The following is a 50,439-nucleotide window of genomic DNA, read 5'->3' as shown; positions in this document are numbered from 1 at the left end:
CCTGTTAAACGACGAAACTCATCTGCTGCTAACTTGTTTATCGTTTCCCATCTCATTGATCATATCCACCTTTAATTTTTAAATAGCTATTTTGCTAGATTAAATACGGTTTGGAAAGAACTCTATTGCTAAAGGGCAGGAATTTTATCAGCAGCTATTAAAAGGTTTTAGTGTTTTAGTCAAATTAACTCCTGAGCGTACGTTATGTCTTATTGGTATAACGGGTAATTTTGTAGTGACGCCACTTTTAATGATCCTACTACCTGTATATATACAGATATTCTTAAACCTATCAATTATATATCTCGCCATCATGGAGGTTTGCTTTGGCTTAGGTTTATTGATAACGAGCATGCTTGTAGGGAAGCTGCTTTCAAAAGATGTGAAGAGGCTAACTTTAATTTTAACTGGAAATATCCTTACAGCAATTAGCATCATGTTATTCCCTGTGGTCAGTTTTTTATACTTGAAACTGCTCTTGCTTTTTCTTATTGGAAGCGGTCTCGCACTGAATAACATTTCAACGAGTTCTCTACGTGCATTAGCTGTGCCGGATGATATTAGAGGAAGACTTGAGTCGGCTATCTATTTTTTTTGTATTTTATCCATCCCCGCTGGTAGTTATACCTTTGGGATATTCACTTAAACAAAGCAGAGTCAACAGATCACTGTCATTATGATTATTATGGGCAGCATGATTTTATTCTCATTACTATTTATTCTGCTATCGCCACTGACATATAAAACCTTATTATGTAAAGACAGAGACCTTAAAAATTATTACAAAAGAAGGTTTCCAAATATCCTTTAATAATTTAAGAGTAAGAGGGAGTGAAGAAATGATCAATGTAGCCGAAATAAATTGGGCAAAACCTTCGAATCATAATGCCAGTCAACTAATTCATCTTAATAATCAAGAAGCTATAGAAAGTCTGATTTACCTGTCAGAGTTTATTGAAGTAGATGTTAAATTACTCAATACTCTGAGCATAGGTCGCTTTAAAAATAAGTTATATAAACACATGCCTCAATTATATATTACTCATGAAGCCGCTCATAACTTACTCTATCATATTTGGTTTAGGGAAAGAATTCTGATTGATGACAATGGATTATTCTATACTCCTTTTCGCCTGGACTACAGACCAATTAGTGGCGTTTTTCACGCGATGTTTGTATTAGCCAGAACTATATACACATTTAATTATTTACTCCAAGCAGAAATAAGTAACTTATCTTACGAAGATATTAGTAGCCATTATAATGAAGCCAATAATACACTGAAATTTAAGGAAAAATTTCGACAGACAGTAAATGTATTAAATAGCTCAAAGAAATTGACTGTATTTGGAGAAAAAATAATTAATGATTGTATTGAATTAGTACATAAATGTCACATTGGAATATAGCTATAGCTATGCCTGGAATTTTTAGGCTAGAGCTAGCTTAGATAATCCCAAACCACAAGAAAAACGACCGTTTTCTTGGCGGTCCAAAAATTTGTATATCTAAGTGTAAAATCAGCAAGTAAACTCATTGTGAAATTCAACATTAATTTGTATTATCAGATTTATATTTATTAGAGTTCTTTATCATGCCTAGAAACATTTTTAAATTCAAATCCCGGACATAGTCATAGGCATCTGATTATTCATTTTGCTTTGACGTATAACACCCTTTGTTTTATCTGACAAATCAATATGAGTAAGTGCTAGATCATATAACGATGCGGTTAGAAGTCGTCCTTCATACATTGAAAACGCCTTACAAATCGCATTTTGCATGATTTCTTTTATGTCCTTAAAAACATATTCAACTGATATTCTATCCTTTGGTGTTGACATCATAGTATAAAATGTGCGTGCCATCCCCATATTTGCTAGAAAATCAGGAATAACAGCAAGTCTAGCATCTAAAGATTGTGAACATAAACCATAGCAATATTCTCTTTCCACAAATGGATGATTTGCTCCACATGAAATGAGCTCCAAACCATTTGTTATCATTTTATCAACTAAATTTTTCGCGATTATGTTTGATCCTGCCGCAGGAATAAGGACATCTATTTTTGTTATCGCTAGGATTTTATTAAATTCAGCATGAGACATATTATCTGGCAAAACCTTTAACACACGCCTTGCGCACACAAGATCATTAATTTGTTTGGCACTTAAACCGTCATTCATAATCACACCAGCATCACGATCTGTCAGCGCAATGATTTTCGCTCCCGCTTGATGCAAATAGTAGGCAGCAGCAGCGCCAACATTACCTGCTCCTTGTACGTAGATACGCTTATTGTTCACATGCTCATTTTTTGCTTGATAATAAGCAATAACCGTCTGTGCAACGCCATAACCCGTAACCATTTCTGCTAACTTTACTTCACTTTCTGCAACCTTAACCACTGAATTTAATAGCAACATATTTTGGTAAGCAGTTTGAGTTTTTATTTCATCCCCCTTACAAAACGCATGAATAATACCTTGTTGAGAGTTATCAAGACCTAAGCCACGTAAGATCTGATTAATTTTATGAATATCAGTGTTTAAGTCACTACCTGTTCCATAGTACTCAGCTAAAAGTGGACGAATAGCTTTATACCAACGCTCAAGCACACCATATTTATCTGGGCAATCAGGATCAAGTCGAATACCTGTTTTAGCGCCACCAATGGCAGGACCAGATAATGCAAATTTTATTTCCATAATTTTAGCAAGGGTTGTTACTTCTTCTAACGTGATACGCTCATGCACACGTGTACCACCACCTGCTGCATTGCCACGTAAAGAGTTAATTACTAAAAAACCATGCGCAGAAGACTTCTTATCTCTCCATTGAAATGTAATTTCTGGTTCTTGTTGTGAAAATTGTTCCAAACGATCCACCACACTGTTTTGAAAGTCCATTAAATTCATTTTTTCCTTTACCCCTTTAATCTACAAAGTTTCTACTAATATTCTGGTTTTTCACCTCTTTCTTACTTTGCAATATTTACGTACATAGCTCAATCCGTTACAAGAACGATATAAAAACTAGAACAGTTTAATCCTTATAACAAAGCATCAATTTTTGCTGCACAAATAAAGTCATTTTCTGTTAACCCATCCACTGAATGGGTTGTAAAATGGATAATACAACGATTAAAACTAACTTCCATATCAGGATGATGCCCTTCATTGTTAGCAATCCAAGCCACTGCATTAACAAATGACATGGTTCTATAAAAACCCTTAAACTCAAATGTACACGTAATTTTTTTACCACATGGACTTAATTGCCATTTTGGTAAGTTAATAAGATATTGCTTTGCCTCTTTCTGATTTAAAGGCACTAAATCGCCATACTCACAAACTTGGCATTTCTTATCTAATAAATTTTCCATTTTTTATCCTCAAACTATTTAATGGCTCATTGCTTTTGTGTTTTCAGCATTACTGATTCTTCATCTTTATTTATATAAAGGTTCAAATTCAGGTAAGCTCTGTGATTTTACAATAAGTTTAATAAAATCACCTTTAAGCACGTTATAAATACTCTCATAAGAATTAATCACATAATACAACGGTTGATAAATATCGATTCTATAAGGTGTTCTTAAAATGTTACGTGCATCAAATTTTTCATAACGCACCATAGGATCCTCCAATGCATAAACTGTCTCCCCAATCGAAGATAAAATCCCTCCACCATAACAGCGAAGTCCTTTTTTAGTATTGATGAGCCCAAACTCAATGGTAAACCAATAAAAACGCGCTAAAAGTCTTTGAATGTCATGAGGCTGCCCAATGCCTAATTGCCCATAACGCTGCATAAACTCAGCATACACAGGATGAGTTAACATCGGACAATGACCAAATAACTCATGAAAAATATCAGGTTCTTGTATGTAAGTTAGTTCTTCTGGTATACGGATAAAAGTTGCGCAAGGGAATTTACGCTCTGATAAAAGTTTGAAAAAACGATCAAAACCAATTAACGCAGGCACGGGTTCAACCTGCCAACCAGTTTCTTTCTTTAAACGTAAATTAAGATCAGGAATCTGTGGGATTCGATCACGTGAAAATGATAAAATTTCTAAGCCTTGTAAATATTCCTCACAGGCACGCGAAGCTACAATTTTAAATTGGCGCTCAATCAAAGCATGCCATGTGTTATTTTCAACCTCATCATAACAAACAAAACCATTATGATCTGGTTTTTTAGAAACATACTTACTTTGCATTTTCATCTACTGTCTTCCTTTGCACATTTCCCTCTTTAAATTTAGTTGACATACTGACAATTTCCCCTAAAACTTCGCCAAAGCCTATTTTATAACCTTGTCCTTGACAGAAACCACTGATTATTGCGATATCACCATCTTGTAGGAAAATACGTGTTTCACCTGTTTTAAGTTGAAGTGGATTTTTACCCCCTTCCGTTAGCTCAATTAAACTACCAAAACTATCTTTTTCTTTACCGCTAATCGTACCAGATGCTAACAAATCACCTGTTGCCATCGGACAACCATTAACCGTGTGATGAGCAAGTTGTTGCATCATATCCCAATACATATATTTAAAGTTTGTCCTTGAAACAATCTGTGCTGTTTGCGACTTTGGTGTTTTAATCGCAAATTGAAGGTTAATATTGATACCCCAGTCTTCACTTCGTTTAAGGTAACCTAATAACTTTAGTTCTTCTTTGGGTGAAGGCACTCGAAATGGCTCAAGTGCATCTAAAGTCACTATCCAAGGAGAAATTGAGGTTGCAAAATTTTTCGCTAAAAATGGACCTAGTGGCACATATTCCCATTTTTGAATATCGCGTGCACTCCAGTCATTGACAAGCACCATCCCAACGATATGTTCAGGTGCATTTTTAATGTCTATTACTTGTCCATGTTTAGATGACAAGCCAATGATTGCACCCATTTCAATTTCAACATCCAGAGCCTGGGATGCACTAAAAATAGGTGGTTCATTTGAACTAGGCTTAATTTGACCATTTGGGCGTTGAATCTTTGTACCACTTACAACAACGCTCCCCGCTCGCCCATCGTATCCAACAGGTAAGTGCAACCAGTTTGGTAGTAAAGGATTATCTTTATCACGAAACATGCGCCCAATGTTTTCAGCATGCTCACGTGAGGAATAAAAATCAGTATAACCCTTAATTTCTATTGGTAGATACAATTTTGCATTGCTTTGCTTGATAAGGACTTTTTTCTGAAGGACTACATCATCACGCAAGGTTGATGTGTTTTTATTTAAAAGGTGACTAACTACTTCACGCAAAGTGCGCACTTTACTACGCCCATGCTCAATAAGTGGATTCAAGTTATTAAGTTGACTAAAATTTAATCCAAAATCTGGGAGCAGTTTACATTCATAAGCTGCCTTAAGGTCAAGAATATAATCTCCAATTGCAACACCAATACGTCTTCTAGAGAAATCCTCCTCTATGTCACTAAAAACACCCAATGGCAAGTTCTGAATTGGGAAATGACTATCTTTATCCACTTTAATAAAGGATTGAAGCTTAGGATCATTTGCTTTAATTTCTAACATTACTCTAACACCTCACAATTAAACTGTGCTCTTAATTCTGACCAACATGATAAATAATTACTTTGCAATAAATCCGTGGCTAAAGCGAACTCAGTTAAGCGCCATGCTAAACGTGTTTCAAACATAAATGCCATCGTATTTTGATAACGAACGGGCTTTAGTTTAGCATTTGAAGCTTGAGTAAAAGTATTATAATCAGGACCATGTGCTGACATCGGATTATGAAGGCTAAGCCCACCCGGTTGAAATCCTTCCCCTTTTGCATCATATTGCCCCGTTAATAACCCCATACACTCAGCCATAATGTTACGGTGATAATAAGGTGGTCTAAAGGTATCTTCACCAACAACCCAGCGTGGCGGAAAAATAACAAAATCAACATTTGCTGTACCCATTTGATAGGAAGGTACACTAAGAACAGTAAAAATGCTTGGATCTGCATGATCTTTAAGTACGGTATTAACTGGACAAAACAAATCTAAGTCATACTTATAAGGATATAAATTGCCATGCCATGCAATAACATCTAAAGGTGAATGCTTTATTTTCCCTTGCCATAATCTACCTTGATATTGACTATAAAGTGTGAAATCACCTGTTTTATGTTCAAAATTTGCACACGGTGCTAGAAAATGACGCTCCTCTGCCAAACCATTGGCACCGATTGGTCCTCTTTCTGGCAAATAAAAACTCGCAGTATTGGATTCACAAATATAACCACGAGCATTACTGTCAATAAGCTCAATTTGATAGCGTATGCCTCTTGGAATAACGACCACCTCATGAGGTTTTGCATCAATAACCCCAAACTCTGTTTTAAAGCGTAAGTGTCCTTGCTGTAATACGTATAACCAGTCACCATCTGCACTATAAAAATAACAATTCTCCATCGACGCATTGATCGCATATAGGTGAACTGCTGCCACCTCGTTAAACATCATGGTCACCAAACCTTCAACAAGATGAGTTGGTTTATTAGGAATATCGATTGCACGCCAACGTATTTGCTCAGGTGGAGTCAATATTTTATCTTGAAAAAAATTATTCCTCAATAAACTGCTATTCACAAGGCTAAATTTAGGACTATGTAAAACCGATGGTCGAATACGATATTGCCATGCTTTAAAATTTTGTGCCCTTGGTGCTGTGAAAGCACTATTGTTAATTTGTTCAGCATATAGTCCAAGTGGTGCAATTTGAGGTGAATTACGATCTTGTGGTAAAGCACCTTTTACTGCCTCAGTTGCAAAATAGCTATGGAAACCAGATTGATAATGATGTGTATTCATTTTCATATCTCTTTAATTAATTTATAACAACATAATTTAATTATCTATTCATGTTCGATGGCAACAACACTTTCAGGTGATGCTGCTATAAAAGCAGGATGTGTCATTGCCATATAATAAATGCGATTAATAATCGGAAATGCACTTATCTCCTCCACATTAAAACGTTTAGCATTATAAACTTGTGGAATTAAACAAATATCGGCCAGCGTAATATCATCACCAAAACAGTATTTTCCAGCTGACTTTTTAAGCTTCTCTTCTAAGGCATGAAAGCCTGATATAATCCAATGCGCATACCATTTCTGAGCTTTTTCCTCACTGATGGCAAATGTTTCTTTTAGATACTTAATCACACTAGAATTATTAAGTGGATGAATATCGCAAGCAATGGTTAACGCAAATGCTTTTACTTGTGCTTTAACGATAGGATCTATTGGATAAATTCCATCTTGTGGGTATTTATCCTCCAAGTAGTCAATAATCGCCAAAGATTGGGTAATCACAACATTGCCATCTTTTAAACTTGGCACGCGAGATTGTGGATTAATCGTTTTATACTAAATAGAAAATTGCTCACCGCCGTTATTAAGTAAATGAATTTGTTTTGTTTGATAATTTAGTTTTTTAAGCTGTAATACAATACGTACACGAAAACTTGCCGAGGAACGAAAATAATCATATAAAATCATCTTTAACTCCTATTTATGCATTTGCTCACTTAGTACACCACGCTCAATTTGATCTAGCTCAATCGAGTCAAACAAAGCTTGAAAGTTTCCTTCACCAAAACCATCATCGCCTTTTCTTTGAATGATTTCAAAAAACACAGGACCAATCACAGTGTTTGTAAAAATTTGCAATAAATAACCACTATCTTTAGTTGATGCACCATCTATTAAGATCCGATTTTTTCTCATCCGATCTACTGATTCAGGATGATAGGGTAAGCGCGCATGAGTTTTGGTGTAATATGTATCAGGCGTGTGCATAAACTCTAAACCTAAACCGCGTAAACGCTCTACCGTATCAAAAATATCTTTACTCTCTAGTGCGATATGTTGAATGCCTTCACCATTATATTCATGTAAAAACTCTTCAATTTGCGAACGATCATCTGCTGATTCATTGATTGGAATTTTAATTTTTAAACAAGGACTTGTCATCGCTCTACTATATAATCCTGTTAATTTCCCTTCTATATCAAAGTAGCGAATCTGTCTAAAATTAAACAAATCGATATAATACTGTGCCCATTTATCCATGTTACCGCGATATACATTGTGAGTAAGATGATCAATATACAATAAACCACATTCATTTTGCTTCATCCGTGCATCAGCACCAGCAATGCACTTAAATAAACCACTATCTAAAATTGAATCATAATGAGTTAAGTAAAGCTTAGTATCGGCAATGCCACAAATAACTTCTATACTATCACCGTTCCAATCATCGACGTTTTTTTCCTTAACTTTGGCGCCTTTTTTGATACAATGCACTAGTGCCTTTTCAACGTTTTCTACCTTAAAACCCATCCCACAGGCACCAGCCTTATGTGTATTTTTAAATGTTTTAGCAAACCCTTTATCTTCGCTATTGAGCAAAAAGAATATATCGTTTTGCTGCCATAGCTCGATAGCTTTATTTTTATGATTGGCAACATGCGTAAAACCCATTAGTTTAAATAGGTCACGAATCTTTTGCGGTGCATTACTAACGTATTCTAAAAAACTAAAGCCTTTGGTACCGACTGGATTAGCTAAAACCTCCATTGATTCCATTGCAACCTCCTTAAAAAATTCTTTCCCAGTTTTTATACATGGACAAGCGGGTGTTTGCTTGCATGGTGGCTAACATACCATAGCATAACGACGTTTGCATCAAAACACAGTGAAAAACTAGCTTTATTTGTATTATGTAAATTTATTGCATAATAACAGCAACATGACTTGACAATTGAAATAACTAACTACCATTTTAAGTTATTGATTAAACATAGAACCTTTATACAAAAAAAGTAGCAAGCAGAATCAAAATAATTTAGAATGCCGAACAAAAAAATACATATAACCTACATGCTAAAAGACACATTTTTTCTCTATAGCCAAAAAATTCTGCCGCAAACTTTATTATCACGTTTAGTTGGTAAGCTAGCTAATTGCCAACAACATCATATCAAAGAAACTCTTATTAAACTTGCAATTAAACGCTTTCAAATTAATCTTGATGATGCTTTGCTACAAAATATTAGAGATTACAAGAGTTTTAATGATTTTTTTACACGCAAGCTTAAGCCTGAATCTCGTCCCATTAATCACGATTCAAAGGCGATTATCTCCCCTGCTGATGGAAAGATAACTCAAGCTGCGAAAATTGACTTAGGCAGAGTTATCCAAGCAAAAGGCAAATATTTTACTGTTGATGCACTCACTGCTAAAACCCACACAACCAATTACACTGATTTTGCCGTCATTTATCTTGCACCAAAAGATTATCATCGTGTGCATATGCCTATAGATGGCACACTCACACGTATGAGCTATATTCCTGGCAAACTGTTTTCAGTTAACGAGCTTACCGCTCAAAACATTGATAACTTATTTGCTAAAAATGAACGCTTGATATGCTATTTTGATACTGATATTGGTGAAATTGCTGTAATTTTTGTTGGAGCCATGCTAGTTGCAGGGATTGAAACCGTTTGGCATAAAATGGTCGCACCAAACTACTATAACAGTATTCAGCACTTTGATTATCAAGGGCAAAATATCCACTTTAGAAAAGGCGATGAAATTGGATTATTTAACTTTGGTTCAACGATTATTACACTGTTCCCTGAAAATAAAATTGCTTTTAATGACAACCTTTCCGAAATTAAAATGGGACAGAAAATTGCACAAATTAAATAACTCACGATTATTTATTACAATAAACATGCTCTAACTCATGGAAATATGGGGTGTTTATTGTAAATGGAGATTGAGCTTTATTTTTTTGTATTCGCTCACATAAGCCTTTCTTAAGATTATTATTAAAATTAAAACAATTTTGCTGAACTTGAATTGAATTGGCGTAAACAAAGTCTTGTGTGTAAAAATTCTCACCAATTAAAATTCGACATGTTTTTGCAAACTCAGGATAAATAACATAATTATAATGCGAGTCGGTTACTATTAAATCATATTTTTTTTGATCAACAAATAAGTTATACACCTCCTCCGTTACTCTTTTTTCAGCCTGAATTTCACTACTTGCTAAAGGTAATAATGGGAAGATAGATAAAACTGTATACAGCACAAATAAAAGAATGAGAAGAAAAAACTGTATCACTCCTTCTATATATTTATGCAACTTATTGGTCTGTGATTTATTCCTATATATATAAATAACAACACAACCAATACTGATATACACAATCATTGTTACTAAATTTACTACGATAAATACCAAAGTCTTTGATAAATTGTTTAATCCCACTCCCATATTTAATAAAGAAATGAGTCCTCTATACATAAATTGAATATCAGATATTGTTGTGCTTTGAAAAACGAACATATCAATACCAAGCAAGTTCAAGAAATGTTTTATATACCCATAGCCTGATAAAATTAAATACCCAATAAAACAACCTACAAATAATAGTAATAGCCACTTATAAAGAGACCATATAAACTTAATTACCCATAACTCCTTCAGTATTTTAATAAAATCATCAATTAGTTTTAGTTTATTAATTTTTTCCATACTCATCTTCCATTTTCTACAAATCGAACTATTATCTTTACTTTCTGTTTAAGTAAACGTTGACTAAATTTGAAATAACTTCATTGTATTGGCTTTTGTCGCTATACAAAACTCCTCAAAGTCTTCACCACGCAACTTTGCTAAAAATTCAGCTACATAGTAGACATACTCCGGGTAATTTGGCTTACCACGATATGGGATAGGTGTTAGATATGGTGCATCTGTTTCGACAAGCAATCGATCAAGCGGAATTTTCTTTGCCATTTCCTGGACATCTTGTGCATTCTTAAAGGTGACAATGCCTGATATTGAAATATACATTCCCATATTAAGTGCCTGGTTTGCCATATCCCAATCCTCAGTAAAACAATGAAGCACCCCACCACAACACTCAATATTGTAGTCTTTTAAAATGCTTAAAGTATCTTCTTTAGCTGCACGTGTATGAACGATAACAGGTTTTTTGAGTATTTTTGCAGCCTCTACATGAGCAATGAACTTTTGCTTTTGCAGCTGATAACTCTTTGGTTCATTGTAAAAATAATCAAGCCCAGTTTCACCTATAGCTACGCATTTATGGGCTTTATCTGCGTCTATATAATCAATAATCGTCTGTGCGTCTACAGGCTGAACACCTTCTGTTTCACTAGGATGCACACCGACAGAGTAATACACATTTTGAAATGCAGACGCCGTATCTGCTATGGTTTGAACCTCTTCTAGTGTTGTCGAAATTGAGATAATTTTATTAATGCCTTTAGATTTAGCATTTTGAACGACTTTCTCTATTGTTAAACCATCATCTAACCTTAAGTGGTTTAAATGGCAATGTGAATCAATAAGCATATGAAAATTAGATCATGTGCTTTTTATCAACGGCTCGAATTTCAGGTACATTACGCATATACCCATAATAGTCTAAACCAAAACCAAACACCCATTCGTTTTCAACTTCTGTACCACAATAATCTGTTTTTAAAAGACCTCCTTTCTCACGTGGAGCTTTCTTATCTAGCATAACAGCAGTCAGCACACGTGCAGCACCTCGATCCTCGTAATAACGCTTAACTTCAGACAAAGTCAAACCACCATCTAAAATATCATCAAACAAAATAACCGTACGCCCTAATGGATCAATATTAGGTGTTTTTACCCAATTAAGCATGCTAGTTCCTGTATATTCATTACCATAACGACTGGCATGAATATAGTCAACCTGCAAAGGAAACCTTAAACGCTTAACAATTTCAGAAGTGATAAACAATCCTCCATTCATTACACACACTGCAATTGGATTATCTTTAATATGTGCTTGCGTAATTCCATTTGCAAGCTTACCAAATGCAAGTTCAAGTTCTTCTTTAGAAACAACTACATGCGAAGCATCAAAAACTTCTTTAATGAAATGAGGTGTGATTTGTGGCATTTGACGTGAAATTTTATTTATGAAAATTTCGGCTTATTCTATATGATTTCTTACGAAATGCGAACTAAAAAATGCTTAAATTCACTAACAAATCAAATCAATCAATTGACGAAAGTAATTGGGCAAAATGCCTCTATCATACCAACATAATGATGCCTCATGATCGTAGTAGTCATTAGGATTCAAAACAATTATCCTTCCTGGATCACAATATTGCTGATAAAACTGCTTAGTTACAACTGTATAACCTAACGACAATCCAACTAATTGTGCTAGCTGGTCAGGAGAGTTGACAAAGTGACGATCTTTACGTGCTAAGGTCAATAGTTGATACTTTTCCAAATAGCAAAAAGTAATGGTATCACTGGGATCAAAATCGATGATATTTTCGCTTGCAATAATATCACTCACAGTCCTTGATTGCCATTCTTTAGGCACGATTAGCACATAGCGCTCAGGTTGCAATGTTTTTATACACATCTCCTTTGAAACAAAATTATTATTAACGATTGCTAAGTCAACTTTTCCTGTTTTTAATAAATCATGTCTATTTTCAATATCTTGAATTTGTAAGTGAAAGCGAAGTTGTGGATAAGCTTTGGCAATTTTTGCAACAGGCTCAACAATACGCGTTTTCATAAGTGTGGAGGACGATACGATTTTAATCGGAATAATATTTTCACTCTGGTGCATATTTAGACTACGTAAATAAGTATTCTCAAGCTTTTGGATATCATGACAATAACGTAATAATATTTGCCCCTCTGATGTCAATTGCATGCCTTTGCGTGAACGAACAAAAAGTGACACATTAAGCTTTTCTTCTAGTGACTTTATACGTTGAGTAACCGCTGTTTGTGTCAAGTGTAATACATCTGCTGCACTATGCACCGTACCAGCTTTTTCAACAGCAATAAATGCCTGTAATAACGGGCTTAAATTGATCATTAATCTCTCTTCTTAATTATTTATATTGAATTTAAGTTTCAGCAGTTTGCTATAAAAAACATCGTCTTTAACAAGCAATTTAAGAGTATTTAATATTACCTTTAGATGCAAAGTAAATACCAATAATAAGCATAATACTCCACACTACAAATGAGTGCTCAACATGAGTGATATTAAAGATTACACTGAAAATACCTGCCCAAAAGATAAAGCTTGCATTAAACGTTGTTCCCAAGCTTGCTCCAATGCGTTTGATCGCATGATAATATGCCAAATAAGAGCTAGAAGCCGACAACACACAACCAATCATAAGTAATGGTAAAAATAAATGACTCATCACTTGCCACGTCTGTACATAGTCCACAATCAATAATATGATCAAAATCAATAAATAACTTAAAGCAGAAGCACTTTGACGAATGGCTAACAACCAGGAAACATCTTGAGTTGAGGATTTTTGTGCAATTGAAAATAAGATTGATTCCATACCCCAACCAATCATCGCACAACTTGCAAAGATTAAACCAATTAGGATGTGCTCTGCACCTGAGCGTACACCTGTAATTGAGATAAACATGACAGCAATGACAGATAAAATAATACCAACGACTTTTACTTTGGTTGGTTTTTCACGTAATAAAATCATGGCAAATAATAAGGCAATAACAGGGTAACAAGATGTGACCACACCAGCGTAAACAGGTCCTGCATATGCTATACCCATAATACCCGCGACCATTCCTAAGGGTCCTGCACAAATTGCTGCAATCACAAGTGGCCAAAAGTTTTGCAATGTTGTTTTACGCCAATTTTTTATTAAGCTACCACGTATATGATGATAAACAAAAATACCCAAACAAGAAAAACTATCTTGCATAAGCGACAACGCCAATGCAAAAACTAAAACTGCAAAAGTAGCTGTACTAAACAAAGCTTGCTCTGAGTAAATATTGGTTAAAACATCATTTAACCCCCAAAGCATACCTGAAATAATTCCTATAATAATTCCCAAAACCTCCCCCCTAGATTAACCTTCATCGTTGCCAGGTAAACGTTGATAATCTTCTAATTTATCTGGCATTTCAATGTCAAAATGACGATAAGCGTGCAAAGTTGCTACACGCCCTCTTGCAGTACGCATAATATAACCCTGTTGAATCAAATAAGGCTCAATCACATCTTCTATGGTTCCTCGCTCTTCAGATATAGATGCTGCAATGGTGTCTAAGCCTACTGGTCCTCCTGAAAACTTGTCAATTAATGCTAATAAATAACGCCTATCCATTTGATCAAAGCCAACAGGGTCAACATTAATAAGTAATAAAGCTTTATCGGCAACTTTATGGTCAACAACTCCATGCGCTTTCACTTCTGCATAGTCTCGAACTCGACGTAAAAGCCTATTAGCAATTCTTGGTGTGCCACGCGCACGTTTCGCAATTTCTTTAGCTCCTGTTATTTTGATGCTTATTTGCATAAGTTTGGCTGATCGCATAATAATTTCAGTTAAATCATCAACTGAGTAAAACTCTAAGCGTTGTACAATCCCAAAGCGATCCCTTAAGGGTGATGTCAAAAGTCCTGCCCTTGTTGTTGCACCAACCAAAGTAAAAGGTGGAAGGTCAATTTTAATGGAACGTGCTGCTGGTCCTTCTCCGATCATGATATCCAGTTGATAATCTTCCATTGCAGGATAGAGCACTTCTTCAATCACAGGACTTAAACGATGAATTTCATCAATAAAAAGAACATCGTTTGCTTCTAAGTTCGTTAACAGTGCCGCCAAATCACCTGCTTTCTCCAACACAGGACCTGAGGTTTGTTTGAGTGAAACGTTCATTTCATTGGCAATAATATGTGAGAGTGTTGTCTTGCCCAAGCCAGGAGGACCAAAAATCAATACATGATCTAACGCTTCTTTGCGCTTTTTAGCAGCAGCAATAAATATCTCCATTTGTTCTTTAACAACAGGTTGACCGTGATAATCTGGTAATGTTTTTGGTCTTATTGCACGATCTATTTGATTATCTTCCATTTGCTTATTACCAGAGATAATACGATCTGTTTCTATCATATTTCTACATCATACTTAATATTGACTATATAAACAGAAGCCTAACACGTTTTAAAGACAAAAACGACGTGATTTTTAGCTTGTCTTATTTCACATTAGCTATCTGACATTAATAAACGCCTGTTCAAAACTATTTACTATAATCACGCTCTGAAAACTTGCTTTACTTGAAACGACTTATCCAGCACAACAAGATCCGCATCCATGCCAACTTGAATGTCGCCTTTCCGTTTATCAAAATTTAAACTTTTTGCTGCATTAAAACTCGACATCTTAACAAGCTCTTGCAAACTGCATGCACTAAACTTTAACATATTTTTTAAAGCGATATTCATAGTTAGTACACTCCCCGCAAGCACCCCATTCTCCAAACGAGCTTCACCATTTTTAACAATGACTTTTTGTCCCCCAAGTTCAAAAATACCTTCACCATATCCCTGGGCAGACATGGCATCGGTAACTAAAATAATTCCCTCTGCCTCTTTAATACAAAATGTCATCTTGACAATTTCAGGTGCTAAATGTACTCCGTCAACAATAAGCTCAGCAATCACTTTATTTGACATCAAAATCGCAGTTGCAGCACCTGGTTGCCGATGATCCACTCCACTCATTGCATTAAATAAATGAGTTGCTTGAGTAACGCCTTTGTCAATAGCATCAAGCGCACATGCAACACTACAATTAGTATGTCCAATTGAAGCAATCACACCATGTGTGTTACACCAGTCAATAATGTTGTTGGCACCTTCAACTTCAGGTGCGAGTGTAACCTTACGAATCGCATTTCGTGATAAGTTTTGCCAATGATTTAATTTTTCTAATGAGGCTTGTTGTAAATATACGGGATTTTGTGCTCCAATTTTTAAAGCTGAGATAAATGGTCCTTCTAAATGCACCCCCAGAACATTAGCAAAGTGGTGCTCATGTGAATATTGATAACCAAAATCAGCTACATTCGATAACGCATTTTCAATAGCTTCTTCAGTTTGTGTCATCGTAGTTGCCAAAAAACTTGTCACACCTTGACGATAAAGTGATGAACTTATGACTTTAAGTGCTTCTATTTCAGCATCCATTACATCACAACCATTTGAGCCATGAATATGGATATCGATAAAACCTGGCATGATTATATCACTTGCATGGTAATTAACTTTTGGTAAATATTTAAATCGTGTATTTATTTCCCCGAATGATACGATTTTACCATACTCAACAACGAGCTCACCTTCAATGATTTCAGATTTAGTGACAATTTTTGCACCACTTATTCGATAACTTTGCATATCTGCCCCATAAGCGTCATTTCTTGTAAAATTGCATCACCATATCCACATCTACTAACGTAAACGTCTTGCTTATATTGTAATGTCTTTATTGTAACTTTTTTATCAGACATGTACTAGTCTCTTAGTTAGATGTGAAAGTTCATTTTAACAATTTGATTTATAGCAGCAATCATTTGATATAAAAAACCTCTGTATACAATGAAAAATAAATTACCTTACTAGTTTACGATTTAGCACTTCTTTTAAAACTAAAGAGAATAAAGTTTAATTTAGCAGGCTATACTGTCGACTAATTCTATTTAAAATTCAATAATGACAATATATATAACTTATCTTTATTTAAGCACATGCAAACTTCTATCCGTAAAGTGTTACGTCAGATCAGAAAATCTATTCCAAGTATACAAAAAAATCACTTGGCATTAGCGCTTGCCAAGCAGTTTGAAATATACTTCCCAAAGCTTACAAACAAAAACATCGCAAGCTATTTTGCCACAGACGAAGAGATTTCGCCTTATTATATTAATCAGAGGCTTAAGGCTAAAAATAACCTACTTTACTACCCTATCCTTCACTCGTTTCATACTCGTCACTTATGGTTTAGTGTGGATACACAAAAATATGCAAGAAATAAATATCAACTATTAGAGCCTATTTTTTATGCTAACAACATACTTGCACCTTGGGAACTTGATATTATTATTATTCCTTTGGTTGGCTTTAATAAACACAAACAACGTATTGGAATGGGTGGCGGTTTTTATGACACAACACTACGCTACTGTAAAAAATTCAATAATGTTCAATTTATTGGTATTGCATTTGATGAACAACAGCATGATAGTGTTGCAATGAATTCTTGGGATATTACAATGGATGCTATTATTACTCCAACTAAAATTATCAATTGATGAACACTAATTCTAACTTACAAAAGCTCATCATCGACAGACTTACCAAAGCATTTGACCCTTCTATACTTGAACTGATTGATGAAACGCACAAACACCAAAAACACAAACACTTTCAAAGCGGAAAATTTCATTTTAAACTACGGATAGCTAGCCTAAAATTTGTTACACTTAGCACCATTAAAGCACACCAGGAAATCTACACTTGTTTAGGAGATCTGATGAAAGATCAAATCCATGCCTTATCCATTCATATTGAAAATAACTGAATAAACTGAATAAGAAGAGAAAATAATGCAAAAAATATCTGCTTTTATCAAAGCTGAATACGGAGTTGTGCTACCGATTATTCTTTTTATTTTAATCAATTTTATTTTTACAACGTTCAATCCACAAAATATTAGTCACTTTGTAACTGCAGTTACAACGTTTACTATATTTTGTGTAATGCTAATTTGTGCATTTAACGTCGTTAAACATGCTGATCGACTTGCTCATAAATTTGGTGAGCCTTATGGAACGATTATTCTGACGCTTTCGGTCATCTCAATTGAAGTAGCGCTTATTATTACAATGATGCTCATAGGAAAAGGAGATTCTACACTTGCAAGGGATACGATGTTTGCTGTTATCATGATTGCCGTCAATGGGTTTGCAGGCTTAAGTCTACTAACTGGAGGAATCAAACACAACACTCAAATGTATAATATTGAAGGTGCAAGTATCTATATATCTTTATTAATTTTACTGCTTAGCATTTGTCTAATTTTACCCAATTATACTGTTGCTACAGATGCAGGCACCTTCAATTTAAGTCAATCCATTATTGTCATTGTGGTATGTGTTATTTTGTACGCTAATTTTTTGGTGATGCAAACGATTACTCACAGTGATTATTTTCAATTTTCGCTTGATCATAAAAGTCAACAAGGTGAGCAGCATAGCTCGATGAGATCGGTATGTTATCACGTTACTTTACTTTTGATCGGTCTTATTGTGATGATTGCACTATCTAAAAATCTTGGAACTTTTTTAGAATATAGCATTCAAGAAGCAGGTCTCCCTAGTAAACTTGGTGGTTTTATCATCGCTCTTTTAGTGTTGACACCAGAAGGTGTCAGTGCCATTCAAGCTGCCTACAAGAATCAACTACAACGCTCGATTAACCTGTGTATGGGTTCAGCTGTTGCAACTATTTGCTTAACTGTGCCATCTGTAATTGTCATAAATTTAATTCTAGGGCACCCACTTATATTAGGTTTAAATAGTACATCCATCGTTATCTTAATGTTAACTTTTTTTATTAGCCTTATCACTTTTACCTCAAGGAGAACAAGTGTATTTAACGGCGTGGTACTATTAACTGTATTTGCCATTTATTTTGCTTTAATTTTTGATACCGCTCAACCCTTTGCTTAAACTATATACGCTTTACTTTGATTGGAGTATTTCAGCTATTCATGTCAAACGTATCAGTATATACTAACGTACGAATAAGCAACTATTTCTTAATAATGGTTATAATGTCAAAAAATAAACATAGTAAAAGTAGTAAACGTTGGCTGGATGAACATCATAACGATTATTATGTCAGCCAGTCCAAAAAAGAAGGTTTTCGCTCACGTGCAGCATACAAACTTATTGAATTACAAGAAAAGGATAAACTTTTTAAATTAGGTATGCAAATTGTTGACCTAGGTGCAGCACCAGGAGGCTGGTCACAGGTATTAACAAGCTTTGTCGGTGAAAAAGGGAAAGTATTTGCACTTGATATTTTGGAAATGGACCCTTTACCAGATGTAGTGTTTATTCAAGGAGACTTCACCCAAGATGAGTCATACGAAGAACTTATGAACTTAATTAAAGGGCAAACTGTCGATTGGGTGGTTTCAGATATGGCACCTAATATGAGTGGTAATCGAAGTACCGATCAAGCTAATGCTATGTATTTGGTTGAACTTGCATTAGATTTTGCACAAAGTGTATTAAAACCCAAAGGTAACTTTCTAGCTAAAGTCTTTCAAGGTGAGGGTTTTGAAATGTTTGTCAAAAACGTCCAACAACAATACCAAAAAGTTGTCATTCGTAAACCAGATGCTTCACGGACTCGCTCGCGTGAAGTTTATGTAATTGGATTTAATAAATGTTAAGAGAAATATAGATGGGTTACAGACTTTCAAAAATCTATACCAAAACAGGTGACAAAGGAAAAACCGCTTTATCAGATAATAAGCGGATTGATAAATGTACACCTATTATTGAAGTAATTGGTCAACTAGATGAACTAAATGCCGCTATTGGTGTTGTGGTATCCTTCTCTCATCACAACGATATCAATATACAATTACAAAACATTCAACATCAGCTTTTTAATATTGGTGGTGAGTTATCACATCCTCAATTTAGCCAATTAGCGGCTGAGAATATAACAATACTTGAACACTACATAGATAACTTTAACAGCCATCTCACACCACTTAAAGAGTTTATCCTACCAGGTGGCTCTAAGGCTTCTGCACTTTGTCATCAAGCACGAACTATTGCCAGAAGAGTAGAGCGTTGTTATGTTGCACTTAGTAGAAATGAACCTAAATTTACAAATCCATTGATTTTACAATTTTTAAACCGCCTATCGGATTATTTATTTGTACTTGCACGTTTTCTTAACCTTAAGGATAATCACAACGAAATACTATGGCAAAGTCATAGAAGTCAACCACAAGTAGATAATGAAATTATGTTAATTCCACAATCAAACGTCAAAAAGGACAAATAATGAAAATCATTATTTTAGGTGCAGGACAAGTCGGAAGCTCTCTAGCAAAAAACTTACAAAAAGATCACAATATCAGTGTGGTTGATGATAGACCTGAGCGCTTACGCCACATCCAAAACCATTTTGATGTTAAAACCGTATGCGGCTCTGCCTCTCATCCTAACGTCCTTGAAGAGGCAGGTGCTAATGATGCAGATATGATTATTGCTGTCACCAATAATGATGAAGTTAATATTGTAGCTTGCCAAATTGCATATAGCTTATTTAAAATTCCAACGAAAATCGCACGTCTTCGCAATAAAAACTATGCACGTTATCCGCAAATTTTCAATAATGATAATATTCCTATAGATATGATCATCAATCCTTCTGAGCTCGTTACTCAACGCTTAGTACGTTTAGTGGAACACCCTGGAAGCTTCCAGATCGTTGACTTTGCCAATGGGCGCATACAACTTGCAGGTAGTGAAATCTCTGAAGACTCCCCTTTGCATGGTATGAGTATTAAAGAATTTCGTCAAGAACTGCCAGATATTGACGCACGTATTGTTGCCATTTATCGCAAAAAACAGAATATTCTCATTTCAGCTGATACTATATTACAGAAGTATGATGACGTTTTCTTCATTGCTGAACGTATTAACATTCCTGCAATTTTGCGTGAGTTTCAACCACACCAAACTGCCTGCCGCAAGCTGTTTATTGCAGGAGGTGGAAACATTGGTATGGGACTTGCAAAAAAACTAGAAAATGATTATTTAGTTAAAATTATTGAAAACAATTATGAAAAATGCCATCTTGCTGCCGAGACTTTAAATAATACAACCGTTTTAGCAGGAGATGCTTCTGACGCTGAACTTTTAAATGCCGAAAGCATTGATGATACTGACTTGTTTTGTGCTGTTACCAATGATGATGAAGCAAATATTATGTCTGCAATGTTGGCAAAAAAAATGGGAGCTAAAAGCACAATTGCATTAGTCAATAGCCTAAGTTATGCTGAATTGGTTGATGAAACACAGACGATTGATCGAGCCATCTCGCCCCAGCGCATCACTATTGGTGTTATTCAAACTTATTTGCGTAAAGGAGACATGCTCAATATTTACTCACTTTATGGCGGTCAAGCTGAAGCAATGGAAATCGTTGTTCATGGTACAGTAGATAGCTCACCAATTGTTGGCAAAGCTATTAATGAACTGAACTTACCAAAGTCGATTATTATTGGTGGAATTGTGCGTGAGGATAATATCCTGATTGCCCATGACCATTATGTAATCAAATCAGGTGATCATGTGGTTGTGATCATCACAGATATGGATCATATCCGCACTATTGAAAAACTCTTTCAGGTGTTACCTGTTTTTCTATAAGTGCCATTAATCATTTTAACCATTAGGTATAAGCAAGCTTCCAATAATAGAGCATTCCAAAATGGAAAGTTAATAGACTTTCTTCTGCTTTTTTTATATGATGTGCACTAGATTATTTTATGAACGTTTATGTCTTTATAGCTTAAACTTCAAGCAACCAAAATTGAAAGAAAAATAGACTCTTATGATGTTTTATCCACACACTTTTGATGTCATCGTCGTTGGTGGCGGACATGCAGGAACGGAAGCTGCTGCTGCTGCTGCTCGTATGGGAGCAACTACTTTATTGCTAACGCATAATATTGAAACACTAGGGCAAATGTCCTGTAATCCTGCAATTGGGGGCATTGGGAAAGGACATCTTGTCAAAGAAATCGATGCTTTAGGCGGTATCATGGCTAAAGCAATTGACAAAGCTGGTATTCAATTTCGTACCTTAAATGCCCGTAAAGGTCCTGCTGTGCGTGCAACACGTGCTCAAGCTGATAGAACACTTTATAAGTTAGCCATACGCAACATCGTTGAAAATCAAAAAAACCTATCCATTTTCCAACAACCGGTTGATGACCTAATCATAGAAAATGATCAAGTGACAGGTGTTGTTACCCAAATGGGATTAAGCTTTCGAGCCAAAACTGTTATTCTAACTGTTGGTACGTTTTTAGGTGGAAAGATCCATATTGGATTTAATAATTACCAAGGTGGACGCGCTGGTGACCAACCAGCTAACGCATTAGCACAAAAATTGCGTGCTTTAACGTTTAATGTTGCGCGTCTTAAAACAGGCACCCCTCCTAGAATTGATAAGCGCACAGTTGATTTTTCTGTTATGGCGATTCAAGCTGGAGATGATCCTATTCCATATTTTTCATTTTTTAGTAAAGGTGATGAACACCCCATACAGGTGCCTTGTCATATCACCTACACTAACCTTAAAACGCATGACATTATTCTTAAAAACCTAGATCGCTCCGCAATGTATGGTGGAATGATCGATGGGATAGGACCCCGTTATTGCCCTTCTATTGAGGATAAGGTGGTGCGCTTTGCTGATAAAGATCGACATCAAATCTTTGTTGAGCCAGAAGGCTTAGACAGTATTGAGCTCTATCCAAACGGAATGTCAACGTCGTTACCATTTGATGTGCAACTTGAGTTTATCCGAAGTATTAAAGGCTTTGAGAACGCTTATATCACGCGTCCAGGTTATGCTATTGAATATGATTTTTTTGATCCTCGTGGACTCCTACCAAGTTTGGAAACCAAACGTGTTGAAAATTTATTTTTCGCAGGACAAATTAATGGCACAACAGGTTATGAAGAAGCTGCTGCTCAAGGCGTAATCGCAGGATTAAATGCTGCATTAAAAGTCCAAAAAAAACCAAGCTGGTCACCAAAAAGAAATGATGCCTATATAGGTGTGCTAATTGATGATTTAATAACAAAAGGGACACAAGAACCTTATCGCATGTTTACTTCACGTGCCGAGTATCGCTTGGTTTTGCGTGAGGATAATGCAGATGCACGTTTATGTCTAAAAGCCATTGAGCTTGGTTTATTAAGTGAAGAAGACAAGCGTAATTTTTTAGCCAAGTTACAAACAATTGAAGTAGAAACTGCACGCTTAAAGTCGGTATGGATTTCGCCTAAGAGTACTAAAGCAGAAAAACTAGAAGTGTTATTAGGTAAGCCAATGAGTAAAGAAAGTAATTTATTTGACTTATTAAAGCGTCCTGAACTTGACTATCAAAGTCTTACTAATATTACCGAGTTAGGTGAGTTTATAGATCACACCCAAGCAATTGAGCAAATTGAAATTTCAGCTAAATACGCAGGCTATATTGATAGACAAAATGAAGAAATTCTAGTAATGCAAGCACTAGAAAACGCACATATTCCAAAAGATTTCGACTACCAAAAAGTTTCAAGTCTATCTAATGAAGTCAGGCAAAAGCTAGACAATCAACGCCCATCCACTTTAGGAGAAGCATCTCGTATTCAAGGTATAACGCCAGCCGCAATTTCACTGTTAACGATTTACATGAAAAAACTTGGTTTCATAAAAAAACAAGACATACCAACTATCTAGGGAGAAACAATGATCTGGCAAAACATAAAACTCAGTATCAAAAGTATTCTTGTTGCCAGTATGATTTTACTTATTATAGGCTGTGCTACAACTGCAAAATACAGGGCCATTTTAGATCAATGGCATGAACAGTCTATTGATGATTTTGTTCACATGTGGGGTTATCCAAATAATACACTTAAACTTGAGGATAATAAGACAGCTTATGTCTATAGTGACAAACAAATTGTCAGTACCCCTCTTAACCAAATGCCAACAAATATTACAACTGTTCAAAATGGAAATAATACAACCATAATTTCAACACCTGGTGCGATTATTGGAGGTCAAACCTATTCCTTATCCTGTACAACGTGGATTGTATTTGATAACAAAACAAAAAAAATTGTCAATACAACCTTTCGAGGTAATAACTGTATTGCTTATTAATTCTATCTTTAATTTTTAAATAAAATTTAAACGCTTTAATTTCATCCTAATTTTAAAGGCTACAAAATGGATTGCCAAAATAAGAAAACATCGACTTATTAATTTCATTAAAGCTAAAATATAGAATTAATTACCATTTTTTATGATAAATATGTTTTTAGCATGGAAATACTGCAACTTTTTAAATATAATCGGCTTTAAAGTGATCATTAAGCATTTATGAAATTGCTTTGTGATTTTTTGGGAGAACCATTAATAAACGGTGATGAGAGAGAAAAATGAAAGAAGACAATGTTATTTTATTAGTTAGTACAAATCAAGACGATATAATAGCGCTAGAAAATTTACTTCAACGTTATTTGTTCCAAACAATAGCATGCTCATCGGGCGCTAATGCCCTAGAAATCTTGAGCACTCACAAAAATATTAAACTTGTTATATTGGACGTCTTATTACCAGATATGTATGGTATCGAAGTTTGCAAAAACATTCGTGAACGCAATCCTAATATGGCTATTATTTTTGTTTCAAAAATAACAGATGCTACAGAAGTTGTTTTATGCTTTGAAGCAGGAGCTGATGACTATATTGAAACTCCTTATAATCAGCATATACTTATGGCACGCATTAAATCAAAACTCCGTGACCGCAATACACATCATACACCTTATGCAATCACTGGTTCTGTCAAAATTGATGAGCTTAACATTAATGATTATATGCAAATTCAATTTGGTAAATGGGCTTACTATCCGCGTAAATCTTTGGTAACCCATCCAGATCAAGATGAAATTTACTTAACTGATAAAGAAGGTGCTCTGCTTAAGTTATTACTTTCTGATCCAAGCAAAACTTTTATGCGCGAAGAAATTGCCAAATATTTGAACCTTAACATAAAAGAAAGCATGATACGTGATGTTAATATCCACGTTCATCGTTTACGTAATAAACTGACTCAAGGACACAACTCAAGCTCACCGATTAAGGCTGTGCGTTCTCAAGGTTATACACTTGATTCTTATTTAACTTATATCTATGACGGCAAAGAGGTTTCCTGCTTATAATCTTTGGTTTTTTTAATGATGGAGCTCTGTCTTCTTGTACAGAGTGGCTGAACATATGACTGTGTTATAATTTATAGTTGTAACGTATTTGTCACATATTTTATAAAATGTACAAACTATCAAATCAGAAATGAACTTGCTGTGGAAATTGGTTATTGTAAAAAAAATCATTTAAACAATAACGTATCTGCCGCCCTGTCCAATCCTTTACTCGCACTCAGACACGTTTTTAAGTACATCCCTATTCAATTAAAAGCACTTGAATTTTAACGTATAGACAACCTGTTTTTATTGAACAAGAAAACTAGAGAACGAGATAAAATAAGACTAATCCCATCGTGGTGATTCTCTTAAAACCCACTTTCTTTGACCCATAAAATAAGGATTTGTTGCCATAAACTTGCAGCTAAAGACTTTCTTGCAATATTAATAAAGACTTTACCTCGAACGACGTGGGACAAATTATATTGAGGTGAAGCCGTTGGCTTTAATAATAAAAGGAAAATGCTTTCCTGAGGAGTCAGTTTTCCTTCATTGTCAGGCTTTACTGCAATGCTACCACCAAAGATTGAAGCGTGATATGTGCTAAGAGGAACTGCTTTATGAATATAGCTAAGGTTAGCCTTATTTTGATTTTGTGACAGTAATAGACTTGCATGGGAGCTTATGATTTGCGTAATAATCACAGGAGTTTTAGTAAAATCGATGTTTTCAGGTACGAAATATCCGCTTTGATTATTGGTGAGTTTATCGTATTTTTTGGTATCGATATAAGCATGAAGTTGAATTTGATCTTTATTGACAAGCATCATTAGTGCTTGTTTGGCTTTTAGCCATGCTCCAATTTGTAAATCTTCAGATAATGACTCTACAACCCCATCGAATGGTGCATAAAAGTACAATTTTTCCTGTTCTTTTTGTAATTGATTAAGCTCTGTTTGAGTTTGACTGATTTGAGTCATAAGAACTTGTTGTTGTTCAAGCTGAGTTTGAAAATGGACGATATTACGTTGTTGCCACTTAAGTTGTATAAGCTTTTGTTTAGTTTGTACAATTTTAAAATTTAACTTATCAGATTCTAGAACTGCTAAAAGCTCACCTTTCTTGATTGTTTGTCCTTTTTTAACGTATATATTGACGACTTTTGCACCTATCTCAGTGTAGAAGGTTTGTGTTTGATATGACATGGTAGCAGGTAAGGAAATTTGGCTTTGCCAAGGGGTGAAAAAAATCAATATGAGTAACAATAGGATAGAAGTTAAAATAATAGTATGCTTATTAAGTTTAATTCTGCTTTTAATGGTCCACCAAACCTTTAATTCACGATAAATAGGATGTAAGATAAAATAAATGATTTCAATTGCAAAAAGGATAATCCCTAGTGCTTTAAAAAATAGGTGATAAACCATTAAAGCAATACCAAAAAATAGAAAAAAACGATAAATCCAATTTAGAATTGCATAAGTGATGAGGATGTGTTGCCTAGAGATATTAAAATATTCTGGCATCGGTGCATTTAGTCCAAAGAGTATTTCTCTGATTTTCCATCTTGTTAGAGCAAAACTTCTGGTTTGAAGGTTTCGCATACTCAAAATATCAGATAGAACATGATAGCCATCAAACCTTAAAAAAGGACTGATATTGATCAAATAGGTTGTCATTAAGCTATATGTTGCAAGAAAGAAACAGATACTTTTAAGTGCGCCTTCTGGAAATAGAAGCCATGCCCACAAAGCAAAAATAGCTATATAAGTTTCTGTAATAACGCCAGCTAGTGCAATCGTAATACGTTCTTTCGGGTCGTTGACTTTCCAGCTTTCCCCTGTGTCAGTGTAAAGCATAGGGAACATAACAAGAAAGGCAACTCCCATTACAGGCACGTTAAGAGCAAATTTTTTACACATTAAAGCATGACCTAGTTCATGGCAGCTTTTGGCAAAAATTAACGCAATGGCATAAAGTAAAATATATTCAATTGAAAATAAAGCAAAAAAAGTATTGGTAAACTGATCCCATTCGCGCAAAGTAAAGATAAGTGCAAATATTCCAAGAAATGTCATGATAAAAGCAAACGTTTTACCAAGCATAAAGCGAAAATAAGGATAGATTCTATCTAAAAACTTATTAGGTTTAACAAGTGGAACTCGAAAGAATAAATAATTTTTAACAAGCCATAAAAACCAGTTACTCTTTTTAAGAGATTGAATTTTATTGATACTTTTTAATATGGGGTAGTTTTGCTCAATTAGGCAGTTTTGTGATAAAAACTTAAGCATTTGACTTAAATCTTCTTCAGAAATTTGTGCTAAGGATTTACTTTTTATATCTTTAATAAACTCAGCAGGTGGGACGCTTTGCCAATAGTGTAAAATTTCATGTTCTTTCCAACCTAAATGAAAAAAGCGATTATTTAATGTGTCTTGAACAATCCAAGTTGGGCTGTTATTAAAATCCATACCTCCTTTCTCTAAGGTAACTCCTAAGCGAAGGGATGGAAGTATTTCTGGTAGTTCTGTCATATTTTGCATTTGCATAGTGTTACCACCCAAAGAATTGTCTTAGCGTTGTGATCGGTTTTCTAAATAAGTAATAGAATAAACTTACATTTTCCCCCATTAACTTGGCGGTTCCTTGACTACCAATTTTAGGAAGTGATTGATTGGAATCAAGGTAAGCAATGACTTGATAAGCAAGCACTTGAGAAGGTGTAATAGTAGCTTCGAAACTTGAATATTCAATTATGCCATAAACAGGGTTAAGTGGATCAGCATTTAAAAATAGCTTAACTTTATCACCCTTTTGAAAGTTAATTGCATCAGATACAGGTAACCAAATTTCGATTTCGATTTGATTAGGAATAGCAACTTGCATAACGTTTTCACCCGTGACAACTGGTTTACCAATCCATTGATTGGGAGTGTCAATAATAGCGATACCATCTATTGTGCTTCTTACATAAGATTCTTCAATCAAATGACGCGTATAATTAACCTCTAATGCTTTTTCTTGCATTTGAGCTTGTAAAACTTGAATTTCAGCACGTTTTTCTATGTCCTGGTAACTACTTTGAACAGCTGTTTTGTATTTTGCTGTTGCAGTGGCAAGTTCTTTTTGAGCAAGCTCATTAGCATTGACTAAATCACGCTTATCCATATCAAACAAAATTTCGCCTCTACGCACATATTGCTCAGGCATGACAGCAATATTTTCAATTACGCCTTCCATTGGTACAGTAATAATTGCAGGATCCTTGGCAATAATAGAAGCAGGTGCTAAAACGCTTTGTGGTACACGAATGAACATAGCACTCAGAATGATAACAATGAACAACCAAACAAGGCGTCTTCGTTTGCTTTTGAAGTAATATTTAATTCTGCCCAACAAGCCATTTGGTTTGCTTAAGTGTGACCATGCTTGATTGTATGAAAGAGAAATCCAATCGAATTGTTTTAGTTCATTTTCATTTAACATATCTGGGTTTAACAGAATGACCCCACCAATAATATCTTTATTAAGATTGCGAAAGAAATAGATATGAGCATACTTTGCAAGTGGTTCAAGCCATCTTGTTGCAACAGCTTCTGCTACATCATCAATATTTAGAATCAGTAGATCTTTACTTTGATCATAATGGGTAATAATTTTGCTAATAAATTGATTAGCTGAAATTTGATAAGGACTGGTACCGTTGAGTTGGGTGATACCTGAGACACTCAAAATTTTTATGTTTTTATTTTGCCAAGAATTCCACACAATAGCACGTTGATATTCAGCAACAAGTTTGGTTTGGTGCGCGATAAAAAAAGCAAGTTCATTTAAAGTGTGGATTTCACGCATTTCTTGTTGTAAAGAGAGTAAATTAGCTAATACATCTTTCATTTTTAACCCTCTTTTCTATCAGTCACTTTATTTATTTTAAAATGAGCAATTCCACTCATACCTGAGAAAAGCATATCCGTGTTGAGAGTGGATGATTCATCATTTTTAACAAGTTTGCCATAAACTAAAATTGATTGGCTTGCTGGATCTATTTGACTAACAATTTTAATAACTTGACCAGTAAGTTTTATATTAGGTAGCTCCTCTAACATTAAACTAAAGTTCGTCCCAATATGAATTTTGCTTAACCATGAAGACGGTATGTACATTTTGACTTCAAGCTCTCGATTATCAACGATTTCAAGCAATGGATCATCTGTTTTAACCATTTCATTTTCTTGAGCGGATTGATGAACGACTTCACCGTTATAAGGTGCAATAATTTGGCATTGACGTTGCTGGAATAAAATGATATCGAGGTCGGCTTTAGCAATCTCAGACTGACTTTTTGCTTTTGCCAAATCCATTTTACTGGCTGAGTTTAGACGCATAAGTTCAGTTGTACTTTGTAATAAAGCATCAGCCGCCTCAAGCTCAGCGCGAGCACGTAGCATTTTGAGGTCAATTTCTTCACAATCAAATTGTAAAAGTACCTCTCCTTTTTTAAAGACATCTCCTGGTCGAAAATAAATTTTTTGAATAGTCCCTGTCATTGGACTAGAAAGAGAAGCTTTGTTAATTGGGAAAACAGAGGCATATGTGCTTTGTTCGCCGGCATCGGTAAGTTGTTGAAAAGGGGTTATGCCATAAGAAAAACTAAGCAACATAAACAAGGAGATAAATAAACTGCATGATTTCATAATCGTGACTTCCTTTTATTTGAGGCAGTTTTAATATGATTATTAGTTTAGATCAGCGTTTTTATTTGTACAATAGAAAATAACTTTTTGTTATGTAAGTATTTAGCGATAATCATACATATAGGCGCATATTTAATACGTTTTTCTCTTAAGATGGAGTATGCTAGTATGAGTTCTAACAAATGTCGATAATGCAAAATAAGGATAAATAATGCAAGTTAAAGGTTTCAGTTTAGCAACACGTGTCATTCATATGATTGGCTTTGAAATATTTGCTATTGTTATTTTCGCACCTTTAGCTGCTTTTATATTAGATAAGGGAATAATAGAAATAGGTGCTTTAGGCATATTCACTTCGCTTATTGCTATGTTTTGGAACTTTATTTATAACTGGGTGTTTGACGTTTGGGAAGTGCGACTTGGCAAGGATAGGTTTAACCGTAGCGTGATAACAAGATGTATACATGTATTATTGTTTGAATTAGGTCTTTTTATTGTCACCATTCCACTTGTTGCATTTTGGTTAGATATGACACTTTTGCAAGCGTTTTTAATTGATATTGCTTTTGTGGCTTTCTTTTTAATCTATGCTTTTGTTTATAACTGGATATTCGATCTTCTATACTTAAAACTTGTACGCAAAGTAAGCATTTAAATTTGTATAAAATAATCATTATTTAGCACCTTTAGTGTTACCATCTTACGATTATCAAAAACCTATCAGTAGGAAAAATGATGCAAATTTTAGTTGTAGAAGACGATATTATGTTAGGTGAAGGAATAGTTGAAGGCTTAAAGCAGCATAACTACGCTGTAGATTTGATGCAAGATGGGAAAATGGCAGAAATGGCATTAGATACTGAACCGTATGATGCAGTTGTTATGGATATTGGCTTACCTTTTAAAGATGGCATTTCGATTGTAAAAAGCATACGTGCTAAGGGAAACTCAGTTCCAGTTTTACTATTAACCGCGCGTGATGCAATTGATGATCGTGTGCGTGGATTAGATTCAGGCGCTGATGATTATTTAACAAAACCCTTTGATTTATCAGAGCTTTTAGCAAGAATGCGTGCATTGGTACGTCGTTCAGCTGGACGGAGCGATCCTAAAATTAAGTTTGAAGAGTTAGAGCTTGATCCTGCAGCACAAACTGTAACAGTAAGCGGTGAGTTTGTAAAACTTTCAAGAAGAGAATTTGCGTTACTTGAATGCTTGTTAGAAAATACAGGAAAGGTGGTTTCTAAAACGAAGTTGCTTGAAAAATTATATGGTTGGGATGAAGAAGTAGATTCTAATACCCTAGAAGTACATATTCATAATGTACGTAAGAAAATTCAGAATAAATATATAAAAACGTTACGAGGCGTTGGTTATATTGTACAAAAACCAACAGCATAAGCAATAAACCAAGTAAATCAGTGGACTTTAGACATAAAATCATTGAAGATAACCACCATTGATTTGATGGTGTTTATTCTTTAGGTTATGAACTTACAACTGCTGACTCAAAAGGGTGCACTGAGCTTAAGTGCAGTTAACAATATTATTAAGCTTCTTGATGAAGGTGCAACGATTCCGTTTATTGCACGTTATCGCAAAGAAGCAACCGATGGTATAACGGATGCCCAGCTTCGTGATTTTTATGCGCAATATCAATATTTACAAAAACTCGATGTGCGTAGAGAAGAAATTATCAATATTTTACAAGAGCGTGAACTTTACAATAATGAGTTACAAACTGTATTACACAATGCGCAAACCTTGACTGATCTTGAAGATATTTACCAACCTTTTAAGCAAAAGCGTAATACTCGTGCTCAGCTAGCTATTGATAAAGGGCTACAAGCATTGGCTGACCGACTTATGAAAGCTTATGATAGTATTGATGATTTTTATGAGCAAGCGGCACGGTTTGTAAAAGAAAAAGTGACTACTATTGAAGAAGCTATTCAAGGTGCTATGGATATTGCAGCAGAATACTATGCGGATAATCCTAAAGAACGTGCCTTTGTTCGCGATCAAGTGTCACAATTTGGTCAAATGCAGATTAAAATAACAAGAAGCTGTGATAAGAATGGTAACTTTTTCCAATTTGATCAATATCAGTCAAATATTAATAAGATTCCAGCTCATAGATTATTGGCGATTTTTAGAGGCGTTACTGAAAAAGAATTAAGCCTTAAGATTGAAATTGATCATGAACGTTACAAAGAAAATATGGAACGTCATAAACTACCTAAAAATGCAGCTGGTGTATCTTCAATTTTGCTTGATGCCTATTATGATGGTTATAAGCGTTTGTTGTATCCTGCTATTGAGCGCGAGATCATAAATGATTTAAAAGAAAAAGCCGAAAGTTCAGCGATGAATGTTTTTGCTGGAAATTTAGCTCAGTTATTAATGACTCCAGCTGTTCAATCACAAGCGATTTTAGGTGTTGATCCTGGTTTTAAAACAGGCGCTAAGCTTGCGGTGATTAACCAAGAAGGAATGTATCTTGATCATGCAATTATTTATCCTGTGGCACCTTTTAATAAGGTTCAAGAGGCAAATACTGTTGTTACTAAATTAGTCAATAAATATAAAATTGATACCATTGCGATAGGTAATGGGACAGCTTCAAGAGAATTACAAGACTTTTTTGCTCAGTATAATAAAGCGCTAAAAGTGGGACTTCGTTATACAGTGGTATCAGAAGCAGGTGCTTCAGTTTATTCAGCTTCAAAGCTTGCAGAAGAGGAATATCCAGATTTAGATGTAACAATCAGGGGTGCTATTTCTATTGCTCAACGTTTACAAAACCCAATGGCAACACTTGTTAAGATTGACCCTAAGTCCTTAGGTATTGGTCAATATCAGCACGATGTTGATCAAAAAAAATTAGCACAAAAGTTACATGATATCACTGAAGCCGTGGTAAATAATGTGGGTGTCAATCTGAATACGGCCTCTTATGTTTTATTGTCGTATGTATCAGGTATAAATACACGTTTGGCAAAAGAAATTGTCAGTTATCGTAATAAATATGGTGCTTTTACAAGTGTTGAAGAATTAAAAAAAATCAAAGGATTGGGCGACAAAACATTTGAACAATGTTCAGGTTTTATGCGTATCCCAAATGCCAAAAACATATTAGATAACACTGGTGTTCATCCTGAAAATTATAGTGTTGCAACAGCGGTTCTTAAAGAGATATCAAATGGGAAGTTTGAGCAAATAAACATTGTAAGTTTTGCTAAGCGATATAATATTGGCGAAGAGACTTTAAAGGATATTATTAAAGAACTTAAAAAGCCAGGATTTGATCCTCGTAATGAACTACCAGCTGTGAGCTTTAGTGCGAATGTACTGACGATTGAAAATTTACAAGTTGGGACATCTGTATCAGGTGTAGTACGCAATATCACAGACTTTGGGGTTTTTGTGGATATTGGTTTAAAAAATGATGGGATGATCCACATTTCTGAATTAAGCCAAAAGCGTGTTAATCATCCTACAGAAATCGTAAGCTTAAATGAGCAATTATCAGGAGTTAAAGTGATTTTTGTTGATGTTGAGCGCCAACGTGTGGGGTTAAGTTTAAAATAAGGTAAGTTTAGATATTATGACCCTTTTCTTATTGATATAACAACAACTAATTATTGTAAGTAGCAAAAAAAAGATGAATAGAATAACGCGTTTACTACACCTTGAAAATAACGATGCTTATCAAGCTATGAGCATGCCTATTTATCAAGTTAGCACTTTTAATCAACATAATACAGATACATTTGAATATTCTCGTATCCAAAATCCAACTCGTCGCTATCTGGAAGCACAACTGGCGATTTTAGATGAAGCAGATGGTGCTTTTGCCTTGAGTAGTGGATTATCTGCACTTAATGTGACCTTAGGTTTACTTAAAGTAGGGGATGAGATCATTGTAGGTTGTGATTTTTATGCAGGAATTTCATTTATTCTCGAAGAGATGTGCCTAACACGCGGAATTAAGGTAAAGCAATTGGATTTACAAAATCCAGAATCCTTAGAAAAAAATATTAACGAACACACCAAAATGGTCTTATGCGAAACGGTTTCTAATCCTTTACAGAGAGTTACACCTATTTCTGATATTGCGCATATTACTAATCGATATAACATTTGTTTAGTCGTAGACAATTCGTTGATGTCTTCTTATGGATTTATGCCGCTTAACTTTGGTGCAGACATTGCTATACAATCTTCAACCAAGTATTTAGTGGGGCATGCAGATATGACTTCAGGTGTATTGGCTACCAGTCAAAAATACACAGATAAAGTCGTAAAAATTATTCGCCAGACAGGCTATGCTTTGGATCCTTTCCAGTCTTGGTTATTATCTAGAAGCTTAAAAACAATTCATTTACGCATGGATAAGATTCATTATAATACTCAAGTAATTTATCAATATTTAAAAAATACAGGTTTATTTAAAGCAATTTATTATTGTGGTGATGAAAGTCAAAAATATGCCACTTGGCTTATTAATAACAGTATTACTTTAGGTGGCTTGATTGGCGTTGAATGCCACGACCAAGTTCAATTTGATCATTTGTATGAAAAGCTTAAAGCATATTTTCCCAAAACGGTAAGCTTTGGTGCTGTACATAGTTCATTAAGCCATCCAGCTACCATGTCACATAAAGAGACACATAAATTGCAACAAATTCGCTTACAAGTTTCACCATGGTTGTTAAGATTATCTATCGGTTGTGAAGCAGTAGAAGATACACTTACGGTATTTCAGGAATTTATGAATGAAAATAAAAGCAGTCAACAAGCTAAAAGAAGTAAGCAACCTAAGCAAAGTGAAAAAGTTAATAGTTAATGTAGCTAGCTTAAGTATTTTAATGAACATGCTTAGTGCATGTGCACCTGTTATTATTGCAGGGGCGGGGGCTGCAATTGTAGGTGCGAATGTAGTAGGTAGTAGCGTAGATAGCAAAACGAATGTATCAGATAAGAGCATTCAATTTAAAGCGATCTCATTATTAAATGATTACCCTGAGCTTACAGGGAATTCAAACGTTGAACCAGTTGTGTTTAATCATATTTTATTGCTGATTGGTCAGGTCTTGACAGAAAGTTTGAAAGCTGAGCTTGCTAATAGAATGGCTAAGATTCCTGGTGTGAAGGTAGTTTATAACCAACTAACTATCGGGGAGACGGTTGGTATTGGTGGTTATCTTTCTGATAGCTGGATCACCTCAAAAGTAATTTCAGCATTGATTTCAAGCGGTGTTAACAGCTTAAAGTTTAAAGTGGTAACAGAAAAAGGTGTTGTCTATATATTGGGTGTGGTTACAAAAGCTGAAGGTGCTCGTGCATCAGCAATTGCTACAAATGTACCAGGTGTGCAAAAAGTCATTGAAGTTTATGACTATGTATTAGCGCCACAACCTGAGCCAACAAGTGATATAGAATACTCAACAATAGAGAAAGGGGCAGCATAATGCAATATTCGTGTGCTGTGTTTATTGGGCGCTTTCAACCTTTTCATATAGGTCATTTGCATAACATACAATATGCACTTAAAATTGCACAAAAACTTATTATTGTTGTTGGTTCCGCATTTAGAGCGCCAAGTATTAAAAATCCATTCTCTTATGAATTACGTAGAAAAATGATCTTATCAGATCTTATTGCTGTGGGTATTGATATATCACGTATTACCATTGTACCAGTGAGTGACTGGTTTTATGATGAAAATGGTTGGAAAGATGAAGTGACATCCTCAGTATATAATCATGTAAGAGCAACTGAAAGTATTGCAATTGTAGGCCATGAAAAAGATGTCAGTAGCTATTACCTTAAATGTTTTCCTAAGTGGTATTATATTAATGTAAACAATTTTAATGGATTTAATGCAACTGATTTTCGGATGAAATTCTTTGGTAAACATAATTTAGATGAGACTTATTTAGTCAATAATTTAGCATTAGATGGTACACGTGAAGCTTTGCGTCAATATATACAAACACCTCTATACCAAGACCTTTGTGATGAATTTGATTACATACAGAGTTATCAACATGCATGGCAAGATGCGCCATATAAACCTATTTTTGTGACAACTGATGCGATGGTGCTGTGCAATAAGCATGTGTTACTCATTCAACGCAAGCTTGTACCTGGGAGAAATCTATGGGCGTTCCCTGGTGGTTTTTTGGATCAGGATGAACGTATAGTGGATGGGATGTTACGCGAGCTTGAAGAAGAAACCAGTATAGACATCAAAAGTTATGAATTTAGTCAAAAACTTATTGCACAAGAGGTATTTGATTATCCTGAACGTTCATTAAGAGGTAGAGTGATTACTCACTTAGGCTTATTTATATTACAAACCGACTCTTTACCAAAATTGCAAGCTCAAGACGATGCAAAATCGGCAAAATGGATAAAGCTTACTAAAGTAATTGAGAAAATGTCTGATTGTTTAATCGATGATCACTACCAAATCATTCGCTTTATGCTTACAAAGTATAAGCTAACGGATTAATCAACATAGGGAAATTACGTTTTTTTTATTATTTTTTATTGATAGTATACTAATTTAAATGATCTGCGCTAGACTCAAAAACAGATAAAGTGTGTTGAACCTAAAAGGAGATTATTATGAAAAAACTACTATCACTTATCGTTATGGCCATATTTTTAAGCGGTAATATTGTATGGGCAGAAAATAACGATTTTGTGGCAAATTCAACAATGACTAAAAATGTGCAGTATAATCACTTTAAAGCGGCATCAGTTGAAAGTCGTAATGCAAAAGTATATTTTCAGGATTTAAATTAAATCAAGGATGATTGCCAATTAATTGGATGTTTCTTTTTGTTTTTCCACTTTTTGCTGATAAATTGTATCAAAGTTAACGGGCGCTAAACAAAGTTGCGGGAACCCTCCTTTTGCGACTAAATCAGAAATGACTTCACGTGCATAAGGATACAGGATATTTGGACAAAATGCGTATTGGGCATGATCAAGTTGCTTATCTTCCATATTGGCGATTACAAAAATACCAGCTTGTTGTACTTCAGCTGAAAAAGCATCAGTTGTGCCAGATTTTACCTCTGCTTCAACTGTAAGCACCACTTCATACATGTTATCTTCTGGTAAATTGTTAACTTTAGTATTAAGTGAAACAGTTAGTTCAGGTTTCCATTCTTGTTTGAAAGCATTAGCACCTTTAGGAATCTCAAAAGATACATCCTTTGTGTAAATTTTTTGAATTTGAAATTGAATCTCAGTGTTAGGTTTCTCAGTAGTCATTTCTTTTCCTTAATTTGTGGTTAATTAATATTACTCAAAAGCGCATCAAGTTTATGTTGACGTTCTAGTGCATATAAATCATCACAACCACCAATATGTTGATTATTGATAAATATTTGTGGTACGGTTGTACGTCCAGATGCACGATCAATCATTTTATGACGAAGCTCAGGTCGAGCGTTTATGTCATATTCTATAAAGTCAACGCGTTTTTGCGTTAGTAACGCTTTAGCATCAATGCAATAAGGGCAAGTTGGTTTGGTATAAATTTCAATCATCAACTTGCTCCTATTTTTTTGCTTTGCTTAGTTTGCTAGCAACTTCATGTTCATCCTCTTTTTTATCAATTGGGAGATTATTATTCAACCATTGCTTAAAGCCACCTTTTAAAACGTAGACTTTATCAAACCCATCTTTTTTGAGCATTTTATAAACGACAGTGCTACGAGTACCTGTGTCACAATAAATAACAATAGGTAAACTTTTATATTTATTCAAAAACTTAGTGCTTGATTTAAGATTGGCAATTGCACTGTTTATGGCACCAATAATATGACCTTGATTGTAATCTTTACCATCACGAATATCTAAGAAAATACCTTTTTCACGATTATTAAGGTTAATAGCATCTTGAGCAGAGAGACTAAAACGTTGATATTTAGTTTGGCGAAGTTCAAAAACAATATAAACCAGGATCGCAAAGATAAAAACAAGACATAAAAGTATATTTTGTGAAATAAAATGACTTAAGTTCGACATAACCTTCCTAAGTTGTAAAGTGGTATTGAATTGGAATCTAGAGCGAATTATAGCGGGTTTGAAAATCAATGAGAAGTTAAACTTACCAAGGTTTTCTTCACTATCTGTTGCAATGGTTTAATCCAGTGATTAATAACCGAACTTTTACGATAAATAAGACCAATTTCTCTATAAGGGATGGGTTCTATAAAATCGATATAGTGAATACCTTTATATGGACTAAAAACTGTTGCAATTTCAGGAATGATTGTAATGCCAAGTTTAGCAATTACCATTTGACGAAGAGTTTCTAAACCAGTTGCATTACACTGTATGCTTTGCGCAGGATTTAAATCTAGTGCTAATATTTGATCGCGTAGACAATGACCTTTTTCTAGAAAAAGCATGGCTTCGTCATTAAGTTTTGTAATATCAACTTTTTTTTGCTTGCTAAGGGAGTGACCATCGTAGACAGCAAGTTTAAATTTGTCTTTAAATAAAGGAATAAAATCCATACCTTGTGGTAAGGATGTTTTAGCAATAAATGCAGCATCAATTTGACCATTTTGTAGCATCTGAATTAAAGTGTCTGTCTTTTCCTCGATTGGATAGATGTTGACTGTGCTTTTTTCTTGTTGACTTATACGAATCAATCCTGGTAGTAAATATTGTGCTAATGTCGGAAATAAACCAACTTTAAAAAGCTTAGCTTCCTCTTTGTTATACAAATTAGCCGCACGTTTAATATCTTGTGCCAAGGTTAATAACCCTTGTGCTTTTGCAATGATCTCCTCACCTATAGGTGTAACAAAAATACTTTTTTGAAAACGCTCAAAGATTGCTACACCTAACTCTTCCTCTAATTTTTTAACTTGCATACTAAGTGCAGGTTGACTGACAAAACAAATCTGTGCTGCTTTGTTAAAATTTTTATATTTAGCTATTGCAACAATATACTCAAGATCTCGAATATTCATAGTCAATTCAAACTTACGCAAGTTAAAGCTATCATTTAGATTTAAGCTTACTGTATTTTATGCCAAAATAAACCTCAAAATTAAAACAATAAAGATTTATTTAGCTTATGATGCAATATACTGCTCAATCAATAGAGGTTTTATCTGGGTTAGATCCTGTTAAACGCCGCCCTGGCATGTATACTGATACGCAAACACCAAATCATATCGCACAGGAAGTGATTGATAATAGTGTTGATGAAGCGCTAGCAGGATATGCAAGTAAAATCTCAATACATGTGTACATAGATGGTAGTTTTGAGGTAGAGGATAACGGACGTGGTATGCCTGTTGATATTCATTCTGAAGAAGGAGTTTCTGGGGTTGAGCTTATCATGACACGCTTACATGCTGGCGGTAAGTTTTCAAGAGAAAATTACTTATATTCGGGTGGCTTGCATGGTGTGGGAGTGTCGGTTGTAAATGCGTTAAGTTTACGAGTTGAAGTACAAATAAAGCGTGATGGTAAGCGTTATTTTATTGTATTTGAAAATGGAGACAAGGTTCAGGATTTAACAGTAATAGGTGAAGTGGGCAAGAAAAATACTGGGACTATCGTGCGCTTTTGGCCTGATCCTAAGTATTTTGATAGTCCTAAGTATATTGTACGTAAACTAAAAAATCTTCTAAAAGCAAAGGCTGTTTTATGTCCTGGATTAGTTGTTGATTATCAAAACGATGAACAAAATGAGCAAGTCACATGGCAATATGAAGGAGGTTTGTTAGCCTATTTACAGGAGAAGGTAGAAGAATTTGAGATTTTACCGCAAGTGCCATTTTCAGGTTCATTTACTGATGGTCAATATGTTGTTGATTGGGCACTGTGTTGGTCTCAAGAAGCGGACAACCTTATAACAGAAAGCTATGTTAACTTAATTCCCACGCCTTTGGGTGGAACACATGTCAATGGGTTAAGAAGCGGTTTATTAGATGCGATGCGTGAGTATTGTGAGTTGCATAATATTTTGCCACGTGGTGTTAAAATTATACCTGATGATGTATTTGTGGGCTTAAGTTATGTATTATCAATTAAAATGCCTGAACCACAGTTTTCAGGTCAGACAAAGGAGAGATTGTCTTCACGTGATTGTGTTAGTTTTATTTCAATACATGTCAAAGATGCATTTAGTTTATGGTTAAATCAAAATATTGAAATTGCAAATCAAATTGCAGAAACAATTATTTCACGTGCTCAAAAGCGTCTAAAAGCAGAAAAAAAAGTAGTACGTAAAAAAATAACTCAAGGTCCGCAATTACCAGGAAAGTTAACAGACTGTGTCGGTCAAGATACACAATATACAGAGCTTTTTTTAGTAGAGGGTGATTCAGCAGGAGGGTCAGCAAGGCAAGCGCGTGACAGAGAATTTCAAGCAATAATGCCATTACGTGGCAAGATTTTAAACTCATGGGAAATTGACTCATCAGAAGTATTGTCGTCACAAGAAATTCATGATATTTCGGTTGCAGTTGGTGTTGATCCAGGAAATGATAATTTAGAGGGCTTACGTTATGGTAAAATTTGTATTTTAGCTGATGCTGATTCGGATGGTCTACATATTGCAACCTTGCTTTGTGCATTATTTTTAAAGCATTTTAAGCCGTTAGTAGCCCAAGGGCATGTTTATGTTGCCATGCCTCCACTCTTTAGAATCGATGTAGGAAAAGATGTTTATTATGCTTTAGATGAGGCAGAGAAAAATATTATTTTACATAAAGTTGCACAAAATAAAAAATCACTAAAGCCGAATGTTCTTCGCTTTAAAGGACTTGGGGAGATGAATCCTATACAATTAAGAGAATCAACAATGGCTATAGATACTCGACGTTTAGTCCAGTTAACGTTGTCAGATGATGAAAGCTTTGATATAGAAGAGTTAGATGAAATGCTATCTAAAAAGCGTGCGCTTGATCGCAAAAATTGGCTAGAACAAAAAGGAAATCTCGCAGATATAGAATAGTTTTACTTTTTTAGTGCTAACTTTTAAAACACGTGCAGTATCGCGAATACCACTCTACCATTGCTAAACATATCAAACACTACCAATAAAACGTGTAAATAGACTCAACGTTTTCTCTATATCTCTATCGCTATGTACACTTGAGATAAAACCAGCTTCAAATGCAGAAGGCGCAAAATACACTCCATGCTCTAACATAAAATGAAAAAAGCGACTAAATGTTTCAAGGCTACAAGTTTTTACTTCATCAAAAGTACGCATATCTTTAGCTTTTGTGAAGAAAAGCCCAAACATACTGCCAATTGACTTTGCCATAAATGGGAACTTATGTACCTGTGCAATACGATTTAGACCTTGCACTAAAGTCTTTGTTTTTTCTGTCAAGCATTCATAAAATCCAGGCTGGCTAATTTTATTTAAGGTAATTAAACCTGCTATCATTGCCACAGGATTACCTGATAAAGTACCTGCTTGATAAACGGCACCAGAAGGCGCCACCATCTGCATAATTTCTTTTTTACCACCAAATGCACCAACAGGCATACCGCCACCTATAATTTTGCCAAAAGTTGTCAAATCCGGTGTTATCCCATATAACCCTTGTGCACCTGTTAAGGCTACTCTAAAACCTGTCATTACCTCATCAAATATCAGTAAAGCTTGATTTTGATCACAAAGCTTACGTAGTTGACTTAGAAATAAGGGGTCAGGTTCAATTAAATTCATGTTTCCTGCAATGGGCTCCAAAATGATACAAGCAATTTCGTTAGGGTATTTTTCAAATAACGCTTCAACACTCTTAATATCATTAAAAGACGCTGTAAGTGTGTCTTTGACCGTGTTTTTAGGTACTCCTGGTGAGTTTGGTACACCAAACGTTAGTGCGCCAGAGCCTGCTGCTACTAAAAATTGATCAGCATGACCATGATAACAACCTGCAAACTTAATAAGTCTATCGCGCTTAGTAAAACCACGCGCCAAGCGTACAGCACTCATTGTAGCTTCAGTGCCTGAGCTTACAAAGCGTACCATATCAATGCTTTCAATCAACCCACAAATTTTCTGCGCCAGCTTTACTTCCAACTCACATGGAGCACCATAACTTAAGCCAAACTCGACTTGTTGTTGTACCGCTTTGATGACATCATCGTCAGCATGCCCTAAAATCATTGGTCCCCATGAACCAACATAATCAATATATTGATTACCCTCGACGTCATATACATAAGCACCTTTTGCTTTTGCAATAAACCGTGGTATGCCACCCACTCCTTTAAAAGCACGCACAGGAGAATTCACTCCCCCTGGTATGACTTTTTGAGCTTGATCAAATAAATTTTGTGAGTTCATCATTTTTATTTCTTTGATTTCCTATTAATTATTCTATCTTCAACCACATCCATCAATATGTCAGTAGCATTAACACCAGTTTCATTATAAATCTGTTGGGTCATTGTTGGACTCGTGATATTGATTTCAGTCAAGGTGTTACCGATGACATCAATACCTGCAAATAATACACCATTCGCTTGTAAATCACGACCAACGATATGTGCAATTTCATACTCTTCGGCATTAATCTTTCGAATTGAAGTAGAGGCACCGCGTGCTAAATTACCACGACTATCTTCACCACTTGGAATACGTGCCACTAAATATTCTAAAGGCTCACCATCAACGATGAGAATTCGCTTATCTCCATCTTTAATCGCAGGTTGATATTGCTGCACCATGATAAACTTAGATTCATATTGAGTGATGGTTTCTAAAATAACATTTTTGTTTGAATCGTTCGGTTGAATACGAAATATCGATTCTCCGCCCATACCATCTAAAGGCTTCACTACCACATCTTTATATTTTTCAATAAAGGTTTTTATATGCTTAAAGCTACGACTAACCATTGTCTTGGGTGAAAACTGAGGATAGTTGTTAATTGAAAATTTTTCATTAGCATCACGTAAAGTTCGTGGCTTATTAACAACCAAAGCACCTTGTTTTTCTGCTAATTCCAAAATATAAGTGGCATAAATAAACTCCATGTTAAAAGGTGGGTCTTTACGCATAAAAATCACATCAAACTCACCTAATCTCATCTTATCACCAGGTATAAGTTGATACCACTTATTATGCTCTTTAGAACCCGTCAGCATTAACTCATAACCTATCCCATAGGCAACACCATCCTCAACGAAAATGTCATTAAGCTCAAAAACATATTGTTGCCAATCCTTTCTAGCAACAGATAACATCATCATATACGCAGTATCTTTTTTAATATTAAATGTATGTAAAGGGTCGATAATAAACGCAACTTTCATTTTTCTTCCTTAATTTTAATAAAGTAAGATGATACAAGCTTTAAGGGTGGACTTTAGACCTTATCAAACAATACTTATGTTCAGTTTTATTGTTCAAATACTTCCTTTATTTTATAAAGTATCCTCAAGCAACACTTGTGACTTTACCGCTTCATCAATTTGTTTTAACTGCATTAATAATGGTTTCATCTTCTGAATTGGCCAAGCATTTGGACCATCGCTTAACGCCTTTTCTGGATTGGGATGGGTTTCCATAAATATACCAGAAATTCCGGCGGCAACTGCTGCTCTTGCTAAAACGGGTACGAACTCACGCTGCCCCCCTGATGAGCTCCCCTGCCCTCCAGGTAATTGCACAGAATGCGTTGCATCATATACAACGGGAGATCTTGTTTCACGCATAACTGCCAATGAGCGCATATCAGAAACTAAATTGTTATAACCAAAACTCACTCCTCGCTCACAGACCATCAGTTGTTTGTTGCCTGTTGTTTTAGCTTTTTCCATCACCTGTTTCATATCCCAGGGTGCTAGAAATTGTCCTTTCTTAATATTGACAGGCAAACCTTGTTCACATACACGAACAATAAAGTTTGTCTGACGACATAAAAATGCTGGTGTTTGTAACACATCAACAACAGCTGATACTTCATCTAAAGGCGTATCTTCATGGACATCTGTCAATACAGGAACCTGTATTTCTTTTTTAACTTTTTCTAAAATTGCTAAACCTTTCCCAATGCCAAGCCCTCGAAAGCTGCTTATAGATGAACGATTAGCCTTATCAAACGACGACTTATAAATAAATGGGATATTAAGTTTTACTGTAAGTTCTTTTAGATAACCTGCCGTCTCAAGTGCCAGTGTTTCAGACTCAATCACACAAGGACCTGCAATAAGGAAAAAAGGCTTATTTAAGCCAACTTCAAAATCTAATAATTTCATACGTAACTCTATTGCTATCAACAAATAGCAATAGTGTAATATCGTGATCTATAAATAGAAAGGAATTTCAAAGCATAAAACTTAACGTTAGCAACTAACCCGAACATCATCGATGAGCTTGCGCCTATGCTTGAAGCTGCGTCTAAAAGCTATCAGGTGTGTAAGGCGAGGATTGATGCTGCTGAGAAATTTGTGGCTGAGTTTGAGAAATCTAGTAATGACTAAAACACAAAAAATCAAAGTATTCCTAGCATACCTCATCCTTTACACCATCAATTGATCTTCACGCAAAAACTGATGATAAAGTCAATAAATGAACCATCATTTAATTAATACTGGTTGAAACTTGGTGCCTTTACCATCGTCTTCAACTTTACGAAACGGTAAGGTAAACGAAAATCTTGGTCCTTCAAATAAGGAATCATTCAATTCTTGACCATCACAGAGCAAGTCAGCATAATACTTCGCTAACGAAAGATCATAAGCAAAGTTATGCTTGTCCATAGCAATGTGCGATTGCTTTTTATACATTAAATGTTCCGCTCGGATATTATCTTCTTCCAACTCCAAAAACGGCATATTACCTGTAAATGCAAAGGTGACATAAAGTTTGTTATGTATTCCATCTTTGGCAGTAATCTTTAAATATATATCTTCTTTTCGACTCTCTTTATCTATCGCTTTGGTGTAGTTAGCCAGTAACGTGCGGATAATGTGACGAACTTTTTTATAATCAATATAAAGCTTTTGTTTGGATCTTTCGTCCATATCAAATGAGACACTCACATCGAATTCTGAGCTGATTGAAGCATCTGCTATATCTATTTCGGTTTCTACCAATTGTTCTAAGTAAGTTGGTATTTCGTTTTTTTCGTTAATATTTTTATATTTTTCTTCTTCGCCTATAATTGTGCTAGTCATTTTTTGGTACATGGTGTACATTTCAGATAGGCTTTCGTTTATGTTATAGAAATCATTATTGAGGTCAGTTCTGACTTTATCTGGAATATCAAATTGCATTAACCGTTTCTCAATATTGTCAATTGCGTCTGAAATGCTTTTAAGGGAATTAACAGCATCATATCCAAAGGACTTAAGATAACTTCTTTGAAACTTTAATTTTTTCTCGAGTTGGTTTTTTTGGCGGATGGTTTCTTCTTCAAGGCGCTTGCGTTCGGTGATGTCGATAGAAATGCCACAAGTACCAATTATTTCTCCATTTGAATTATACATAGGTGAATGAGTAGCATCAAAGATTTTTACCTCACCAGTGGTAATATCTTTAATAGATTCTTCAGCTTTAATTATTTCTTTTTTTTCAATAGCTTTTTTTGCATTTTTAGTTAGTTCTTCAGCAATATCTTTTGGATAAAAATCAAATGCGGATTTACCTATGATGTCTTCTTTTTTTGCTCCAATGTTATTAAATAATAGATCATTAGCTCCTAAAATTTTTTGTTTGAGATCCCCCAGTAAAAAATTTCCGGAACAAGGTTTGCAAACTCATTCAATGATGTTGTCATATCCTTTTCATTTAATATATTCATATTTAATATCCTTAATTTATAAGTACAAGTACGTATTAGAGATTTTAATGGCAGTTTCACTTATACTTTTATCAAACAGATAAATCTAAAAACTCCAATACAGCAATCATATCTAAAAGTTCTAAGATATACAGCACTGGAGCCGTAAATAACAATACCCCAACAATGGAGATGGCTTTTTTGTGTGCTTTGAAAAGCCTCATCATTTTTATTTTTGCGCTATTTGTCAGCTTATCAAACCTTATCCACCACTGTTTCAGCCTGAAATATTTAGGAGCAGTTATAGGTGTTTCTACAGTCCCATCAAAAGTACTGGCTAACCTATCAACGTAAGCTGTTAACTGTTTGTTATTAATCATAGGCCATTCAAAATTCATCATTTTAAACATTGATTCCGTCTTACTTTGTAAAATTGTTGCACTATCATTCTTAATGACATGACTATTCTTTCCATCTGGTTGCCATCCCATGCGTAGTAAAAATCGTCCAATTAAATCACAATCCTCATTTTTATGTAAATAGTTTATTAACTTATCAATAAATGCTTCAAAGTTTACTGTGATAATTTTATGATCGCTCGATTTGAGCATTTGAGAGAGTTGTATTTTATTAGGATTAAATACATGGTGGATATGATTATTCAACTCATTTTTATCGAACATTTTAATAATCGCTTGTGCCGTTATATCCGCAGGCGAAATCTCTACCTCATTCATACTATCGGCAATGCAACCTAATTTACGGATAAACTTAACATAGTTAGCAAAAGAGTTATTTTCAACATCCTCTTGTACTTTCCCGTTTTGTTGCATAAAGGCTAAATTACCAACACGATAAATACTGCTGTTAATGCCTTTTTCACGCCATTTAATTGCATTGATTTCACCAAGGTATTTTGTTTTATTGTAAGGTGAGTTCCATTGTCCATCACTCGTTAATTTATCATCTTCGGTAAGGACGGTTTCATTGTCGTGGCTAATGCCTGTCATCACGGAGTAAGTCGAAATATAATGAAAATCTTTTAAGTTGGTCAGTTGACAAAGTTCAAGCAAATGAATTGTTGCTTGTACATTAGCATTATAAAAGACCTGTTCAATCCCGTAGTGTTTTGCTAAAGCAGCACAATGAATAATGCTATCTATATTTTTAATCAGTTTATGATATTCACTATCTGCTAATCCAATCTGCTCTTTTTCTAAATCACAAGCAATGTAAATAATACGATCACTAAAATGATCTTGCAGAGACACGTCAAAATAAAATTGGTATTTATGTGCCATACGTTCCCTTGCATGCACTTCATCTTTAGCTCTAACACAAAGGTAAATTTGATAGGATGTTAAAGTCAATAACTGGTGTAACAGATTGCACCCTAGAAAACCAGTGGCGCCAGTCAATAATACCGTTTTAATTGATTGGTTTGTGTAATGTATTATCGGCATATGGGCTACTTCTGCCAAATATTGCTCTTTTTTAAGCAATGCAGCCGAATTCAGTGGTTTGTTATGATGCTGAGTATAATACTGTTTAATTTGTGCTAATTTAGCAATCAATAAATCATGTGTAATACGTTTATTATAGGCAAGCTTTCTGGGTGTGCGTAAATCAAATATTTCAGCCACATCAATCTCAAGATTTGATTGTAAGACCATTGATAGTTGAATTGCCTTAATAGAATTACCACCCAGTCTAAAGAAATCATCATCAATGCCTATTTTTTCAATCAGTAATACCGTAGAGAAAGCCTGACAAACAAGTCTTTCCTGTGCAGTCCTTGGCTCAATATAAATTTGAGCACTTTGGAAGGGAATATCAGGTAAGACCTTTATATTAACCTTGCCATTAATAGTTAATGGTATTTCATTGATTTGCAAGGCAGCACTGGGCACCATGTAATGTGGCAACTTGTTAGCAAGTTGTTCTACTATTAATTCAGGGCTAATGGGATGATGTGCAGTGTAATAAGCAAAGAGATATTGCTCGTCATTAACGGATCTATTAATGACAACTGCTTGGTCAATACCTTCAATAGTTGTTACAGCATTTTCAATTTCACCCAATTCAATTCTAAAACCACGGATTTTAACCTGAGTATCTTTGCGTCCAATGTACTCTAAATTACCATCAGGTAACCATCTAACTAAATCCCCTGTTTTATATAAGCGATCATAGCCTTTTTGTTTGTCTTCTTCAGTCGCAAAGGGATTAACAATAAACTTTTCAGCAGTCAATTTGGGTTGGTTTAAATAACCCCGTGCCAATCCGGCTCCACCAATATATAACTCTCCAGCAACCTCAATTGGTACAGGGTTAAAATGTCCATCGAATACATAAGCGGTTGTATTATCTATTGGTGTGCCAATCTGCTCGACTTCATCATAATGTATATGCTTGCATTGAGCATAAATAGTCGCTTCTGTTGGACCATATAAATTAAATAATTGAACCTTGTGACTCCAATGGGATGCCGTTTTAGCATTACAAGGCTCACCTGCATAAGAGATGGTTTTTAGATGCGAAACATGTTGGTGTGGCAGTTGTGCTAGTACAACAGGTGGTAAGTAGGTATGGGTTATTTTATGCGTGTTAATGTAATCAATGATTCTACTTGGACTTTTTCTTATTTCACTTGAAAATATATGTAGAGAAGCCCCTTTAGAAATCGGTGTAAAGATTTCAGCAATTGAAACATCAAAGTTAGTAGAGCTAAACTCAGTTAAATGATCTTTATCAGTTAGTTTGTACAACCGTACTAAAAAAAGAATGGTATTAATAAGGCTTTTGTGTTCAATCATAACCCCTTTAGGTTGTCCAGTCGTCCCAGAAGTATAAATCACATAAACCAGATCATTTGATGTGTTTACAGTAGTCAAATTATCAATTGGTAAGCCTTGATAGCAATAATTATCTAATGAAATAATGTTTGCCTTTGAAAGGCTTTGTAATCTTGAGACATAACGAGACTGTGACAAGATTAAAGTTGCTTGTGTATCATCAAGTATATATTTAATTCTTTCATCAGGATAACTGGGGTCAATGGGAACATAAGCGGCACCTGATTTTAAAATCCCCAAGATGCCTATAATCATTTCTAAGCTTTTATCTAAGCATAAAGCAATCAAGGTATCTGGTTTGATCTCAGCAAGTGATCGCAAGTATTTTGCTAGTTGATTGGCTTTAGCATTTAACTGCGCATAGGTAAGCTGCTTACCTTCAAAAACAATGGCGATATTGTCAGGGTGTTTTTGAGCCTGTTCTTCAAATAATTGGTGAATGGTTTTATTTTTTTGGTAAGGTTTATCCGTTTTGTTCCAATCGTATAGTAGTTTTTTTTTTTTTTTTTTTTTTTTTTGATCAATGGACATTAATTCATATTCAGATAATTTCTTATCTGTGTTGGTTAATACTTCATTGATCAAGTTTTCAAAATATTCAATAAAGTAATTGGGGATATATTTTTGATTATATTTTACCTCAAAGTAATCAGACATGTTTTCATAAGCTAGAAATAGAGTCTGATTTTCAGCATAATAAGTTCTAAATTCTGAGCAGATGGAGTCTTTAATCATAAGTTTTGGAGAAATGATCAAAGTTTCCATTACTGATATATTCGGCTTTACATCAAACCTCAAACACTTCCCTATCTCCTCAAAAGCAATGTTCTGACATTCTCTGTCCTTTTTGTATTGAACCTTTATTTTCTCAAGCAATTCCGCAAATGTCATTTCGCCAGATAATTGAATCCGCATTGGAAACATACTGACAAAATAACCAACGATTTTACTAAATTCAGTCGGGCGTATGTTTTTAGGATAGGACACAACTAAGTCATTTAAATGAAAACATCTCAATACAAACGTACTAATTAAGGCATTAAAAAATATAAAAGGCGTGGTTTTGTGTTTTTTAAGAAACTGATTGAATGTTTTGGGTTCGATATCAATTCGCTTACGATTGATTTGCCCTGTGTCATCATGGTTATATTTAACAAGATCATTTTGATTGCATCCTTGAAGATAGTGCTGCCAATAATCAATGGTTTCTTTTTTACTTTTGGCAATGATTTCTTCTTCATAATCTAAGTAATCAGCCAATTGATAGGTTTGAAATTGGGTAATGGCATCCAATCCCTCATTATAAAGCTTTTCAAATACTTGACTAAATATTGTCGTGGTTAGTCCATCTGAAATAATATGATGCCAGACAAACTGAAAATAATACTGATCATGATCTGTTTTAATCAGTATGGCTCTAAATAGCCAGTCCTTTTCAAGATCAAAAGGCTTGGCTCTTAATTGTTCAAGTGCAGCAAGAATTTCATCTTGAGTAGAATGGTATAATTCCTGATAAATCACATCTCCATCAAAGCGATCAAGGATGATTTGATTTGCTTCGCCGTCCTTTTCAATAAACCGTGTTTTAAAAGCTTCAAAATAATTACCAATTGTTTGATATATTGCTGCAAACTTGTCTCTATCTAAGTTACCCCTAACTTGATATGAAATCGCAATATTATAATTATCCGCATAAGGATTAAGTTTGTAGGCATACCACAACTCTTCCTGCTGCTTTGTTAATTTAAAGTACATCCTTTGATCTCCCCATCTTTGATTATAAACTTCATACTTATAGTATGAGTAAAATGAGATCAAAACACCAATAAACATTCGTAACAAAAGGTTTTGTTTTGATTGCAGTTACTGATGACACTTAAAGTACAAAAAACATCAATTTGATGAATAAAAATCAGTTGCATTATATTTGAACTTGGGTATATAACGATTCTCTTCTCAAGAGAAGAGTTTTTAGATATAAGTAATTAATTTAAGTCATTTTCTTGCTAATTTGGTAAATCCTTTTTTTGTCAGTGGAAAGGAGGTTGCGATTAAGAAATGGGGGTCTCTTAATAATGATTCAAAATTGATAGTATCAATCATGTTATTTTATTTCAACAACTTTTGTTGGATAAATTTTT

Annotated in this window: 45 protein-coding genes and 2 pseudogenes; 21 read left to right on the top strand and 26 right to left on the bottom strand. The window is 34.8% G+C overall.

From position 1 onward, the window contains the following. Positions 1 to 103 precede the first annotated feature (103 nt). Together M1V25_RS07745 and M1V25_RS07740 are read left to right on the top strand one after the other, a co-directional pair. Positions 104 to 646 (top strand): MFS transporter, encoded by a 543-nt coding sequence (locus M1V25_RS07745; protein WP_498842910.1) that lies wholly within the window; start codon positions 104 to 106, stop codon positions 644 to 646. 193 nt (positions 647 to 839) lie between these two features. Continuing rightward, positions 840 to 1,409 carry a hypothetical protein gene (locus M1V25_RS07740; protein WP_498842907.1) on the top strand — a complete coding sequence of 190 codons (570 nt, stop codon included), beginning with the start codon at positions 840 to 842 and terminating at the stop codon, positions 1,407 to 1,409. Positions 1,410 to 1,616: 207 nt separating this feature from the next. On the opposite strand, the gene M1V25_RS07735 is transcribed toward M1V25_RS07740, so the two are convergent. The 7 genes and pseudogenes from M1V25_RS07735 to hppD all read right to left on the bottom strand — a co-directional run bounded on the left by M1V25_RS07735 (position 1,617) and on the right by hppD (position 8,625). Beyond that, positions 1,617 to 2,918: a Glu/Leu/Phe/Val dehydrogenase dimerization domain-containing protein gene (locus tag M1V25_RS07735; RefSeq protein ID WP_498842906.1), complete on the bottom strand. Its 1,302-nt coding sequence runs from the start codon at positions 2,916 to 2,918 to the stop codon at positions 1,617 to 1,619. Between the two features lie 134 nt (positions 2,919 to 3,052). Beyond that, positions 3,053 to 3,385: a 4a-hydroxytetrahydrobiopterin dehydratase gene (locus tag M1V25_RS07730; protein WP_116964098.1), complete on the bottom strand. Its 333-nt coding sequence runs from the start codon at positions 3,383 to 3,385 to the stop codon at positions 3,053 to 3,055. A 66-nt stretch (positions 3,386 to 3,451) separates the two neighbouring features. Then, on the bottom strand, positions 3,452 to 4,231 hold the full coding sequence (phhA, locus tag M1V25_RS07725) for a phenylalanine 4-monooxygenase (protein WP_498842905.1): 780 nt from the start codon (positions 4,229 to 4,231) through the stop codon (positions 3,452 to 3,454). Next, entirely contained in the window at positions 4,215 to 5,552 is a 1,338-nt protein-coding gene (fahA, locus tag M1V25_RS07720; protein WP_498842904.1) for a fumarylacetoacetase, read from the bottom strand. Before fahA ends, phhA begins: the two co-directional genes overlap by 17 nt. Further along, positions 5,552 to 6,841 (bottom strand): homogentisate 1,2-dioxygenase, encoded by a 1,290-nt coding sequence (hmgA, locus tag M1V25_RS07715; protein WP_498842903.1) that lies wholly within the window; start codon positions 6,839 to 6,841, stop codon positions 5,552 to 5,554. Before hmgA ends, fahA begins: the two co-directional genes overlap by 1 nt. Before the next feature lie 44 nt (positions 6,842 to 6,885). After that, positions 6,886 to 7,533: pseudogene (gene maiA / locus M1V25_RS07710) on the bottom strand (maleylacetoacetate isomerase). A 9-nt stretch (positions 7,534 to 7,542) separates the two neighbouring features. Next, positions 7,543 to 8,625 (bottom strand): 4-hydroxyphenylpyruvate dioxygenase, encoded by a 1,083-nt coding sequence (gene hppD / locus M1V25_RS07705; RefSeq protein ID WP_498842902.1) that lies wholly within the window; start codon positions 8,623 to 8,625, stop codon positions 7,543 to 7,545. Positions 8,626 to 8,889: 264 nt separating this feature from the next. Here hppD and asd point away from each other — a divergent pair, with 264 nt between their 5' ends. After that, on the top strand, positions 8,890 to 9,753 hold the full coding sequence (asd, locus tag M1V25_RS07700; RefSeq protein WP_239986760.1) for an archaetidylserine decarboxylase: 864 nt from the start codon (positions 8,890 to 8,892) through the stop codon (positions 9,751 to 9,753). Between the two features lie 7 nt (positions 9,754 to 9,760). Here asd and M1V25_RS07695 read toward each other — a convergent pair whose 3' ends face one another. The 7 genes from M1V25_RS07695 to nagA all read right to left on the bottom strand — a co-directional run bounded on the left by M1V25_RS07695 (position 9,761) and on the right by nagA (position 16,325). Beyond that, entirely contained in the window at positions 9,761 to 10,588 is an 828-nt protein-coding gene (locus tag M1V25_RS07695) for a hypothetical protein (RefSeq protein ID WP_498842901.1), read from the bottom strand. 63 nt (positions 10,589 to 10,651) lie between these two features. Further along, a complete protein-coding gene (locus M1V25_RS07690) occupies positions 10,652 to 11,434 on the bottom strand; it encodes a TatD family hydrolase (protein WP_498842900.1) in 783 nt (260 codons plus the stop codon). Between the two features lie 7 nt (positions 11,435 to 11,441). After that, positions 11,442 to 12,014: a hypoxanthine-guanine phosphoribosyltransferase gene (locus M1V25_RS07685; protein WP_498842899.1), complete on the bottom strand. Its 573-nt coding sequence runs from the start codon at positions 12,012 to 12,014 to the stop codon at positions 11,442 to 11,444. Positions 12,015 to 12,098: 84 nt separating this feature from the next. Then, positions 12,099 to 12,962, bottom strand: coding sequence for a LysR family transcriptional regulator (locus tag M1V25_RS07680; protein ID WP_116964105.1), 864 nt, complete (start codon positions 12,960 to 12,962; stop codon positions 12,099 to 12,101). A gap of 79 nt (positions 12,963 to 13,041) precedes the next feature. Beyond that, the gene (locus M1V25_RS07675) at positions 13,042 to 13,974 is read right to left on the bottom strand and encodes a DMT family transporter (protein WP_498842898.1); all 933 of its coding nucleotides are present in this window, start codon (positions 13,972 to 13,974) and stop codon (positions 13,042 to 13,044) included. Positions 13,975 to 13,989: 15 nt separating this feature from the next. Then, positions 13,990 to 15,036 carry a Holliday junction branch migration DNA helicase RuvB gene (gene ruvB / locus M1V25_RS07670; RefSeq protein ID WP_116964107.1) on the bottom strand — a complete coding sequence of 349 codons (1,047 nt, stop codon included), beginning with the start codon at positions 15,034 to 15,036 and terminating at the stop codon, positions 13,990 to 13,992. A 143-nt stretch (positions 15,037 to 15,179) separates the two neighbouring features. After that, positions 15,180 to 16,325 carry an N-acetylglucosamine-6-phosphate deacetylase gene (nagA, locus tag M1V25_RS07665; protein ID WP_116964108.1) on the bottom strand — a complete coding sequence of 382 codons (1,146 nt, stop codon included), beginning with the start codon at positions 16,323 to 16,325 and terminating at the stop codon, positions 15,180 to 15,182. 350 nt (positions 16,326 to 16,675) lie between these two features. Between nagA and M1V25_RS07660 the strand changes: the two genes are divergently transcribed. The 9 genes from M1V25_RS07660 to M1V25_RS07620 all read left to right on the top strand — a co-directional run bounded on the left by M1V25_RS07660 (position 16,676) and on the right by M1V25_RS07620 (position 24,970). Next, a complete protein-coding gene (locus M1V25_RS07660) occupies positions 16,676 to 17,239 on the top strand; it encodes a 5-formyltetrahydrofolate cyclo-ligase (RefSeq protein WP_116964109.1) in 564 nt (187 codons plus the stop codon). Continuing rightward, positions 17,239 to 17,508: a BolA family protein gene (locus M1V25_RS07655; protein ID WP_116964110.1), complete on the top strand. Its 270-nt coding sequence runs from the start codon at positions 17,239 to 17,241 to the stop codon at positions 17,506 to 17,508. Before M1V25_RS07660 ends, M1V25_RS07655 begins: the two co-directional genes overlap by 1 nt. Positions 17,509 to 17,533: 25 nt before the next feature. Then, on the top strand, positions 17,534 to 18,658 hold the full coding sequence (locus M1V25_RS07650; protein ID WP_116964111.1) for a calcium:cation antiporter: 1,125 nt from the start codon (positions 17,534 to 17,536) through the stop codon (positions 18,656 to 18,658). A gap of 104 nt (positions 18,659 to 18,762) precedes the next feature. Next, positions 18,763 to 19,389 carry a 23S rRNA (uridine(2552)-2'-O)-methyltransferase RlmE gene (gene rlmE / locus M1V25_RS07645; RefSeq protein ID WP_116964112.1) on the top strand — a complete coding sequence of 209 codons (627 nt, stop codon included), beginning with the start codon at positions 18,763 to 18,765 and terminating at the stop codon, positions 19,387 to 19,389. A gap of 11 nt (positions 19,390 to 19,400) precedes the next feature. Then, a complete protein-coding gene (locus M1V25_RS07640; protein ID WP_116964113.1) occupies positions 19,401 to 20,015 on the top strand; it encodes a cob(I)yrinic acid a,c-diamide adenosyltransferase in 615 nt (204 codons plus the stop codon). Continuing rightward, positions 20,015 to 21,388: a Trk system potassium transporter TrkA gene (trkA, locus tag M1V25_RS07635; RefSeq protein ID WP_116964114.1), complete on the top strand. Its 1,374-nt coding sequence runs from the start codon at positions 20,015 to 20,017 to the stop codon at positions 21,386 to 21,388. Before M1V25_RS07640 ends, trkA begins: the two co-directional genes overlap by 1 nt. Positions 21,389 to 21,575: 187 nt before the next feature. Next, complete coding sequence (gene mnmG, locus M1V25_RS07630; protein ID WP_498842909.1) at positions 21,576 to 23,477, top strand: tRNA uridine-5-carboxymethylaminomethyl(34) synthesis enzyme MnmG; 1,902 nt, start codon at positions 21,576 to 21,578, stop codon at positions 23,475 to 23,477. 9 nt (positions 23,478 to 23,486) lie between these two features. Continuing rightward, positions 23,487 to 23,906 carry a hypothetical protein gene (locus M1V25_RS07625; protein ID WP_116964116.1) on the top strand — a complete coding sequence of 140 codons (420 nt, stop codon included), beginning with the start codon at positions 23,487 to 23,489 and terminating at the stop codon, positions 23,904 to 23,906. Between the two features lie 278 nt (positions 23,907 to 24,184). Continuing rightward, entirely contained in the window at positions 24,185 to 24,970 is a 786-nt protein-coding gene (locus M1V25_RS07620; protein WP_116964117.1) for a response regulator transcription factor, read from the top strand. Positions 24,971 to 25,320: 350 nt separating this feature from the next. On the opposite strand, the gene M1V25_RS07615 is transcribed toward M1V25_RS07620, so the two are convergent. The 3 genes from M1V25_RS07615 to M1V25_RS07605 are packed head-to-tail and all read right to left on the bottom strand — an operon-like array spanning position 25,321 to position 29,649. Beyond that, complete coding sequence (locus M1V25_RS07615) at positions 25,321 to 27,504, bottom strand: biotin/lipoyl-containing protein (protein WP_498842897.1); 2,184 nt, start codon at positions 27,502 to 27,504, stop codon at positions 25,321 to 25,323. 4 nt (positions 27,505 to 27,508) lie between these two features. Beyond that, positions 27,509 to 28,849 carry an efflux RND transporter periplasmic adaptor subunit gene (locus tag M1V25_RS07610; protein WP_498842896.1) on the bottom strand — a complete coding sequence of 447 codons (1,341 nt, stop codon included), beginning with the start codon at positions 28,847 to 28,849 and terminating at the stop codon, positions 27,509 to 27,511. A 2-nt stretch (positions 28,850 to 28,851) separates the two neighbouring features. Next, the gene (locus M1V25_RS07605) at positions 28,852 to 29,649 is read right to left on the bottom strand and encodes an efflux RND transporter periplasmic adaptor subunit (RefSeq protein WP_116964120.1); all 798 of its coding nucleotides are present in this window, start codon (positions 29,647 to 29,649) and stop codon (positions 28,852 to 28,854) included. A gap of 211 nt (positions 29,650 to 29,860) precedes the next feature. Here M1V25_RS07605 and M1V25_RS07600 point away from each other — a divergent pair, with 211 nt between their 5' ends. The 7 genes from M1V25_RS07600 to M1V25_RS07570 all read left to right on the top strand — a co-directional run bounded on the left by M1V25_RS07600 (position 29,861) and on the right by M1V25_RS07570 (position 36,465). Continuing rightward, positions 29,861 to 30,304: a PACE efflux transporter gene (locus M1V25_RS07600; protein WP_116964121.1), complete on the top strand. Its 444-nt coding sequence runs from the start codon at positions 29,861 to 29,863 to the stop codon at positions 30,302 to 30,304. 77 nt (positions 30,305 to 30,381) lie between these two features. Further along, positions 30,382 to 31,050: a response regulator gene (locus M1V25_RS07595; RefSeq protein ID WP_498842895.1), complete on the top strand. Its 669-nt coding sequence runs from the start codon at positions 30,382 to 30,384 to the stop codon at positions 31,048 to 31,050. A gap of 87 nt (positions 31,051 to 31,137) precedes the next feature. Continuing rightward, positions 31,138 to 33,240, top strand: a complete 2,103-nt coding sequence (locus M1V25_RS07590) for a helix-hairpin-helix domain-containing protein (protein ID WP_498842894.1) — start codon at positions 31,138 to 31,140, stop codon at positions 33,238 to 33,240. A gap of 73 nt (positions 33,241 to 33,313) precedes the next feature. Then, the gene (locus M1V25_RS07585) at positions 33,314 to 34,498 is read left to right on the top strand and encodes a trans-sulfuration enzyme family protein (RefSeq protein WP_116964124.1); all 1,185 of its coding nucleotides are present in this window, start codon (positions 33,314 to 33,316) and stop codon (positions 34,496 to 34,498) included. Continuing rightward, positions 34,479 to 35,123, top strand: coding sequence for a BON domain-containing protein (locus M1V25_RS07580; RefSeq protein ID WP_192877943.1), 645 nt, complete (start codon positions 34,479 to 34,481; stop codon positions 35,121 to 35,123). The genes M1V25_RS07585 and M1V25_RS07580 overlap by 20 nt, the downstream gene beginning before the upstream one ends. Next, a complete protein-coding gene (locus M1V25_RS07575) occupies positions 35,123 to 36,169 on the top strand; it encodes a bifunctional nicotinamide-nucleotide adenylyltransferase/Nudix hydroxylase (protein ID WP_498842893.1) in 1,047 nt (348 codons plus the stop codon). Before M1V25_RS07580 ends, M1V25_RS07575 begins: the two co-directional genes overlap by 1 nt. A gap of 116 nt (positions 36,170 to 36,285) precedes the next feature. Beyond that, positions 36,286 to 36,465, top strand: a complete 180-nt coding sequence (locus M1V25_RS07570; RefSeq protein ID WP_116964127.1) for a hypothetical protein — start codon at positions 36,286 to 36,288, stop codon at positions 36,463 to 36,465. An 18-nt stretch (positions 36,466 to 36,483) separates the two neighbouring features. Here M1V25_RS07570 and secB read toward each other — a convergent pair whose 3' ends face one another. The 4 genes from secB to M1V25_RS07550 form a co-directional block, all read right to left on the bottom strand. Further along, the gene (gene secB / locus M1V25_RS07565; protein WP_498842892.1) at positions 36,484 to 36,939 is read right to left on the bottom strand and encodes a protein-export chaperone SecB; all 456 of its coding nucleotides are present in this window, start codon (positions 36,937 to 36,939) and stop codon (positions 36,484 to 36,486) included. Positions 36,940 to 36,959: 20 nt separating this feature from the next. Further along, entirely contained in the window at positions 36,960 to 37,217 is a 258-nt protein-coding gene (gene grxC, locus M1V25_RS07560; protein WP_116964129.1) for a glutaredoxin 3, read from the bottom strand. A 10-nt stretch (positions 37,218 to 37,227) separates the two neighbouring features. Then, a complete protein-coding gene (locus tag M1V25_RS07555) occupies positions 37,228 to 37,698 on the bottom strand; it encodes a rhodanese-like domain-containing protein (protein WP_498842891.1) in 471 nt (156 codons plus the stop codon). A 65-nt stretch (positions 37,699 to 37,763) separates the two neighbouring features. After that, a complete protein-coding gene (locus tag M1V25_RS07550) occupies positions 37,764 to 38,654 on the bottom strand; it encodes a LysR substrate-binding domain-containing protein (protein ID WP_498842890.1) in 891 nt (296 codons plus the stop codon). Between the two features lie 107 nt (positions 38,655 to 38,761). Between M1V25_RS07550 and parE the strand changes: the two genes are divergently transcribed. Next, positions 38,762 to 40,651, top strand: coding sequence for a DNA topoisomerase IV subunit B (gene parE, locus M1V25_RS07545; RefSeq protein ID WP_498842889.1), 1,890 nt, complete (start codon positions 38,762 to 38,764; stop codon positions 40,649 to 40,651). 72 nt (positions 40,652 to 40,723) lie between these two features. Here the strand turns inward: parE and hemL are convergent, their stop codons facing one another. The 3 genes from hemL to kdsA form a co-directional block, all read right to left on the bottom strand. Continuing rightward, positions 40,724 to 42,004: a glutamate-1-semialdehyde 2,1-aminomutase gene (gene hemL, locus M1V25_RS07540; protein ID WP_498842888.1), complete on the bottom strand. Its 1,281-nt coding sequence runs from the start codon at positions 42,002 to 42,004 to the stop codon at positions 40,724 to 40,726. 2 nt (positions 42,005 to 42,006) lie between these two features. Beyond that, positions 42,007 to 42,972 (bottom strand): glutathione synthase, encoded by a 966-nt coding sequence (gene gshB / locus M1V25_RS07535; protein WP_498842887.1) that lies wholly within the window; start codon positions 42,970 to 42,972, stop codon positions 42,007 to 42,009. A 111-nt stretch (positions 42,973 to 43,083) separates the two neighbouring features. Further along, positions 43,084 to 43,917 carry a 3-deoxy-8-phosphooctulonate synthase gene (gene kdsA, locus M1V25_RS07530; protein WP_498842886.1) on the bottom strand — a complete coding sequence of 278 codons (834 nt, stop codon included), beginning with the start codon at positions 43,915 to 43,917 and terminating at the stop codon, positions 43,084 to 43,086. Positions 43,918 to 44,013: 96 nt separating this feature from the next. Between kdsA and M1V25_RS07525 the strand changes: the two are divergent. Continuing rightward, positions 44,014 to 44,142 (top strand): annotated as a pseudogene (locus M1V25_RS07525) (exodeoxyribonuclease VII small subunit); the annotation flags it as partial. A gap of 96 nt (positions 44,143 to 44,238) precedes the next feature. Here the strand turns inward: M1V25_RS07525 and M1V25_RS07520 are convergent. Together M1V25_RS07520 and M1V25_RS07515 are read right to left on the bottom strand one after the other, a co-directional pair. Then, positions 44,239 to 45,390: a PAS domain-containing protein gene (locus M1V25_RS07520; protein ID WP_498842908.1), complete on the bottom strand. Its 1,152-nt coding sequence runs from the start codon at positions 45,388 to 45,390 to the stop codon at positions 44,239 to 44,241. Positions 45,391 to 45,535: 145 nt separating this feature from the next. Further along, the gene (locus M1V25_RS07515) at positions 45,536 to 50,053 is read right to left on the bottom strand and encodes a non-ribosomal peptide synthetase family protein (RefSeq protein WP_498842885.1); all 4,518 of its coding nucleotides are present in this window, start codon (positions 50,051 to 50,053) and stop codon (positions 45,536 to 45,538) included. Between the last annotated feature and the right edge of the window lie 386 nt (positions 50,054 to 50,439).

Origin of the sequence: Candidatus Nebulibacter yamunensis (genome assembly GCF_024208055.1) — a bacterium.
GTDB classification, from domain to species: domain Bacteria; phylum Pseudomonadota; class Gammaproteobacteria; order Francisellales; family Francisellaceae; genus Caedibacter; species Caedibacter lacustris.
The sequence above is the reverse complement of the archived record's forward strand: the minus strand, read 5'-3'. Positions and strand labels throughout refer to the sequence as shown.

Excerpts from the sequence above, each read along its gene's own strand:
- asd (WP_239986760.1), top strand. The coding sequence starts at position 8,890 with ATGCCGAACAAAAAAATACATATAACCTACATGCTAAAAGACACATTT.
- M1V25_RS07620 (WP_116964117.1), top strand. The coding sequence starts at position 24,185 with ATGAAAGAAGACAATGTTATTTTATTAGTTAGTACAAATCAAGACGAT.
- M1V25_RS07680 (WP_116964105.1), bottom strand. The coding sequence starts at position 12,962 with ATGATCAATTTAAGCCCGTTATTACAGGCATTTATTGCTGTTGAAAAA.
- M1V25_RS07730 (WP_116964098.1), bottom strand. The coding sequence starts at position 3,385 with ATGGAAAATTTATTAGATAAGAAATGCCAAGTTTGTGAGTATGGCGAT.
- hemL (WP_498842888.1), bottom strand. The coding sequence starts at position 42,004 with ATGATGAACTCACAAAATTTATTTGATCAAGCTCAAAAAGTCATACCA.
- gshB (WP_498842887.1), bottom strand. The coding sequence starts at position 42,972 with ATGAAAGTTGCGTTTATTATCGACCCTTTACATACATTTAATATTAAA.
- M1V25_RS07735 (WP_498842906.1), bottom strand. The coding sequence starts at position 2,918 with ATGAATTTAATGGACTTTCAAAACAGTGTGGTGGATCGTTTGGAACAA.
- M1V25_RS07650 (WP_116964111.1), top strand. The coding sequence starts at position 17,534 with ATGCAAAAAATATCTGCTTTTATCAAAGCTGAATACGGAGTTGTGCTA.
- M1V25_RS07590 (WP_498842894.1), top strand. The coding sequence starts at position 31,138 with ATGAACTTACAACTGCTGACTCAAAAGGGTGCACTGAGCTTAAGTGCA.
- M1V25_RS07600 (WP_116964121.1), top strand. The coding sequence starts at position 29,861 with ATGCAAGTTAAAGGTTTCAGTTTAGCAACACGTGTCATTCATATGATT.
- M1V25_RS07660 (WP_116964109.1), top strand. The coding sequence starts at position 16,676 with ATGCAAACTTCTATCCGTAAAGTGTTACGTCAGATCAGAAAATCTATT.
- M1V25_RS07515 (WP_498842885.1), bottom strand. The coding sequence starts at position 50,053 with ATGTACTTTAAATTAACAAAGCAGCAGGAAGAGTTGTGGTATGCCTAC.
- phhA (WP_498842905.1), bottom strand. The coding sequence starts at position 4,231 with ATGAAAATGCAAAGTAAGTATGTTTCTAAAAAACCAGATCATAATGGT.
- ruvB (WP_116964107.1), bottom strand. The coding sequence starts at position 15,036 with ATGATAGAAACAGATCGTATTATCTCTGGTAATAAGCAAATGGAAGAT.
- parE (WP_498842889.1), top strand. The coding sequence starts at position 38,762 with ATGATGCAATATACTGCTCAATCAATAGAGGTTTTATCTGGGTTAGAT.
- M1V25_RS07610 (WP_498842896.1), bottom strand. The coding sequence starts at position 28,849 with ATGAAAGATGTATTAGCTAATTTACTCTCTTTACAACAAGAAATGCGT.
- hmgA (WP_498842903.1), bottom strand. The coding sequence starts at position 6,841 with ATGAATACACATCATTATCAATCTGGTTTCCATAGCTATTTTGCAACT.
- M1V25_RS07615 (WP_498842897.1), bottom strand. The coding sequence starts at position 27,504 with ATGCAAATGCAAAATATGACAGAACTACCAGAAATACTTCCATCCCTT.
- M1V25_RS07585 (WP_116964124.1), top strand. The coding sequence starts at position 33,314 with ATGAATAGAATAACGCGTTTACTACACCTTGAAAATAACGATGCTTAT.
- nagA (WP_116964108.1), bottom strand. The coding sequence starts at position 16,325 with ATGCAAAGTTATCGAATAAGTGGTGCAAAAATTGTCACTAAATCTGAA.
- M1V25_RS07685 (WP_498842899.1), bottom strand. The coding sequence starts at position 12,014 with ATGCCACAAATCACACCTCATTTCATTAAAGAAGTTTTTGATGCTTCG.
- M1V25_RS07625 (WP_116964116.1), top strand. The coding sequence starts at position 23,487 with ATGATCTGGCAAAACATAAAACTCAGTATCAAAAGTATTCTTGTTGCC.
- M1V25_RS07690 (WP_498842900.1), bottom strand. The coding sequence starts at position 11,434 with ATGCTTATTGATTCACATTGCCATTTAAACCACTTAAGGTTAGATGAT.
- M1V25_RS07640 (WP_116964113.1), top strand. The coding sequence starts at position 19,401 with ATGGGTTACAGACTTTCAAAAATCTATACCAAAACAGGTGACAAAGGA.
- M1V25_RS07550 (WP_498842890.1), bottom strand. The coding sequence starts at position 38,654 with ATGAATATTCGAGATCTTGAGTATATTGTTGCAATAGCTAAATATAAA.
- M1V25_RS07595 (WP_498842895.1), top strand. The coding sequence starts at position 30,382 with ATGATGCAAATTTTAGTTGTAGAAGACGATATTATGTTAGGTGAAGGA.
- grxC (WP_116964129.1), bottom strand. The coding sequence starts at position 37,217 with ATGATTGAAATTTATACCAAACCAACTTGCCCTTATTGCATTGATGCT.
- M1V25_RS07695 (WP_498842901.1), bottom strand. The coding sequence starts at position 10,588 with ATGGAAAAAATTAATAAACTAAAACTAATTGATGATTTTATTAAAATA.
- fahA (WP_498842904.1), bottom strand. The coding sequence starts at position 5,552 with ATGTTAGAAATTAAAGCAAATGATCCTAAGCTTCAATCCTTTATTAAA.
- secB (WP_498842892.1), bottom strand. The coding sequence starts at position 36,939 with ATGACTACTGAGAAACCTAACACTGAGATTCAATTTCAAATTCAAAAA.
- M1V25_RS07555 (WP_498842891.1), bottom strand. The coding sequence starts at position 37,698 with ATGTCGAACTTAAGTCATTTTATTTCACAAAATATACTTTTATGTCTT.
- M1V25_RS07575 (WP_498842893.1), top strand. The coding sequence starts at position 35,123 with ATGCAATATTCGTGTGCTGTGTTTATTGGGCGCTTTCAACCTTTTCAT.
- M1V25_RS07740 (WP_498842907.1), top strand. The coding sequence starts at position 840 with ATGATCAATGTAGCCGAAATAAATTGGGCAAAACCTTCGAATCATAAT.
- kdsA (WP_498842886.1), bottom strand. The coding sequence starts at position 43,917 with ATGAAATTATTAGATTTTGAAGTTGGCTTAAATAAGCCTTTTTTCCTT.
- mnmG (WP_498842909.1), top strand. The coding sequence starts at position 21,576 with ATGTTTTATCCACACACTTTTGATGTCATCGTCGTTGGTGGCGGACAT.
- M1V25_RS07655 (WP_116964110.1), top strand. The coding sequence starts at position 17,239 with ATGAACACTAATTCTAACTTACAAAAGCTCATCATCGACAGACTTACC.
- hppD (WP_498842902.1), bottom strand. The coding sequence starts at position 8,625 with ATGGAATCAATGGAGGTTTTAGCTAATCCAGTCGGTACCAAAGGCTTT.
- M1V25_RS07570 (WP_116964127.1), top strand. The coding sequence starts at position 36,286 with ATGAAAAAACTACTATCACTTATCGTTATGGCCATATTTTTAAGCGGT.
- rlmE (WP_116964112.1), top strand. The coding sequence starts at position 18,763 with ATGTCAAAAAATAAACATAGTAAAAGTAGTAAACGTTGGCTGGATGAA.
- trkA (WP_116964114.1), top strand. The coding sequence starts at position 20,015 with ATGAAAATCATTATTTTAGGTGCAGGACAAGTCGGAAGCTCTCTAGCA.
- M1V25_RS07605 (WP_116964120.1), bottom strand. The coding sequence starts at position 29,649 with ATGAAATCATGCAGTTTATTTATCTCCTTGTTTATGTTGCTTAGTTTT.